Here is a 57,219-nt window from a genome sequence, read left to right on the forward strand (position 1 = left end):
CGCCGCGGTGAATACGCTGGTGACCGTACTCCTGTCCCGACGTCGGGAGCTTGCGGTGACCCGGCTGGTCGGCGCGAGCAGGATGCGCGCGCTGGCCGTGGTCGTCTGCGAAGCCCTGCTGGTGACGGTGACCGCCCTGGTGGTCGGTACCGTGGTCGCGATGGTCACCATGGTGCCGATGCTGCACGGCATGCTGGGCACGTGGATGCCCTACCTGCCACCCGGGCAACTGGCCGGCGGCCTGGCTGTGGTGCTCGGCCTGGTGCTGCTGGGCACCGTCGTGCCGGCGCTGGTCGCGATGCGCCGCCCGGCGGTGGAGTCGCTGGCGGTGGACCCGTGAGGTCCGTCGTCGGCGTGGTCCTGCGTGCTCCGACGACCGCCCGTACCTGGCGTGAGGTCGGATACACGGTCACCGGCACCGTGCTGGCCGTGCCGACGTTCGCGATAGCGCTGCTGGGGCTGGTGTTCTCCGCGCTGTCGCTGCTGACGATCGGGCTACCACTGCTGACCGGTGTGCTGCTGCTCGCGCGGCTGACCGTTCGGTACTTCCGGGGGCCGGCCCGGCTGTTCCTCGGCTGGAGCTGGCCGAACCCGCCGCCCGTGAGCCGCCGGGGGACGGGCCCGGTGCGCTGGGCTCGCGCGGTGTTGACGGACGCCAGCGGCTGGAAGGCCCTCGCGTACTGCTTCGCCCGGCTGCCGCTGATGGCCGCGGGGGCGTACCTCGGCGGGGCCCTCGTCGTCGGAGGTCTGGTGGGCGTCACCTACCCCGTGTGGGTGCACCGCTTTCCGCAAGACCCGCCGTGGGGCGGCTCCTGGGCACTGGCCGCGCAGGGGTTGACCGCGCTGCTGGTGTTCCCGTGGTACTTCCGACTCATCGTGTCGCTGGACCGGTGGCTGGTGCGGGCACTGCTGGAGCCGGGACCCGAGCGGGTCCGGATAGCGGCTCTGGAGGCCAGCCGGGCCGCGCTGCGGGCCGACGCGGCCGCGCTGCTGCGGCGGGTGGAACGGGATCTGCACGACGGTACGCAGGCCCGGCTGGTCGCGCTCGGCGTGGGTCTGTCGCGTATCGAGGGGCGAGCCGGTGAGCCGGAGCTCAAGGCGATGGTGGCCCAGGCCCGGGGCGCGGTGGTGGAGACGCTGACCGAGCTGCGGGACATCGTGCGGGGCATCCACCCGCCCGCGCTCGACACCGGCCTGAGCACCGCGATCGAGACCCTGGCCGCGCGCAGCGCGGTGCCCGTCGAGGTACACGTGGACCTGCCTGAGCGCCCGACACCCGACCTGGAATCGGCGCTGTACTTCAGCGCCGCCGAACTCCTCACCAACGTGGCGAAGCACGCCGGGGCCAGCCGGATCCGGCTGGACCTTCGCGCGCAGCATGGCGTCCTGCGCCTGACCGTCAGCGACGATGGGCGCGGTGGGGCGCGATCCGGGGGCAGGGGTACGGGTCTGGCGGGGCTGATCCGACGAGCTGAATCGCTGGACGGCGCGCTCTGGCTGGACAGTCCGCCCGGGGGACCGACGACCATCACCGTGGAGCTGCCGTGCGCGTAGTGATCGCCGAGGACAACCCGTTGCTGCGCGACGGGATCACGTTGCTGCTGACCGATCACGGGATCACCGTCGTGTCGGCGGTGGACAACGGTGACGACCTGCGCGCGGCGGTCGACGAACACCGACCGGACGCGGCGGTGGTCGACGTACGGATGCCACCGACCTTCACCGACGAAGGCCTGCGGGTGGCGTTGGCCATCCGGGCGGGCCATCCGGACACCGGCGTGCTGGTCTTCTCGCAGTGGGTGGAGACCCGGTACGCGCGGCAACTGATCGCCGAGCACCCGGGTCGGGTCGGTTACCTGCTGAAGGACCGGATCGTCAGCACCGAGGACTTCGTCGACGCGCTGCGCCGGGTGGCCGCCGGCGGGACGGCGCTGGATCCGGAGGTGGTGCGCCAGTTGTTGGCGGCGCCGTCGGTGGACGCGGGCGTCGCCCGGCTCAGCGAGCGGGAGCGCGAGGTCCTGGGGATGCTGGCCGAGGGCCGGTCCAACCTCGCCATCTGCGAGTCGCTCCACCTCGCCCCGCGCAGCGTGGAGAAGCACGTGACGGCCATCTTCACCAAACTCGACCTACCCCAGGCGCGAACCGACCACCGGCGAGTTCTCGCCGTACTGCGCTATCTGAACGCGGCACGCTGATCTCTCGTGGCAAGGAGCGGCCCATGCACGTCAGTCTCGCGACGAGCGCCGGTAGGGCCGGCCGGCCGAACGAGGACTTCGTGGGGGCGGTGCCCGGCGCCCTCGTACTGCTGGACGGCGCCGGCATTCCAGGGGCCGAGGCGTTCTGCGCGCACGGGGTCGCCTGGTACACCCATCGTCTCGGCGGCACGCTGCTCGGCGGTCTGTCGCGGGCCGACGGGCGGGGCCTCGCGGCCATCCTCGCCGACGCCATCGCTGAGACGGCCGCCGCCCATCGCGCCACCTGCGACATCACCGATCCCAGCAGCCCGCAGGCGACCGTTCTGATGGCCCGCGTCCACCGGGGACGGCTGGAGCACCTTCTGCTCGCTGACTCGTACCTCATGCTCGATGAGGTCGGCGGCGGCGTGCGGGTGGTCACCGACGAGCGCGAGGTGGCCGCCCGGCGGGAATGCTCGGTGCCCCTGGCCGGTGTCACACCCGGAACCCCGGAGTACGACCACATCCGCGCCTCCTGCGCCCTGGCACTGCGCGCTCGTCGGAACCGGCCGGGCGGTTACTGGATCGCCAAGGACGATCCGCGGGCGGCGTGGGAGGCGGTGACCGGGAGCGTCGCCCTCGACGAGTTGCACGGCATCGCGGTGCTCAGCAACGGTGCCAGCCGGATCGTCACCCCGTACGGTCTGACCGACTGGCCGGGGGTGCGGGAACTACTTGCCGCCGACGGGCCGTCCGGCGTCATCCGGCGTATCCGTGCGTTCGAGGCGCGGATGAGCGGCGACCCCGACGCCCTGGTTCCGGACGATGCCACTGTGGCCTCCTGCGGATTGCGATGAGAGCGCGTAAGGCCTTCTCCTGAGCGTGATCTGTCCAATTCTTCGGAACTGTTGTCAGCCCATCTTGTTGCGTACCGAAACTGTTGTCGGATCCCTGACTTCGCCCGTTCGTTTGGGGCATTTCGGTGCTGTGGCCCTGGCGGGTGGCACTTCGTTTGTGCTTTATTTTGACCCCTGCCGGGCCTTGCTCGATCTTGTCTGGTGTCTCCACTTGATGGTCGGACGGTTTCTACCATTTCTCGGCGAAGGAGTCTTCCGTGGCGCAGACGGTTCCTGTGCGGGTGGGTGCGGTCGAGGTGCTGGTCGAGGTCGTGCCTGCGGCTGGTTCTCAGCAGACGTCGACACCGGGACGCGTCGATCGGGCGGTGGACTACGCGGCAGGCGCGTTCGAGCGGGCGCAGTCGGCGGTGGAGGAGATCGCCGTGTCGACGGCGCGCACGGTCGGCCGGGTTACGCGCCGGGTCGGTAGCCCGGAGTCGGTCGAGGTCGAGTTCGGTCTGAAGGTGTCGGCCAAGGGTGACGTGATCGTTGCGGGCGCCGCGGGTGAGGCATCGCTGAAGGTGAAGATCACCTATGGCGCGAGTGCCGACCCTGTGCATCGCGGGCCAGGCGAAGCGGCCCCGGACGACGCGGACACCGAAACTGAGGCGCCGCAGGACGGCGCGTAATGACGACGCGGGTGGCCGGCTACGACTTTCTCGGCTGGGTTGCTGCTGATGGCGCGTCGCCTGCCGGCACCTGTTTCCAGGTCGAGGGGGGTGTGCTGGTCACAGCCCACCACGTTCTCGTGGATATCGGCGCGGCGGCGGTGGGATCCATGGTGCGGGTCGGGCCCGTCGGCGTCGGTGCGGGATGGGACGCGACGGTCGAACGCTTCGACGAGGTGCACGACCTGGCGGTCCTGCGCGCCGAGCGGCCGCTTCCGGGGTCGGCGTCGCACCTCGTTGTCTCGGACGGGGTGCGGGACAACGAGGCGGTGACGACGGCCGGCTACCCGACGGTCGAGGACGACGGGCACGAGTACGAGCTGCTGACCGCTGGAGGCCACTGGCGCGGGCCGGCGCTGCGGGACGGCGTGTTGTGGTCACGTCTACAGGCGGACGCGGTGATGCCCGGCATGAGTGGTGCGCCGGTGCTGCGGGCGTCCGACCGGGCGGTGGTCGGCGTGGTTTCCGGCCGCTACAACTCGCAGGACGGCTGGCTGGCCGGTGCCGTGTGGGTGTCGCGGGTGGAAGACCTGTCCGCGCTGCTGGAAGGGGTGGCGTCGGTCGTCGTCGAGGAGACGACGCCGGCCAATGGTCTGCTGGACCTGGTGCTGACGGTGTCGCAGTCAGAGGTGCGCCTGTCGGGGTGTGGCCAGGACGTGACCGCGGAGCATCGTGGTGTCTCAGCTGGCCTGGCCAACGCGTTGCACGACGTACGCCGGGAACGCGCTCGGCTACGTGCGGTGGTACGTGACCTTGCGACCGGTGGCCAGGCCGCCGGCGTGGTGTCGTTGCGGCGCGCCGGCGAGCTGATGGCGGAATCATTTCTGCCGGTCGCGGTGGCGCAGGCGCTTGCCCGGGTGATCCGCCGTGCCCAGCGGGAGCACGTGCCGGTGCGGGTGGGGGTGCAGGCGCCGGACTGGTGGTGGCTGCCGTGGGAGGCATTGCCGGAGCCGGTGACCGGCCGTCCGGTGGTGCTGCACGAGCTGGTGTCGGTGTATCGGAGGGTGGATGCGGCCGGCTCCCGATCGGCTGCGGCGCCGGGGCCGTTGCGGATCGTGGTGGCGATCGCCTCGCCGGAGGCCGGCAGCGGTCCGCTGCTGGATTACGAGCGGGAGTTGAGCAGTGTCCTGGACGCGGTGCACGGTGCGCACCGCAGCCGGGCGGTGGTGCGGATCGTGCCGTTCGCCACGACGGCGGCCATCCGTGCGGTCCTCGCCGAGGACACCACGCATGTGCTGCACCTGTCCGCACACGGTGCGCCGGGCGTCCTGCACCTGGAGGACGAGCAGGGGCGTCCGCGGTCGGTGGACCCGGAAACCCTGATAGCGGAGGCGATCCCGGAGGGCCGGATGCCGCGGGTGATCTCACTGGCGGCCTGCTACACCGATGTCGACGGCGAGGACGGCGCGGGGTCGTTCGCCGCCAGGCTGGCCCGGCGGGGCGTGGGCGCGGTGATCGCGACGCAGACCTCGGTCACCGACGTGTACGCCACGAGGCTGTTCGCCGCCGTGTACGCCGAGCTGGCGGCATCGGCGCGGCCGGATGTGGTCGCGGCGGTGGCGCAGGCCCGTCGGCGCGTGCAACGAGACCTGGCCACCGGTCCGGACCCGTTGACCCAGGCGGTCGGGGGCATGGACGAGTGGAGCGTGGTCAGCGTGCTGGCCGCCACACCCTCGGTGGCCGTCGCGGACGGCACCGCACCAGCCGAATCTCGCGCGGAGATCGTGCCGGACCTGGGCGGCCTCCTCGCCCGGCCCGTCGGGCAGTTCGTCGGTCGCCGACCCGCCCAGCGCGTTCTGCCCGGCCTCCTCAGTGACGGCACCGGTACGGCGGTGCTGCTGCACGGCATCGGTGGGGTCGGGAAGACCACCCTGGCCGCCGAGGTGGTGCGCCGCCTGCTGGACACCTCGCCGGACTGGCGTCTGGTCACCGTGACCGGGCCGGTCACCGTCGACGGGCTGTTGACCGCGCTCGCCGACGCGGCTCGCCGGGAACTGGTGCTGCGGACACAGTTCAGCGGCCCGCCGATGGTCGCGGTGCAGACGGCCGGTCGGGTCGACCTGCCCTGGTCGGACCGGTTCGCGCTGCTGCGCGACCAGGTTCTGGCCGGGGTCAGGATCCTGGTGGTGTTGGACAACTTCGAGGACAACCTGATCCGTGACGGCGGCATCGACGGCGGCTGGTCAGTCGGGGATTCCGGGCTGGCGGGACTGCTGGCCGCATGGCTGACCAGCCCCGGCCGGAGCCGGCTGCTGATCACCAGCCGTTACCGGTTCGGGCTACCCGTTCCGGCCGCCGAACGGCTGCATCCCTACCAGGTGCCGCCGTTGAGCCTGGCCGAGACCCGAAAGCTGCTGTGGTCGCTTCCCCGACTGGACCGGCACGCCGCCGATATCGACGCGGTGCAGCGCATCTGGCAGACCGTCGGTGGGCATCCTCGGGCCTTGGAGTACCTCGACGCGCTGCTGCCCGGCAACGGCGGCGACCCGGCCGGACGGGGCCGCTTCGCCGACATCACCCGACGCCTCCACCACGCCGTCGAAACACGGCTCGGTACTGCCGGCACGGCCGCCTGGCTGGCCCAACAGCGCACTTTGGACGCAGCGCTGGCTGACACGGTCACGCTGGCCGCCGACGATGTCCTGCTGACCGAGCACCTGACCCGCCTCGGCGCCATCGAGGGCGCGGTCCGGCTGCTGGCCGGGATCAGCGTCTACCGCGAACCCGTCGACGTCAACGGGCTGCTCTTCCAGGTCGGTGTCGCGAAGCCGGATGCCGAACAGCAGCCCGGCGACATGGCGGAGGCGGCCGCGGAGATCACGGACCTGCTGTCGCGTTATGCACTCGATCTCAACGGGCTGGCGGAGGCAATCGGGCAGGACAGCCCGCTGACCCCGGTAGACACCGAACGTCTCGTCCGGCTTCTTGAGCAGGCACGCCGACCGCCTCAGCCCCCGTTCACCGCACCACCGGGGATGGCCGGGCTGGCCCAGAAACTCGCCACTACCAGTCTGATAGCGATCGTCGATGACGGCCGGATCGTGATGCACCGCTGGACCGCCGCCGAGCTGCATCGCCACTGGAACAGCGACCAAGGTCCGCACCACCGCCCCGGGCTGGTCACCGCCGCCCACCGGGCCGCCGCGACATACTGGCAGTGGCGCGTGGGGAGATGGCCGCAAGATCGGCTCGACGACCTCCACGATCTCGGCGAGAGCCGGCACCACCTGCTGGCCGCCGGCGATCTGGAAACCGCCGGCACCGTCACCGAGCACATCTGCAGCCAACTCGACGAGTGGGGGGCCTGGGACCGAGAGGCCAGCCTCATCCACGACACCCTGCGCTGGCTTCCTGAAAATTCACCCCGTCGGCCGGCCTGGTACCAGCAGCTCGGCATCCTCGCCCAGCTTCGCGGCGACTACGCCGAGGCGGAGCGTCGTTACCAGCAGTCCCTGGCCATTGAGGAGGCGCTGGGGAATCAGGCCGGCATGGCCAGCAGCTATCACCAGATGGGCATCCTCGCTCAGTATCGGGGTGACTATGCCGAGGCGGAGCGTCGTTACCAGCAGTCCCTGGCCATCGAGGAGGAGCTGGGAAACCAGGCCGGCGTGGCCGCCAGCTACGGTCAGCTCGGAACCCTCGCCCAGCTTCGGGGTGACTACGGTGAGGCCGAACGCCGTTACCAGCAGTCTCTGGCGATCAGCGAGGGGCTGGGCAACCGGTCCGGCATGGCTGCCAATTACCACCAGCTGGGTATCCTCGCGCAGGGGCGGGGTGACTACGGCGAGGCGGAGCGTCGTTACCAGCAGTCCCTGGCGATCAAAGAGGAGCTGGGGAATCGGTCTGGCATGGCTACCGGTTACCACCAGCTCGGCATCCTCGCTCAGTATCGGGGTGACTATGCCGAGGCGGAGCGTCGTTACCAGCAGTCCCTGACCATCGAGGAGGAGCTGGGAAACCAGGCCGGCATGGCGGCCAGCTACGGTCAGCTCGGAACCCTCGCCCAGCTTCGGGGTGACTACGAGGAGGCCGAACGCCGTCACCAGCAGTCTCTGGCGATCAACGAAGGGCTGGGCAACCAGTCCGGCATGGCTATCAACTACCACCATCTGGGCATCCTCGCGCAGGAGCGGGGTGACTACGGCGAGGCTGAACACCGTTACCAGCAGTCCCTGGCGATCAAAGAGGAGCTGGGGAATCAGTCTGGTATGGCTGCCAGTTACCACCAGATGGGCGTGCTCGCTCAGCTTCGGGGTGACTACCGTGAGGCCGAACGCCGTTACCAGCAGTCTCGGGCGATCAACGAAGGGCTGAGCAACCAGGCCGATATGGCCACCTCAATCAGCCAGCTCGGGACTCTGCGTACCGAAATGGGGGAATTTGGCGAGGCGGTGACCTTCCACTGCCAGGCCCTCGCGATACGGCTCGGGATCGGCGTTCCCCAAGCCGGCTTCAATTTCGCCCGGCTCCGTGAGCTCCGCAGGATGCTCGGCGAGCACGATTTTCGCGGCGCCGTCATCGCTGCCCTCGACGAACAATCGGTGCGGACGCTGATCGCACTACTGGACCAGGCGGAAGGTCCAGAGCAGGAAGACGGCACAGGGCGGTCCGTCGTTGGCGAGGAGTAAAGGCACGCCGTCTTGCCGTGCCCCTACGGCAACGGGTTCGGCGTGATCTGATGCCGTGGTGGAGTACGAGTTCGAGGATGCCGTGTGGGAGTGGCGCGGGCCATCGCCGTACCACTTCGTAACGATTCCACCCGAGTGCGTCGACATGGTGCGTCAGGTGGCATCCGCCGTCACCTACGGCTGGGGCATGATCCCGGTCGAGGTCCGGCTTGGGCGAAGCCGGTGGCGCACCTCGCTGTTCCCGAGGGACGGGGGCTACGTCCTTCCGCTGCGGGACTCGGTGCGCAACAAGGAGGGCATTGCCCTCGACGACGTCGTGCACATCCACCTCGCTGTCCGGCCGCGGTAGGGCGGCTCGCCCACCCGCCCTGGTCGGACGCTGAGCCACAGCGTCCGACCAGGGGGGCTGCTAGAGGTACGGGCGCGTGATGAGTTCGATCGCGTGTCCTGCCGGGTCCTTGAAGTAGACCCCTCGGCCGCCGTGCTCGGTGTTCGTTTCACCTGGCCGCTTCATCTGCGGGTCGGCCCAGTACGTGACGCCTCGTTCCTGGATGTACGCCAGGCCACGCGCGAAGAGCTCGTCGTCGACGAGGAACGCGTAGTGCTGCATCTGGATGTCCACCGGCGGCTCGGCGAACTGGAGCAGCACCCCCTCGTCCAGCAGTACATTGACGAACGGCCCCCACGGGGGCGCCTCCGGGAGTCCGAACAGTTCCCGGTAGAAGGCCGCCGACGCGTGCTTGTCCGTCGAGGCGATGATGGTGTGGTTGAACGTGACCGTCACGAGTACCCGTCTTTCGGTCGATCCGAAGACCCGACCGGAAGCACACGGCGTCCAGCAGCCGTACTGAATTGACAGACCCCGGAGGCGAGAACGCTCCGGACCCATGCGGGAGACGCGTACGCGTCGATCTCGGCATGGCGGCTGAAGTAGCCAGAACCTCCGGGGGTAGGCCCATCTGGGGCGCATCAAGAGGCTAACACGATGCCTTCTCACGTGCGTGACCACCACCTACCGCCAAGCGAACGCGAAGCTCGGACGTTTGGCTATCGTCTCCGGCATGGCGATCGATCTCTCCGGCGTCGTCGGCGCGGCCTTCCTCGCGGACGGCCCGGCCGATGGTGTCGACCTCAGCCTGTTCGGGCAGTTCGCGGGCTCCTGGACGCTGGACTGCACCGAGTACGAACCCGACGGGTCGTCGACCGTCCGTCGTGGCGAGTGGCACTTCGGGTACGCGCTCGGCGGGCGGGCGACCACCGACGTCTGGATCCTGCCGGGCGTCGAACACGGCGTCAGCGTGCGGTTCCCCGACCCGTCGGCGGGTGCGGGGGTGTGGCGTTCGACGTGGGTGGGCCCGGCCCGCCGGCGGACACACACCTTCCTGGCGTCCCGGGTCGGCGACGAGATCGTGCTCGACGGCGGTGACCTGCGGTGGACCTTCTCCGACATCGGTGCCGACGAGTTCCGCTGGCGCAACGAGGCGCGACAGCCCGACGGGGAGTGGCGACTCCAGCAGACGTTTCAGGTGTGGAGGTCGTCCTGAACTCGCCAGCACATTCTGGGCCTGAGCTACGCCCCAGCCGTCGCCAACAGCAGCGCCTCCGCGCCGACCGGGCGGAACCCGGCCGCCTGGAAGGCGCGCACGCTGCGGGCGTTGCCGGCCGCCTGCTGTGCCCAGAGCGGTTGCCCATCGGGTACGAGATGTCGGGCGGCCGTGGCCAGCGCCCGCCCCAGGCCCCGGTGGCGGCAGTCCTCGTCGACCTCGATCGCCGTCTCCCAGCGGCCCGCCACGCCTCGGCCCAGCACGACCACCCCGCCGTCGGCGGCCCAGACCCGGACGTCGTCACGACGGCGACGAGCCCGGCCCGCGCGGGCGTGACCGGCGTCCGGGACTTCGGTCAGCCGCAGCGGGGGCGGGCCGGTTAGCGGACTCGCGACGGTCAGCAGGTCGATGGTGTCGGTGCGGCGCCCGGTGCGGTCGAGCAGCGCGACGAGGAAACGCGGATTCATCGTGGCCGCCAGGCCGTCGCAGTCGATGGCCGCCAGCGTGTGGCGTACCCATTCGGGGTCTTCGTTGGTGAACACCACGGAGTGCGCGGTGAACGCGATGACGCCGGCGTCGCGGTGGCACGGCTGCGGTACGACGGTGGTCCCGCCGTCGGCCGGCGGGAAGTGCCCGTTCGCTGCCGCTCGCAGGATGTCGGCCAGGGTGCTGCCGGCGATCGTGGTCTCCTCGGTTCGGTGGGAAGCGCCGACGGCCGGCGCGTGACGCGCCGGCCGCCGGGTTGCGCCGATCTCAGCTGCCGGTGCAGGTGGCGGTGGTGCCGCTGCCGTTTCCGGTGCCCTGGAATCCGAAGCTGGTGCTCTGGCCTGCGGCGAGTCGTCCATTGTAGCTCTGGTTCGCGACGGTGACGGTCCCGCTGCTACCGGTCGCGACACCGTTCCACAGCGAGGTGATTGAGGCGCCACTGGGCAGGTTGAGGGTGACCCGCCAGCCGCTGAGGGCGGTGCTTCCGGCGGTGACGGTGACGTTGGCGACGAAGCCGCCGTTCCACTGGTCCTGCACGGCGTAGGTCGCGGTGCAGGCGGCGCCCGTCGGCGGCGGCGTGGTCGGCGGCGGCGTGGTCGGCGGGGGAGTCGTGGGCGGCGGCGTGGTCGGCGGCGGAGTCGTGGGCGGGGGAGTTGTGGGCGGCGGCGTGGTCGGCGGCGTGTCGCCGTCCAGCGTCAGGTTCTTCTGCTGGACCGTCCACTGGGTACGGCACAGGCCGCAGTTGGGCCCGACGAAGTTCGCGCCGGCGGTGGTGTCGCCCTTGAGCCGCCACTTGAGGTAGAGCACCGCGACGCGGCCGAACTCGCCGCCGTTGGTCTGGTCGTACGTGCCGCCGTGCCCGACGTTGAGGTTGCCCATGAAGGCGGGCAGCGTGGACGGCAGCTTGCCCCAGTCGTCGATGGCGTTCGGGTAGGCGATGTCGCTGGGCCCGCCGATGATGTAGGCGATCGGCTTGGTCAGTCTCCTGAGCTGGTAGTCGTCGGCGTCGTTGAGCAGGCCGCTGCTGAAGATCCCGGTGGTGGTGACGCGCGGGTCGTTGGAGACGGCGTACGCCTCCAGCCCGCCGCAGGAGAAGCCCGCGACCGCGACCTTCGTCGTGTCGATCTTGTTGAAGTATTTGCTGCCCTGCCGGGAGTTCTCCGCGATGGCCCAGTCGATGGACTGGGTGAGCATCTGGGAGTTGGTGGAGCCGGAGCCGTTCGGGGCCCCGTTGGCGATGGCGAGGAAGCCGTGCGAGGCGATCTCGCGCAGGAAGTTACCCTGCGAGAGGCCGTTGGCCGAGCAGCCGCCGTTGCCCCAGACGAAGATGGGCAGGCGCTCGGACGGAAGCGTCTGCGGCCGGAAGATGGTGTGGTTGGTCAGGCTGGCCGAGGTCTCGTAGTCGGCGGGGTAGGGGCCGGAACCGCCCACGGCGGCATCGGCCGGCGTCGCGCCGAGCGTAATGATCATCGAGGCGATCGGCACCACGGCGGCCGCCAACCCCGCGTAGATCTTCGATCTTCTTCTCATGCGCGCCTCCAACGGATGTCACGGTGGGGCTCCCCGCGGCGGCGGTGGCGGCGGTACGTTCGCGCGGCGAGCGCAGGCCACGGGCCAGGTCGATAGGTACGTGTCGACCACCCGGCGGGGTCCCCACAGGCGATCCGATGGGAGCGGTGTGCAGTTACTATCACTGCCGCAACGAAAAGTGTCAATGTCTGGAGAGGTCTCAACGCCGGCTTCGGCGTGCCGGCCCGATGCCACCCGACCCGGCCGTCGGGAGGTCCTCCGAGGCCTCGAAGTGGGTGATCCACGCGGCGGCGTCCGGCCAGTGCGGTGTCGCCACCTCGACCAGCCGCGCCTGCGCGAGCGCGCCGAGCGCGGAGTGGATCTCCAGGAAGGTGTCCCTGGCCTCCTGGCGGGGCCACGGCTTCGGCAGCAGGTGGTCGGGCAGGTCCGGGTCGATGTCGGCGAACCGCCGCCAGGAGTCCATGGCCGAGGTCCGGGCCACCAGCGCCCGCGCCGCGTCCACCTCGTTGTCACGTACGGCCGCCCGCAGCGGCGCGTACCGCCGGATGAAGCGCGAGTACTCCGACGCGAGAGCGGCCAGGTCGTACGCGCCGGCCGGACCGTGTGGTCCGGACTCCTCGTCGAACCGGACGTGCATCACCGACCACCGGGCGCCCTCGACCTGGTCCAGCAGCTCGCTCAGCGCCCCCTGCGCCGGCGCGGCGTCCGATCCCGGCCGGATCCACACGCTGTCGTACAGGCCCGCGAAACGTAGCGCGCCCAGTGTTTTGCGTACGGCGTGCCGCGACGCCTGCCCGGAAGTCGGGATCGAGAAGGAGGCCAGCACCCAGTCGCCCGTCCAGTGTGGTGGCCGAGCGCCGAACGTCAGGAAGTGCCGCATCCGCACGCGATGCCGGGCGATCGCCTCGGGCGTCAGGTGGTAGACCGGGGGCCGTCGGCTCGCCCTCATCGCGATCAGGCCCCGCTTGACCAGTCGGGACAGGGCGGCACGGGCACTGGACTGGCTGACCCCGAACTCCGCGAGGATCGCGATGACCGCCGCCGACGGCAGGTCGGCGTCCGCCGAGTCGAGATACTCGCCGAGTACCGTCGCCAGCAGGTGCTGCGGGCTGGACCCGGTCTGCGCTCGGGGAGCTCGCACGTCATCACCGTTCACCTCACCAGATTGCCGCACCGGGCGGTGTGCAGCCCGTCAGGTCAGCGCGGCCGCCCTGCGCAGGAGCACCGATCGTTCGCGCTGGTTGGCGCAGAGCCCGGCCGCCGCCTCCAGCTCGGCGCGGGCCTCCGCCCGCCGACCGAGCCGGGCCAGCAACTCGCCGCGTACGGTCGGGACCAGATGTGATCCGGGGAGTCGGCCGGCGGTGACCAGCTCGTCCACGATGGCCAGCGCCCGCGCCGGACCGGAGGCCATGGCCACGGCGACGGCCCGGTTGAGCTCGACGACCGGTGACGGCGCGACCCGGCTGAGCGCGTCGTAGAGCCGCACGATCCGGGTCCAGTCGGTCGCCTCCACCGACGGCGCCGACGCGTGGGTGGCGGCGATAGCGGCCTGTAGACCGTAGGGGCCGAGGCGACCGGTCGATGCCCTGGCCAGCGCGGCCAGCCCCCGGCCGATCGCGGCGGCGTCCCACCGCCGTCGGTCCTGATCCTCGAGCAGGACCGGCGTGCCGTCCGGGCCGACCCGGGCCGGGAAACGCGCGGCCGTCAGCTCGCACAGCGCGAGCAGGCCGTGCACCTCCGCCTCGTCGGGCTGGAGCGCCGCCAGCGCACGGGCCAGTCGGATCGCCTCGTACGCGACGTCCGGGCGCAGCAGGTGGTCGCCCGACGTGGCCGTCGACCCCTCGGTGAAGATCGCGTACAGGACGTGCAGCACGCCGCCCAGCCGTGCCCGGCGCTCGCCGGACGGCGGCAGCTCGAAGGGCACCCCGGCCGCCGCGATGGTCTTCTTGGCGCGCGTGATGCGGGCCTGCACGGTCGGCACGGGCACGAGGAACGCGCGGGCGATCTCCTCGCTGGACAGCCCACCGACCACGCGCAGGGTCAGCGCCACCCGGGCCTCGGGGGAGAGCACCGGGTGGCAGCTGACGAACATCAGGGCGAGGATGTCGTCGTCGATCCGGTCGGGGTCCACCTCCTCGTCCAGCGCCGAGCCGACCGCCGTGTCGGTCGCCAGGAGGGCGTACCGCTCGCGCAGCGCGCTCCGGCGGCGGATCGTGTCGATGGCCCGTCGACGGGCCGTGGCCATCAGCCAGCCGGCCGGATTGGCCGGGGACGCGCGCGGCCACGACACCAGCGCCTCGGCCACCGCCTCCTGGGCGGCGTCCTCGGCCAGCCCGAGATCGCCGGTGAACCGGGTCAGCGCGGCGACGATCCGCGCCGACTCGACCCGCCAGACGGCCTCGACGTCGGCCGTACCCATCAAATCTCGCCGTCGTTCCCGCTGCCCGGCGGGACCTCGTCGGCCTCCGCCACCCGCCGGACCTCGATCTTGGACCCGCGGACCGCCGGGACGCGCGTGGCCCACTCGACGGCCTCCCGCTTCGAGTCGACGTCGAGCAGGAAGTAGCCCCCGAACAGTTCCCTGGTCTCGCCGTACGGGCCGTCCGTGACCATCGGGGCGTCGCCGCCGAAGTCGACCACGACGCCCTGGCCCGGATCGTCCAGTCCTTCGGCCGCGAGGAGGACGCCGGCCTTCAGCATCTCCTCGATGAACTGGCCGGTCGCGGCCATCGCCTCGTCGATCGACGCCATCATGGCCGCGTTCGACTCGTCGGTGCCCCGCATGATCAGCATGTACTTCGCCATTGCCTTCTCCTCCTTCGGCGGGGTCGCCGCTCGCCCCTCGCGCCTCTTCGTCGAACGAGCTGACCGCGCATCGACACCGTCGCAGAGAATTCTCCGACGGTGCGGCGCGGACTCGCGCCGATGCCGCGAAGCGGGCCGTCACAGGTCGACGCGGACGGCGACCCTGCTCGACCTCGTCGGCGGCGTCCCCGGACGCCACCGCAATGCCGCCGGATGGACGCTCGGACTCCGCTCGGCTCGACCGCCCTTATGAAACAGGACCCCACGCCCAGGAGGGACGCCAGGTCGGCGCGGGCAGCGGCGTCAGCCCTGCGCAGTGGTCGAGCACCGCGCGTAGCCCCGGGTGCGGGTTCGCGCGGCGCAGGAGGAGCGAGAGTGGGTACGCGAGCGTCGGGCGCGCGATCGGGATGCGGCGCAGGTCGTGCGTCGCCGGCCAGAGGTACCTGTCGCGCGCGCCGACCAGGGTCGCCACGTCGGGGGATTCGGCGAGGACGTCGAGGAGCACCTCGTTGCCGAAGTTCGGCCCGGCGGCGTCGATCCGTAGGTCGAAGGCCTCGGTGAGCTGGTCGTAGAAGTCCGCCCACTCGCTGCGTGGCGCGATGCCCGGCACCCAGATCCGGTGCCCCCGAAGCTGGGCCGGCGTCAGCGTGCGCGCGGCGGCGAGCGGGTGCCGTGGGCCGACGAGCAGTTCCAGCGCCGAGTCGAAGGCGTGGACCATCCGCACGTCGCGCGGCAGCGTCGTCGGATCGGTGACGGACCGGAACGAGGCGTCGACGTCGCCCGCCTGGATGGCGGCGACCGCCTCGCGCGGGTCGTTGACCCGCAGTGTCACGACGTCGAGGTCGGTCTGCGGATGGGAGCGCCAGTAGTCGTGCAGGACCACGGCCTGCGCGGAGCGCAGGCCGAGCACGTCGATCCGCAGGGCCCGCGAGCCGGGCCTGATCGCGGCGACCGCGCGGTCCACCCCGGCGACGATGCCCCGGGCGTGCGGGAGGAACGCCTGGCCGTCGAGTGTCAGCTCGACCCCTCGGGGGGTACGCGTGAACAACCGGACCGCGAGGGCGCGTTCGAGCGCCGCGATCCGCTTGGAGATCGCCTGCTGCGTCACCCCCAGCTCGTCGGCCGCGTGCTGCAACTGCCCGAACTCGGCCGCCCGCACGAACGACCGCACCGCCTCGGTATCCACCGGCTTATTATGCCCATCCACAACTGCTGGTTGTGGCTCGCGGGATCCCAGTTGTTTGCTTCCGCGCGGGCGCGAGAGTTGTGCTGCCCCCGGATGTCGGTGGATTCGGGAGGGTCGCATGCGGGGGCGGTTGGGGCGCGATTTCGGTTGGCTGTGGTCGGCGTACGCCGCCAGCACGTATGGCACCTGGCTCGCCTTCGGTGCGTTTCCGCTGATCGCGGTCCGTGTTCTGGACTCTTCGGCGGTCGCCGTGGCGGTGCTGGAGGCGGCCGGTCTCGCGGTCGCGGCGGTGGTGGCCTTTGCCCTCGGGCCATGGGTCGAGCACCGCGCGAAGCGACCGGTGATGATCACGATGGACCTCGTCCGCTTCGTCGCGATGGTCAGCGTCCCGGCCGCGTACGGCCTCGGGCTTCTGTCGTACGGTCAACTGCTGGTTGTGTCGATCATCTCGGGGACTGCGGGCATCGCCTTCTCCGCCGCGTCCGGGGCGTACCTGAAACATCTGGTGCGTGGCGCGGACCTGCTGGCGGCCAACGGGCGGTTCGAGGGCACGGCCTGGGTGGCGACCGCGGCCGGGCCGCCCCTGGGTGGCGCGCTCGCCGGGCTGCTCGGTCCGGTCGTGACCGTCCTGGCCGACGCCGTCAGCTACCTGCTGTCCGCGTTCGCGATCCTGCGTGTGCGGGGCGGCGACGTCGCCACACCTCGTGGCCGCGCTGCGGGGCTGCGGCCCGCGGACCTGCTGCACGGGGGCAGGCTCATCCTCGGCGACGGCGTCCTGCGCGGGCTGTTCCTCAACTCGATTCTGGTCGGTGGCCTCATCATGGCCACCGCGCCGCTGCTGGCCGTGCTCCTGCTGGGCCAGTACCACCTGCCGGCGTGGCAGTACGGCCTCGCCTTCGGCATCCCGGCGCTCGGTGGGCTGCTGGGCGCCCGCCTCTCCGCGCGCCTGGTGAGCCGCCACGGCCGACACCGAGTCATGATCGTCTTTGGCTGGCTGCGTTCGGTCTTCCCACTCGGTCTCGCCCTCGTCCAGCCGGGTGTGCCCGGACTCGTCACCGTGATCGTCGTCGAGGGACTGCTGATCACGTGCATGGGAGTCTTCAATCCGATCTACGCGACCGAACGCCTGCGCCGGGTCCCCGCGGGTCACGCCGCGCGGGTGCTCAGCACGTGGAGTGCCGTCGGCAAGCTCCTGCAGGCTGCCCTGATGGTGGGCTGGGGTCTTCTCGCCACGCTCACCAGCCCGCTCGCCGCGATCACGCTCTCCGGAGTCCTGCTGCTTGCCACCCCGCTGTTGCTGCCCAGCCGGACACCGTCGGTGGCCCCCGAGGCCAGTACGTCCGGGCGCGACGTCCGGGTCGGGTGACCTTCCGCGGACATCCGCTTTATATTCCCGAACGTCGATGTTAACGTTCACTTAACGTCGTCGTCTGCCAGTCGACATGGTCGTCGGCAGTGACCCGGGGATCGGAGAACGCTTATGACCACGTCCGGCAGGGTGCTTGGGCTGCGCACGGTGGCGGTGCTGACGGGGTGCGCCCTCGCCACCGCGGTCCCGGTGGCCGCGTCCGCGTCCGCGTCCGCGACGACCATCACCGTGGCCGCCGACGGCAGCGGCACCTACACGACCGTGCAGGCGGCGATCGACAGTGTCGCGGCGAACAACGGCGTGCCGGTCACCATCACCATCAAACCCGGCACCTACCGGGGCGTGGTCACCATTCCCGCCAACAAGCCCTACCTCACCCTGGTCGGCGCCGGCAGTTCCGCCGCCCAGGTGGTGATCGTCGACGGGCATGCCTCCGGCCAGACCAAGCCCGGTGGCGGTACGTACGGCACGTCCGGCAGCGCCTCGGTCTTCGTCAACGCCAACGACACCACGATCAGGAACCTGACCATGTCGAACGACTTCGACGAGGCCGCCAACACTCTCGACGCCGAGCAGGCCGTCGCTGTCAACACCTCGGGCGACCGGGTGCAGTTCGACAACGTCCGCGTTCTCGGCAACCAGGACACCCTGCTGGTCAACGCGCCCAGTGTCAGCTCGGTCCGGCGTCTCTACGTCCGAAACTCCTACGTGGAGGGTGACGTCGACTTCATCTTCGGGCGGGGCACCATGGTCTTCCAGAACGGCACCGTGCACTCGCTGACGCGGGGCTCGTCGTCGAACAACGGCTACCTCACCGCCGCGGCCACCGACATCAACAACAAGTTCGGCTTCCTGTTCTGGGGAACCACCCTGACCAGCAACGCTCCCGCCAGGACCGTCTACCTGGGCCGGCCCTGGCACCCCAGCGGCGACGTGAACGCCCGCGGTCAGGTCCTCTACCGGGGCGTCACGATGGGCGCGCACATCCGCACCGACCCGTGGACCGACATGTCCGGCTTCTCGTGGCGGAACGCCCGGTTCGCCGAGTACGGCAGCACCGGGCCCGGGGCCGTCATCAACGCCAACCGGCCGCAGATGAGCGCCTCCACCGCCACCCAGTACACACCCACCGCCTACCTGGCGGGTACCGACGGCTGGAACCCGATCCGATGACGACGATCCGTTCCCTGCGTAGCGCGGCCCTCATCGCGGTCGCCGCCGGGGTGCTCGCCGCCGGCCTGCCGGTGCTCAGCGCCCAGGCCGCGGCCGGCGACGGCACGCCGGCCGACTCGAACATCAGCTTCGTCGGCCGGTGGAACAGGACGAACGCCTCGGCCTACGTGCCCTACTGGGCCGGCGCGTACCTGCGCGTCGGGTTCACCGGCAGAACGGTGAAGCTCCGGCAGCGCAACACCATCCAACTCTGGGCGAGCATCGACGGTGGGGCGTTCACCTCCTTCACCGGCTCCGGCACGATCAACCTGACGCCGACCGCGCTGGCGGCCGGCAGTCACACGCTGATCGTCAGCTACCGGCAGGTGGCCGGCTCCTACACCGGTGACGCGGTCTTCCAGGGGTTGATCCTCGACTCCGGCGCGCGCACCTTCGCGCCACCGACCCGCCCCAAGCTGGTCGAGTTCGTCGGCGACTCGATCACCGCCGGGGCCACGAGCAGTCAACTCGCCGTGACGGACTACGGCTTCAAGGTCGGTGAGCGGCTCGGCTACGACCACACGCAGATCGCGATCGGTGGCATGTGTCTGGCCGAGACTACCGATGGGTGCTGGGCGCAGGAGACGCGCTACTGGATGTCCTCCGGTGGCCAGGTCGGCACCGACCCGTGGGACTTCTCCCGCTACACCGCCGACGGCGTGGTGATCAACCTGGGGACCAACGACAAGAGCCACGGCGTGAGCGCGGCCGCCTTCCAGACGGCGTACACCACCTTCCTGACAAGGATCCGGGCCAGGTTCCCGAACGCCAAGCTCTTCGCCATGCGGACGTTCATCGGTCGGTACGCGACGGAGACGGAGGCGGCGGTGCGGGCGCGCAACGCCGCGGGCGACGCCAACGTGTTCTACCTGGACACCACCGGCTGGCTGCCGTCGGGGGGCCTGAGCGACTCGGTGCACCCGAACGACGCCGGCCACCAGGCCATCACCGACCGGCTGGCCCCGATCCTCAGCGCACGACTGAACACGACCCCGGCCCCGACGACGCCGCCCCCCACGACGCCCGCGCCGACCACGCCGCCCCCCACGACGCCCGCGCCGACCACGCCGCCGCCGACGACGCCCGCGCCGACGCCTTCCGCGGGCGCGGCCTGCGCGGTCACCTACCGCAAGACCGGTGACTGGGGTACGGGCGCCCAGTTCGACGTGACGCTCAACAACACCTCCACCGTCGGAATCAACGGGTGGACACTGACCTGGTCGCTGCCGGGCAGTCAGCGGATCACGCAGTCCTGGAATGCCACGGTCACCCAGTCCGGCGCCGCGGCCACGGCGGTGAACGTCGCCTGGAACACGGTGATCCCGGCCGCCGGTTCGACCAGCTTCGGATTCATCACCGACAGCCCGCTCGGCGGAGCGACCGGCTTCGCCCTCAACGGCTCCCCGTGCGCCGCCGTCACGTGATGGCGAGCGCCTCCGATCGAGGCAGGAGTAAACCGATGACGGTTCGCCGATCGCGTCTCGTGGTTCTGGCGGCAACGGTCCTGACCGTCGTGGCCGGTGGGCTCGGCATCGCCACCGCCCAGGCCGCCACCCCGGCGTGCGCTGTCGACTACCGGGTCACCAGCCAGTGGACCGGCGGGTTCGGCGCGGATGTCGTCGTCACCAACCTCGGTGACGCGGTGACCAGTTGGAGCCTGGCGTGGAGCTTCGCTCCCGGGCAGGGCGTGACGCAGGCGTGGAACGCCACCCTCACGGTCACCGGCTCGGCGGCCACCGCCACCAACGTGAGCTACAACGGTGCCGTCGGCACCGGCGCGTCGGTCAACTTCGGCTTCACCGGCTCGTGGAGCGGCAGCAACCCGGTGCCGTCGTCGTTCTCGTTCAACGGCACCACCTGTGCCGGTCCACCGGCAGTGACGCCCACCGCGCCGACGCCGTCGCCCACCGCGCCGTCGCCGACATCGACGCCATCCCCGGCGCCGACACCCTGCACCGGCCCGAGCACGCCGCCGGCCAGCCCCTCCACGTCACCGACGCCCGCGCCGACCAAGGTGTGGATGGCGGGCGACTCCACGATGATGAACGCCAGTTCCTGTCCGATCGGCTGGGGCAGCCAGTTCGCGTCCTACCTCACGTCCAACGTCACCGTGCAGAACAGCGCCGTCGGCGGTCGCAGCATCCAGACCTGGCTGTACGAGGGCAATGTGACCTCCACCAAGAACTCGGCCGGCGAGTGCGCGCTCAGCTCGACCGCCTACAGCGCGCGATGGTCGGCGATGCTGGACAGCGGCAGTGGCTTCAAGGCCGGGGACTACCTGATCATCCAGTTCGGCATCAACGACGGTGACTCGGCCTGCCCGCGACACGTCGGCGCCAACCGCTTCAAGGAACTGCTCGGCGTGATGGCGACGGCCGCCAAGGCCAGAGGGGTGAAGCCGATCTTCGTCACCCCGGTCGCGGCGATCACCTGCAGCGGCAACACCGCCGTCGGCAATCGCGGTTTCGTCACCGAGACGACGGCCGCGGCCGCCGCCAACGGTGTACCGGTCATCGACCTGCACGCCAGGAGCGTGGCGCTCTACAACTCGCTCCGGTTGTGCCCGAACAACGGTGACTACTCGACGGGCGCGGTGGGCGCGTTCTTCTGCAACGACCACACCCACTTCGAGACCGCCGGGGCCAGACAGATCGCCGGCCTGGTCGCCACCGCCCTGCGGGCGCAGAACATCCCACTCGCTGCCTACCTGAGATGACAGCCACCGCTTTGCTGATCGGGCCGGCGCGGTGGCCGGATCACGCCTAGGGCCTGTTTCATAAGAACTGGTCGGCCTGCGGCGGGCCCGGACGACGCCCGGCGGCGTCGAGGTGTTCCTCACGATGGGCAGGATGCCCGAGCAGCAGGTCGACACCGCGGTCGACCCGAGCATGATCACCTCGATCATCAGGTCGTCACCGCTGGCGTAACGCCGGGGCGTGACCATTGCGCGGTGGGGCGGCCGTTGAGACGCCACGGGTGCCCGGTGACCCGCGGCCAGCCTTCCGGCGAGTTCTCCCAGTTCTCCTGCCGGCCGTACACGGTGAGGTCCAGCGCGTGGTAGGTGGTCATCAACGCCTCCACGCCCCGCCCGGTGGTCCAGTAGGTCTCGTAGACGTTGTCGCCGTCGCGCAGGTAGCAGGCGATGAACCCGAAGTCACGACCGTCGGCCAGAGCCGGGTCGGAGTCTCTCGCCGAATACCAGGGGAACGGGTAGCCCATGAACTCCGCGAACGGGGCACTTTCGTCGTAGGGGCCCTGGCAGAACACGGCGTAGGTGACGTCCCGAGCGTGCAGGTAGTCCAGCGTCTGCATGTGACAGGTCGAGAAGGTGCACCCCTCACACTGGTGCTCGTACGGCTTGTCGTCGTGCCACATGTGGAAGTAGGCGATGAGCATCCGGCGGCCCTCGAAGACCTCCACCAGCGGGGTGTCCCCGCCGGGACCCTGGACCGTCACCGTCGGCATCAAGGTCATCGGCAGCTGACGGCGAGCGGCTGCGATCGCGTCCCCTTCGCGGGTATGGGCCTTCTCCCGGACCAGCAGTTCGTCGCGCTCGCGCAGCCAGGTCTCCCGGTCGACGACCGGGGGCGCGGCGGCGCTGAAGGCGGGGGTTGCCGTCATGGCGTTCTCCTTAGTAGGTGAGGATCGGTTACAGGTACAGACGACCGAGTCGGCGATCGTCATCGGCGACCGATGACGGATGGGGTCTGCGGTCGTCAGTACAGTGGTGAGGATCATTCAGCCCCGGGGAAATCAGATGTCCGACTCGACCGACGAGCAGGCGGTCTGGCTGCAGCGCGCCTTCGACGAGCACCGGCGCGAGCTACACGTGCACTGCTACCGCCTCGCCGGGAACGTCACCGACGCGGACGACCTGGTGCAGGAGACATTCCTGCGTGCCTGGCGGGCTCGCGACCGCTTCGAGGGTCGGGCGTCGGCGCGCACCTGGTTCTACCGGATCGCCACGAACGTCTTCCTCGACAGCCGCAAGGCGGCCGGTCACCGGACGGTACCGTCCGGGGATCCGCTGGAGTGGTCCACCGAGCTCGGTCCCTATCCGGACGCCCTGCTGGCCGACGATCCGCAGACCGGTCTCGCCGCCCGGGAGACCGTCGAGCTGGCCCTGATAGCCGCGCTCATGTACCTGCCGCCACGGCAGCGGGCGGCCTTCGTACTGCGCGACGTCCACGGCTGGACGCCGCCGGAGATCGCCGCCGCGCTCGACACCGCCGTGGCGGCCGTCAACAGCCTCCTCCAGCGGGCCCGCCACACCCTCCGCGGGCGCGCTCCGTCGGACCCACAGGACTGGCGCCGCCCGCAGCTCACCAGCGAGGACGAAGAGATCCTGCGCCGCTACGCCAACGCGAAGGACCCGGAGACGATCCGGTCACTGCTCGCCGAGGACGTACGGATTACGATGCCGCCCGAGCCGCCGGTCGTCGGGATCGACGCGGCCGCCGAGTTCCTCGGCCGACCGCTCGACTGGCGTACGTTCCCCACCTCGGCCAACGGGCGCCCGGCGCTGATCAACTATCTCCGCCGGCCCGGCAGCCCGCACTACGAGGCGTTGGTCGTCGACGTACTCCGGATCGAGAACGGGAAGATCGTAGAGAGCAACGCCTTCATCGGTGCCCGTCACGTCGCCGCCTTCAGCATGCCCGCCACACTCGAGCCCTAGGTGTTCTGTCCAGAGAGGTTGGGGACGCGGCTGGCGGGTGGGCCGCCCTCATGATGTGCCACCGTCCACATCGGCTTCAACGACGGCCCGACTGCTATCGTCCAGCACCGGAATGACGATCATGGTGGATGTGGGGAGTTGACGGGGATGCGTGGGAAGCCGAGCACGCGGTTGGCGGGTGCCCTGGTCATGGTGCCGACGACAGTGGCCCTCGTTCTGGTCGGCACCGCCTCGGCGGCGTCGGCGGCCACGGGCACGCCGAGCGGTGCGCCGCCGGCGGCCAACGATGTCGACGTGTGGTGCGTGTCGACGACCGGCGCCAAGGCGTGCTTCGCCGCGTACGGGGACCGGGTCTGGGTGAAGGACACCAAGGCGAATGGCGCGCCCGCCGCCGGCACGATCCAGGGACCGGACTGGAGCCGGCAGTGCATCAACAGCAGCGGCGCGGACGCCGGCTGGGTCATGTGCAACTTCGACGTGCCGGAGTACGACGAGGGCCTGCTGTGGGCGGTCAACAACCCGTTCATCGGCAACGAGAGCAGCACGGAGATCTACACCAGCGGCCCGATCTGACGCCGGCGTTCGCGTAACGAGCCCCGGTCCGTCAGACCAGCGGCGCCTGCGCGGATCGGCCGCCGTCGCCGGCCGCGCGGACGCCCTCGGGAGCGGTGATCGGGGCGGTGATGATCCGGCTCGGCAGCACCGGCGCGTCCCGACCCGTGCCCCGGAGCGCGCCGCCGGTGGTCGACTGTTCGTGGTAGTCCTGCTCCACGTTGACCGACCAGATGTCGTGGGCGCTGCCGGTGACGATGTTCTCCACGGTCAACATCGCGGTGAGCATCGAGTGGTCCTGGTTGTTGTAGCGGTGCATGCCGTTGCGTCCCACCGGGTGCACGTTCGGCACGGCCTCGGCCAGCCACGCCCGGATCACGTCCACGTTGTGCTGGTAGCGCTCGTCGTACACCGGATAGGCCTTCGGCATGCGCACGACGTAGCCGGCCTCGACCACCCCCGGGCGGACCAGGCCCAACCGCTGCAGCTCCGCGGTCGCGAGGGCCACCAGGTCGGCATCGGCGGTACGCCACATCTCGTCGTCCTCGAAGACGAAGTACTCCAGGCCCAGGCAGGTGCGCCCGTCCTTGACGAGGTACGGCGACCAGGAGCCGAAGTTCTGGATCCGGCCCACCCGCACCGCGGGATCGTGCACGTAGATCCAGTTGTCGGGGAACGAGAACTCGGCCGGCACCACCAGGGCGACGGTCAGGAAGTCGCGGTAGCGCAGGTCGGCGGCGCAGGCCAGCACGTGCGGGGGCGCCGGCGGGCGCAGCGCGGCGACCAACTCCGAGATCGGCATCGACGAGATCACGTCGTCGGCCGGCTCGGTACGCTGCCCGCCCGCGCCGTTGACCGTCACGCTGATCGCCCGGCGTCGCTTCGGGTCGCGGTGCACGGCGGTCACCCAGGTACCGGTCGACACCTCCCCGCCGCGCTGGCGTACCTGGTCGGCGCAGCGTTCCCACATCATCCCCGGCCCGTACTTCGGGTACTGGAACTCCTCGATCAGGCTGGTCACGTCGGTGCGGCGGCGTCCGGGCAGCACCGCGTTGCGGATCGCCGTGGCCAGCGACAGGTTCTTGATCCGCTGCGCGGCCCAGTCGGCCCGCAGCCGGTCCGCGGGCATCCCCCAGACCTTCTCGGTGTACGTCTTGAAGAAGATCGAGTACAGCCGCCAGCCGAACCGGGCCGACACCCAGCCCTCGAAGTGCGACTGGTCGCGAGGTGGGCGAACCCGCGCCCGGGCGTACGAGGCGAGGCACCGCACCGCCTCCGGCAGACCCAGGTTGCGCAGCGCGTTCGACGCGCTCAGCGGGTAGTTGAACAGGGCGCCCCGGTAGAAGATCCGACTCATCCGGGGCCGGGTCAGGAAGTCCTCGTCGGGCAGGATCTCGTGCCAGAACGCCTCCACCCGGGGGACCTTGGTGAAGAACCGGTGTCCGCCGATGTCGAAGCGCCACCCGTCGCGTTCCACGGTCCGGCTGATCCCGCCGACCACCTCATCGGCCTCGAAGACCTGGACCGGCCGCCCGTGCCGGAGCAACTCGTACGCCGCCGTGAGCCCCGCCGGCCCCGCGCCGATGACCACCGTGCCGTGTTGCTCGCTCATGCCGCCGTACTCCCTGTTGCTGGTCGAGGCGGCCCGCGTACCCGTTATGACCGGGATGTCACCTCTGGTCCTGGTGGGTTTCTCCTCCGGCGAGGTCTGCCGGGGCGTACAACGGGGAGGGCGGCGGGCGGTTCGGCGGACCGGGGGAGCGGGGCGGATGCACCGGTGGCGGGGCGGCCGGCGGCGCGCGACGGCGCTGGTCCAGGCGGGCGCGCGACTGGTCCGCCGGGTGCCGCCTCCCTGGCCGTACCTGATCGGGCTCTTTCTCGGCGCGAAGCTGCTGCTGACCCTGCTCGGCCTCCTGGTCCTGCACGCCTGGGACGGCATCCCCGGGGCGCCACCGCCGGACGATGCGCTGATGTGGGCGCAGCAGCGGGAGATCTCCGGGCACCGGTGGATCTCCTTCTGGTTCGCCTGGGACGCGCTGCTCTACCTGCGGCTGAGCGAGCTGCCGCTGACCGGGCGACCGTGGGGGGACTTCGGCTTTCCACTGCTCTACCCCTTCCTCGCCCGGCCGGTCGGCGCGCTGCTGGGCGGCGACAACGCGCTGGCCCTGCTGTTGATCAGCAATGTCGCGTTCCTGGGCGTCCTCGGGTACGGCTACCGGCTGGCCGAGCTGCTGTTCGCCGACGCCGACGCGGCTCGTCGATTCACCCGCTACCTGGTGCTCCTGCCGACGGCGTTCCTGTTCCAGGCCGCGCTGACCGAGTCGCTGTTCGTCTGCCTCGCGCTGGCCGCCTTCTACTACGCCGAGCGTCGCCGGTGGCTGGTGGTCGGCGTGGTCGGCTACTTCCTGGCGATGAGCCGGTCTCTCGGACTGCTCGTCGTCCTGCCGTTGGCGCTCGTGCTGCTGCGCCAGCACGACTGGCGGCTCGGTCCGCGTGCCCTGCTCGGATACCTGCGGACCGGCTGGCCGTTACTGCTGCTGCCCGCCGGATGGTTCACCTTCATGGCGTTCTGCAAATGGCGGGGCGGGGACTGGTTCGCCTACCAGCACGCCCAGAAGGCCGGCTGGGGGATCGAGACGCAGAACCCGCTTCCGGTGGTCCTGGGCGGGCTCACCGGCGAGCCGCGCGACGCCGCCCGGGTCCTGTTCGCCCTGGTCGTGTTGGCCGTCCTGGCCGCCGGGTTCCGCCGTCGGGAGCTGCCCTACCTGGTCTACGGCGTGCTGATGGTGGTGGTGCCGCTGTCGCTGGGCCCCGCCGTCTACAAGAGCCTGCTGCGCTACCTGCTCGCCGCGTTCCCGGTGGCCCTCGTGCTGGCCAGCTGGGCCCGCCGGGCGAGCGTCGACGGGTGGCTGACGGCGGCGCTCGCCCTCGTGCAGGGCGCGCTGTTCGTGCTCTGGCTCACCTACTGGACCCACATGATCATCTGATTGGACGGACGTCGGTCGGGGCAGGATGAGGCGATGACCGAGCCACGGGTACGCCTCGACGACCTGGGCGCCTGGCTGATCAAGGGCAACGCGGACACCGTCGACCTCGCCGCCCGCTTCGCCCGCGAACCCCTGGTGACGAGCTGGTGCGTACGCCCCGGCTACCGCGCCCGGCTGATGCGGACCGGGCAGCCCGTGGTGTTCTGGGCCAGTGGCAGCCGCGCCCGCCTGCCGTACGGGGTGTGGGGCGTCGGCCGGGTCACCGGGCCGGCCGAGCCGGGGCCACCGGGGCGACCCTGGTCGGTGCCCGTGGAGCTGCCCATCCTCGCCGAGCCGGACCGGGTGCCCCGAGGCGTGTTGCGCGCCGACGACCGGCTCGCCGCTCTGGAGGTGCTCCGACAGCCGCAGGCGGCCAACCCCTCGTACCTGACGGTGGCCCAGTTCGCCGCCCTGCGGACGCACCTGCCGGTCTAGCACCGGCGACCCTGTGCGAGCCTGGTACCCGTCGTCGCCAACTTCGGGGGAGGCCCGGTGTTCGCCCTGGCGCTGAACGAGGATGTCGAGCTGCGCGCGTTGGACCCCTGGCGGGCCGAGGAGTTCCTCGCCCATCTCGACCGGGCGCGGGATCACATAAGTCCCTGGGTGGCGCCGTCCTTCGTCGCCACCGACCTGCCGTCGGCCCGGGCCGTGTTGCAGCGCTACGCCGACCGCTGGGCGGCCGACGCCGGCGGCATCTGGGGCCTGTGGTGGCGCGGCACGCTGGTCGGCGGGGTGATGTTCGTGTCGTTCGACGTCACGGTGGGCCTGTGCGAGGTCGGCTGCTGGGTGGAGCCGGCGGCGCAGGGCCAGGGCTTCGTCGCCCCCGCGATTCGGCGGGTCGTCGACTGGGCGGTGCGGGAGCGCGGCATCCACCGCGTCGAGTGGCGGACGAACGCCGCAAACGTCCGCAGCATCGCCCTGGCCCGCCGGCTGGGCCTGCGCCACGACGGCACCCTGCGTCAGGTCTACCCGGGCCTGGACGGTCGCATCGACCTGGAGATCTGGTCGGTGCTGGCCGACGAGTGGCGGGCCGCGTCCGTGCCACCACCCACCGTCCACTGACGACGACGGATTTCTGTCGTACCCGGGCGGCAGCATGCATTCATGGCCATCCCCGCGCTCACCCCGCATCCCGACCCGCCGCGCTCCGTGCCGCTGCGCGAGGCGCGCACCCGGTTCAGCCAGCTCGTCGCGTTGGCCGAGCTGACCGACGCGGTCACCGTCGTCACCCGCGACGGCGATCCCCGCCCGGTCGCCGCGATCGTTCCCGCCGCCGCGGCCCGCAGCGCCGCCCAGGCCCGCGCCGACGCCGACCGGCTCGCCGCGGTCACCGCCGGGTGGGCCCGCCGCCTCGACGAGCAGCACCGTCGCAGCAGCCAACGGCACGCCGCCGAGCTGGGCGCGGTCCGCGCGGTGCTGGCGGAGGTGTGGGCCGAGCTGGACCGCCGGGTCGTCCCGGGCAGCGACCCGACGCTGGCCCGGCTGCGCGCCGCGCACGCCGACCTGCTGGCCGACTGACCTCCGCTTACCGGGGCCGGTGGCGACTCGCGCCCGGTCCGGCCTGGCCCTGCGCACCGTGCGGCGGCGGCTCGCGCCCGGTCCGGCGGCGGCTCACGCCCGGTCCGGCGTCGGCCTGGGCGCCGTGCGGCGGTGGCCGCACACGGTCCGGCCTCGCCCTGTACACCCCGAGGCCGGCAGAGCGGGCACGGTCCGTTCGTCGTGCGGCGGGGTCAGCTCGTCGCCGGGTAGGCGTGGGTCTCGGTCGCCTTGACCGCCACCCAGATCCGTTGGCCCGGGATCAGCCGGAGCTGGGCCGCCGCGGCCGGCGTGACGTCGGCGGCCACGCCGACCGGTCCGTCCACCTGCACCCGCACGTTGTCGCCGTGGCGCTGGACGCCGCTCACCGTGCCCGCCCACGTGTTGCGGGGGCTGCCGTCAGGTCGCGACGGGTGCAGGGCCACCGCCGCCGGGCGGAACGCCACGAACGCGTCGCCGTCGAGCCGGTCGGCCACGCTCAGGGTCAACTCCGGCGCGACACGTACGCCGTGGCCCTCGGCCCGACCCCGGTAGAGATTCAGCCCGACCAGCCGTGCCACGTAGTCGGTGCGCGGGCGGGCCGTGACGCTCGGGCCGTCGCCCTCCTGGACGACGCGCCCGCCCTCGACGATGACCAGGCGGTCGGCCAGCGCCAACGCGTCCAGCGGATCGTGGGTGACCAGCACCGTCGCACCCGGGTGCGCGGCCAGGTGGCGGTGCAGTTGCGCGCGGGTCTCCAGGCGGGTACGGGCATCCAGGGCGGCCAGCGGCTCGTCGAGCAGCAGCAGCGACGGTCCGACGGCCAGCGCGCGGGCCAGCGCCACCCGCTGCGCCTGCCCGCCGGAGAGCTGGCGGGGCTTCCGGTGCGCCTGGTCGGCGAGGCCCACCCGGTCGAGCCAGCTCCGCGCGGTGGCCCGTGCCGCCCGCCGGTCAATGCCGTGCCGGCGCGGCCCGAACGCCACGTTGTCCAACGCGTCGAGGTGCGGAAACAGCAGGTAGTCCTGGAAGACCACGCCGATCGGCCGGCGCTCGGTGGGCACCCAGCCCCGGCTCGCCGGCCGGTCCAGGTCGACACCGTCGAGGGTGACGTGCCCGGCGGTGAGCGGGTGCAGCCCGGCCAGGGCGCGCAGCGCGGTGGTCTTGCCGGCCCCGTTGGGCCCGAGCAGCGCGACGACCTCACCCGGTGCGACCCGCAGCGGTACGTCCAACCGGAAGGCGCCCCGGTCGACGACCAGCCGGGCATCCAACAGCGGCGTGGTCACGGGCTGGTCGTTGGGCGGCGGCGCGGTCACGGGCCTCTGGTTGGGTGGCGGCGTGGTCACGGGGCCGCCATCCAGCGGTCGCGCAGCGCGGCCAGGATGCCCACCGAGACGATCAGCAGCACCAGGCTGAGCACGATGGCCGACTCCAGGTCGGTCTCCAGCGCCAGGTAGACGGCCAACGGCATGGTCTGCGTACGCCCGGGATAGTTGCCGGCGAAGGTGATGGTGGCGCCGAACTCGCCGAGTGCCCGCGCCCAGCACAGCACCGCGCCGGCGGCGATCCCGGGTGCTACCAGCGGCAACGTGACGTGCGTGAAGGTCGTCCACCGGCTGGCCCCCAGCGTCGCGGCGGCCTCCTCGTAGCGGTGGTCGGCCGCGCGGAGCGCGCCCTCGACGGCGATGACGAGGAACGGCATGGCGACGAACGCCTCGGCCAGCACCACGCCGGCGGTCGTGAACGGCAGGGTGACGCCGAACGTGGCGTCGAGCCAGCCGCCGAGCAGCCCGCGTCGGCCGAAGACCAGCAGCAGCGCCACGCCGCCGACCACCGGCGGCAGCACCAGCGGCACGGTGACCAGGGCGCGGGCCAGCCGGCGGCCGGGGAAGTCGACCCGGGCCAGCAACCACGCCAGGGGCACCCCGAGCAGCAGGCAGAGCAACGTGGCCAGGGTCGCGGTCTGCACCGACAGGCGCAGCGCCGTCAGCGCCCCCGGCGCGGTGAGCCGCTGCGGCAGCGTCGCCCATGGCGCCCGGACCACCAGCCCGGCCAGCGGCAGGACCAGGAAGAGCAGGCCCAGCCCGGCCGGGATCAGCAACGCCGCCGGCACCCTCGAACGACGTCGCGAGGTGGTGGGCTCGCGGACCAGGCTCACGACGCCGCCTGGAACCCCGCCTCGGCGAGGACCGCCTGTGCCGGCGTCGAGCGGACGTACGCGACGAAGGCGCGCGCGCCCGCCCGATTGGGCGCGTTCTTCAGCGCGACGATCGGATAGTCGTTGATCGCCCGAGCGGACTCGGGGAACTCGACACCCGTCACGTCGGCGCTCGCGGCACGGGCGTCCGTGCGGTAGACGAGGGCCGCGTCGACCTCGCCGAGCTTGACCTTGGCCAGCGCACCCTTGACGTCCTGTTCGAGGGTGACCGGCGTCAGCGCGACGCCGGCCGCGGTCAGGGCGGTACGCGCCGCCGCGCCGCAGGGCACCTGCTCGGCGCAGAGCGCGACCTTCACGCCCGGACGGGCCAGGTCGGCGAGACCGGTCACGCCCTTCGGGTTGCCGCTGGGCACCGCGACCACCAGTTGGTTGCGGGCGAAGACGAACGGCGTGCCGTCGGCGTCACCGGCCTGCGTCACGGTCGCCATGTTCTTCGGCGCGGCCGAGGCGAAGACGTCCGCCGGAGCGCCCTGGGTGATCTGGTTGGCCAGGGCCGAGCTGCCGGCGAGGTTGAGGGTGACGGTGACGCCCGGGTTGGCGGCCTCGAAGTCCTTCGCGATGCGGGTGAACGACTCGGTCAGCGAGGCGGCGGCGAACACGGTCACCGTGCCGCTGACCCGACCGTCCCGGGTGTCACCCCCGGTCGCCGGGTCGCCGGCGCGGTCGCAGCCGGCCGTCGCCAGCACGGCCACCGCCAGCGCCAGCGCCAGCGCCACGAATCTGGCCCGAGGCCTCATCCGTTCCCCCTCGCTCCGGCCGGGGCGGTGGGCGCGGCCCGCTCCACCACCACGGTGGTCGACTTGATCACGGCGACGGCGACCGAGCCGACCCGCAGGTCGAGCTCGTCGACCGCCTCCCGGCTCATCAGCGACACCACCCGGAACGGGCCGGCCTGGATGTCGACCTGGGCCATCACGGTGTCCTTGCGGACGTCGACGACGATGCCGCGCAGCCGGTTGCGCGCCGAGGAGAACTCGGCGCCCGCGTCCGGGTCGGCGGCCTGCGCCCGGGCGAACGCCGCGAGGTCGACGCCGTCGATGATCCGGTGGCCGTGCTCGTCACGCCCGGCGGGCAGCCGCCCGGCGTCCACCCAGCGGCGGATCGTGTCGGCGCTGACGCCGAGAAGGTCGGCCGCCGCGCCGATCCGGAAGGTCGTCACCGGAAAACCATAGCCGCCGCATCTGCGAGGAAGAAGAGCCAAACAGGGCCGATTCTGCGTACGCGTGCGCGGTTCTCGGTCGCAGTTGCGATAGGGCTCAGCTGGCCCGGGTGTCGTACGTCGCGCGGTTGGCGAACACGTCGTCCATGTGGGTCTCGGCCCAGGCCTTCAGGCCCCGCACCACCTCGTGCAGGGAGAGGCCCAGGTCGGTGAGCTCGTAGGTGACCGTGACGGGCACGGTCGGCTCCACGGTGCGCGTGATCAGACCGTCCCGCTCCAGCGAGCGCAGTGTCTGCGTGAGCATCTTCTGGCTGACACCGGCGAGCTGGCGCGACAGTTCCGAGTAGCGCATCGGCCGGGGTTCGCCGGCACAGTCGGCACCGGACTGCGGCGAGCCTGCGCCGCGGAGCGCGGCCAGCACCAACGTGACCCACTTGTCCGCGATCCGGTCGAGCAGCTTGCGGCTCGGGCACTGCGCCAGGAACGCGTCGTACTCCGACTTGGCCTGCGCCCTCTTCTGGGCCGCCGTCGCCGTCGCCATCGCCCTGCTCCTTCCTGGGGGTGAGTTACGCACTTCGAGGTGCCTACTTTCCATCAGGAAGTTACCCCCTGATAGTTGGTTCCGGTAACAGTGCGGCACCGGCGCCCCGCGCGGTGCGATGCGAAAGTCAGAGGTAGCGAAGATGGCTTCCCACTCTCTCCCCGGCGGCACCTTCCGGCTGGGCGACCTGGACGTCACCCGGTTCGGCTACGGCGCGATGCAGCTCGCCGGCCCCTGGGTCATGGGACCGCCGGCCGACCGGGACGGCGCGCTCGCCGTGCTTCGCGAGGCCGTCGAACTGGGCGTCACCCACATCGACACCGCCGAGGCGTACGGGCCGCACGTCACCAACGAGCTGATCCGGGAGGCGCTGCACCCGTACCCCGAGTCGCTGCACATCGTGACCAAGGTCGGCGCGATCCGCGACGAACAGGGCGGTTGGCCCACTGCCCGCGACCCGCAGAGCCTGCGCCGGGCTGTCCACGAGAACCTCCAGACGCTCGGCCTCGAACTGCTCGACCTGGTGAACCTGCGGCTCGGCAATGCCGAGGGCCCCGAACCCGGGCCGGTGGCGGAGGCGCTCGACGCGCTCGTGGACCTTCAGCGGCAGGGCCTGATCCGGCACCTCGGGGTGAGCAACGCGACGCCGGAGCAGGTCGCCGAGGCGCAGTCGATCGCGCCGATCGTGTGCGTGCAGAACATGTACAACCTCGCGCACCGCCAGGACGACAAGATGATCGACGCGCTCGCCGACCAGGGCGTCGCCTACGTGCCGTTCTTTCCGTTGGGCGGCTTCAGCCCGTTGCAGTCCGCCGTCCTCTCGGCCGTCGCCACGCGGCTGAAGGCGACACCGATGTCCGTCGCCCTCGCCTGGCTGCTGCGGCGGTCGCCGAACATCCTGCTGATCCCCGGCACGTCGTCCGTGGCACACCTGCGCGAGAACATCACGGGCGCGGCCCTCGTCCTGTCCGACGACGACCTCGTCGAGCTGGACACGATCGGACGCTGACTCAGGAGTTGGGGCGGGGATGGCCCTTGAGGTGTCTGCCCAGCTCCCGGGCGATCTCGCGGTTGGCGTCGCGCTCGGCGAGGGACTGCCGCTTGTCGTACGTGCGCTTGCCCTTGGCCAGGGCCAGTTCGACCTTGGCCCACCCGTTGTCGAAGTACATCGACAGCGGCACCAGCGTCACCCCGCCCTCGCGGACCTTTTCCAGGATCTTGCCGATCTCGGAGCGGTGCAGCAGCAGCTTGCGGTTACGGCGGGGCGCGTGGTTGGTCCAGGTGCCGTAGCGGTACTCGGCGATGTGCAGCCCGTACAGCATGATCTCGCCGTCGCGCTCGTGCGCGAACGCGTCCACGAGCGATGCCCGCCCCTCGCGCAGCGACTTCACCTCGGTGCCGACCAGCACGATGCCCGCCTCGTACGTGCGCAGCACGGTGTACTCGTGTCGCGCCTTCTTGTTCGAGGCGATGAGTCGGCGTTCGGGCTTGCGGGACGGGCTCACCCGGCGACGATATCCGGCCGCCGCCTCAGTCTCCCGTCCGGCGCTCGGCACGCAGCCGCGCGGTCAGGTCCCGTACCGCCTGCCCGAACTCCTCCTGCGACTCGCACGGCAGGTGAGCGAGGATGGGTGGCGGCACGCTGTCGCTGGGCGGGGGCACGAGCCCCTGCGGGTCGGTCAACCGGCGGTCCACCGCCGCCTCCGGCCCGGTCGACGGCCCGGTGTCCCCGCACCGGTGCGGGGCGAAGATCCACCCACCGATCGGGTCGGTGTCGCGCCACAGGTTGACCCAGCGCCAGCCGATGCGCTCGCCGATGTCCCGGAGCGACCCCGGGTTGACGTAGGCGGGGAACAGCCGCGAGTACAGCCGACTCAGCGGTGACCCGTAGGTCAGCAGGGCGACCCGGTCGGTGACCCGCCGTGGCAGTTGCAGCAGCGTGGCCGTGAGCAGCACCGATCCGTGACTGTGCCCCGCCAGCAGGACGCCCTCGCCCTGGTCCACGAGGTAGGTGATCCGCTTGGCCAACTCGGGCACCGCCCGCTCCGCGTAACAGGGTGGCGCGAAGGGATGCGCTCCCCGGGGCCAGAAGGTGCCCAGGTCCCACAGGACGCCCACGTACCGGCGGAACCCGGCCGTCCGGTAGGCGAAGAACCCACCGATCACGAGCCCGATCAGGATCGCGGCGATCGCGTAGTTGCCCGCCCCGATGAAAAAGTTGACGAAGCTGTCGGGCACACCGAGGTACGCCTGGAACAGGTCGCCGGGATAGAGCTGCAACAGGCCGAGCAGGCTGGTGGCCAGCCCAATCGCGGCGAATGCGGCGTAGACCACGGCGAGGGGTTCCACGCGTTCGGTGAACCGGGCCCGGGCGACCGCCTGCTCGACCCGTCGCAGCCGCGTCGCCGCCTCCGGCGGCGCGTCCGGGTAGTCGGCGGCCACGATCGCCCGCGCGGCCCGCCACCGGCTGGCGCGGGTCGCGACCGTGACCAGCACGCCCACCAGCACCGCCGCGGCCACCGCCAGGAAAAACCCGAAGATCGCCCATTTGTACGCCAGCGGCGGGCCGAACGCGAACCGGCTGACGTGCCGCCCGTCGCGGTCCAACACGTCCGCCACGCGGTAGACCAACTCGGCGGAGAACGCGACCGCGAGTCCGGCGGCGACCGTGACGAAGACCGGCGCGCCCAGCGCGCGCAGCCGCGGGAGCCGTTGTCCGTCGGCACGCCGTCCGCCGCCGCGCGCCCAGAGCGCCGTCGCCGCGAGGATGACCAGCAGGAAGGTCTGGCTGACGAACAACCAGGCCACGGTGGCGCTGTACCCGGGCAGCATCTCGCTGTGCGGCCAGGGCTCGCCACTGGCCAGGGTGTACGCGATCACCAGGATCGTCAGGCCGCAGGCGATCGTACGGAGCCCGCGCGTGACGCTCTCCAGCCCGGGCACGAAGCTGGTTCGGTCCATGCCACTCACCTGGGTCAGCAGGACCAGGCAGGCGAGCAGCATGACGCCCGTAGCCACCGCCAGCGCCACCCGCACCCACGAGGAGTTCTCGCTGTCCCAGGCGGCCAGCAGGCTGCCGTCCAGCGTGGCGAACGCGGCCGCGACGTGCACGGAGCGCAGCCGTCCCACCACCGGCGTCCCGTCCCACTGGCCGACCGCGCTCAACTGCGACACGGACGTCTCCTGGACCGCCCTGGTGCGGAAGGCGTCGAACGAGTGGCTCGGCCGAGCGGACAGCCGCCACACGATCCCGATGGCGGCGACCGGCACCAGGGCCAGCACGCCCAGGCGTACGCCGGGCGAACGCCCGCCGAGCCAGGACAGCCAGTTGCGTCCGTCCAGGCAGCTCGGCGTGCCCATGCACCGCCAGGCGACGAGGTCCACCGCCACCCCGACGATGGTGAGCACGTAGAGCATCGTGAGGGTGAGTGCGAGCACCCGACCCAACGCGACGAGGGCGTGCTTCGCCGAATCGTTGGCGGGGCGCATCCAGAGCGCCACGTTGCAGAGCATGAACGGCAACAGGAACACCAGCGACAGCGTCCGTACGGCCGTGCCGGAGGGCAGGTCGTTCCAGCGGTACGCCTCCAGCGTCACCCCGTCCGTGCCGGTCGAGTCCGGGTAGCCCGGACGGGGGCGGTAGAACCCGCCGCTGCGGTCGCCGGCCACCTGGTGCACGAACGGCCGGTTGAGCACCCGGTCAGCGCCCGCCCCCGAGACGCCGTGCACCCGCAGCTCCACGATCCGACCCGTCTCCGGTCCGGTCGGCGACGCATCCGCCATGGGCCCCCCGAGGTGTGTGACAGCCGGCGGGACGCGGCGCCGGCCGCCCGCGGCGGTGCCGCTTACCCGCCCCGCGCCGGATCACGCCTCGCGGCGCTGCCCACCGGTGGTGCGGAGCGGCCCGGCGAGGTGGTTCTATTGGCGCCATGGCAAACCCGGTGATCCTGACCGTCGACGACGATCCCGCGGTGTCCCGGGCGGTGGCCCGGGACATCCGGCGCCGCTACGGCGACCGCTACCGGGTGCTGCGCGCCGCCTCCGGACCGGAGGCGTTGGACGCGCTGCGGGAGGTCAAGTTACGCGGCGAGCAGGTGGCGCTGCTGCTGGCCGACCACCGGATGCCGGAGATGACCGGCGTCGAGTTCCTCGAGGCCGCCATGGACATCTTCCCGGCGGCCCGCCGGGTGCTGCTCACCGCGTACGCGGACACCGACGCCGCGATCGAGGCGATCAACGTGGTGGACCTGGATCACTACCTGCTCAAGCCGTGGCACCCGCCGGAGGAGAAGCTGTACCCGGTCGTCGACGGGCTCCTGGAGGCCTGGTCGGTGACCCCGGACGCCACGAGCGCCGAGATCCGCGTGGTCGGGCACCGCTGGTCGGCGCCGTCGTTCAAGATCCGTGACTTCCTGGCCCGCAACCTCGTGCCGTACCGCTGGTTGCTCTCGGACGACCCGGAGGGCGCCCGGCTGCTCGACGCGGCCGGGGCCACCGAGGCGGACGTACCCCTGGTGGTGACCGCCGAGGGCAAGGCGCTGGTGGCCCCCAGCGAGGCCGAGCTGGCCGCGTTGGCCGGGCTGACCGTGGTGCCCGCGTCCGACTTCTACGACCTCGTGGTGATCGGCGGCGGCCCGGCGGGCCTGGGCTCGGCCGTGTACGGCGCGTCCGAGGGGCTGCGGACCGTGCTCGTCGAGCGGCGGGCGACCGGCGGGCAGGCCGGGCAGAGCAGCCGGATCGAGAACTACCTGGGCTTCCCGGACGGCGTCTCCGGCGCGCAGTTGACCGACCGGGCCCGCCGGCAGGCGGTGAAGTTCGGCGCGGAGCTGCTCAGCGCCCGCGAGGTGGTCGGCCTGAGCGAGGCCGGCGGCGCGCGGCTGCTGCGCTTCGGCGACGGCAGCGAGATCGCCGCGCACACGGTGGTGTTGGCGACCGGCGTGTCGTACCGGGTGCTCGACGCTCCCGGGCTGGCCGACTTCACCGGTCGGGGGGTGTTCTACGGCGCGGCCGCCACCGAGGCGCCGAGCTGCGTCGACCAGGACGTCTACATCGTGGGCGGGGCCAACTCGGCCGGCCAGGCGGCGGTGCACTTCTCCCGGTACGCCGCGCGCGTCCACCTGCTGATCCGCGGCGCGGACCTGACGGCCTCGATGTCGAGCTACCTCATCGACCAGTTGGCGCGCATCGACCGGATCACCGTGCACCCGCACACCGCCGTGGTCGGCGCGGCCGGCGACGACCACCTGGAACGGCTCACCCTCTGCGACACCCGCACCGGGGAGAGTCGCACGGTCGACACCTCCTGGTTGTTCATCTTCATCGGCGCCGAACCCCGCACCGACTGGCTGGACGGCGTGCTCGTGCGGGACGGTCGGGGCTTCATCGTCACCGGCCCGGATCTGCTGGCCGGTGGGCGACGCCCGGCCGGCTGGTCGTTGTCCCGCGACCCGTACCACCTGGAGACCAGCCTGCCGGGGGTCTTCGCCGCCGGTGACGTCCGCGCCGAGTCGGTCAAGCGGGTCGCCTCGGCAGTCGGCGAGGGCGCGATGGCCGTGTCGCTCGTGCACCGCTACCTGGAGGCCCAATGACCAGCCAGTCCGATCGGCTGACCCCGGCACAGCTACGTGAGCTGTTCCTGTTCGAGGCCCTCGACGACGCGCAGCTCGACTGGCTGAGCGAGCACGGCCGCGTGGAGCAGCGCGCCGGCGGCACCCTCGTGTACGGCGAGGGCGAGGCCGCCACCTGCTTCTTCGTGCTGCTGCGCGGTGCGGTGGCGCTGAGCCGGCAGGTCCGTGGCGACGACGTCGAGGTCAGCCGCACCGACCAGCGCGGCGTGTACGGCGGGGCCACCCAGGCGTACCTGGGCGACCAGGTCGAGCAGACGTACCGCAACAGCCTGCGCGCGCTCGTCGACGCCGACTTCTTCGTGCTGCCGGCGGAGGACTTCGCGCACGCCCTGCGGTCCTGGTTCCCGATGCCGATGCACCTGTTGGAGGGGCTGTTCTTCGGCATGCGGGACAGCCAGACCATCGTGGGCGAGCGGGAGCGGCTGCTGGCGCTCGGCTCGCTCTCGGCGGGGCTGACCCACGAGCTGAACAATCCGGCCGCCGCGGCGGTGCGGGCCACGTCGGTGTTGCGGGACCGGGTCGCGGGGATGCGGCACAAGCTCGCGATGATCGCCGACGGGCGGCTCGACGGGCGGGCGCTGCACGGGCTGGTCGCGTTGCAGGAGGAGGCGGTGGCCCGGGTGGCGACCGCGCCGAAGCTGACCCCGGTCGCCACCGCCGACGCCGAGGACATCCTCACCGACTGGCTGGAGGACCACGGTGTGGGTGGCGCGTGGGACCTGGCGCCGATCCTGGTCGCCGGGGGCCTGGACGCGGCGTGGCTCGCCCAGGTGAAGGCGGCCGTCGGGCCGGCGGACCTGGAGGCCGCGGTGCGGTGGCTGTCGTACACGGTCGACACCGAACTGTTGATGCGCGAGATCGGCGACGCGGTGACCCGGATCTCGGGTCTGGTGGGCGCGGCCAAGCAGTACTCCCAGCTCGATCGCGCGCCGCACCGGGTCGTGGACGTGCACGATCTGCTGGACGCGACGCTCGTCATGTTCAAGGGCAAGATCCCGGCGGAGGTCAAACTCGTCCGCGAGTACGACCGGAGCCTGCCGCCGATCCCGGCGTACGCGGCGGAGCTGAACCAGGTGTGGACCAACCTCGTCGACAACGCGCTGGGCGCGATGGGGGAGAAGGGCGTGCTGACCGTCCGCACCGGACGGGTCGGCGACCTGTTGGCGGTGGAGATCACCGACACCGGTCCCGGTATCCCGCCGGAGGTGCGCCCGCGCATCTTCGAGCCGTTCTTCACCACGAAGCCGGTCGGGGCGGGCACCGGACTGGGACTGGACATCTCGTACCGGATCGTGGTCAACAAGCACCACGGCGACATCCGGGTGGAGACCGAGCCGGGGCACACCACCTTCCGGGTCCTGCTGCCGATCACCGAGGACGTGGCCGCGTTGCCCTGACACGCCGACTACCTAGAGACATCGAGCGGTTGCGGGCAGTAGTCTCGGGCGGCGTCCGTGCTTCCCGCCCCCCGAGGAGCTTCCGTGGACTCGATGGCCCGCCCGCGTACCGCGACCCACGATGACCAGCCGATCGATCCCCCCGACGACAGCTCCGTGCTGCCGGAGCTGGAGGACGCCGTCTGGATGCACCACGCGCACACCTTCGCGCACACCAGCTTCTGGGCGGTGGCCCGCCGGCTGCCGAGGCTGGTCCGTGAGGCGGTAGCCCTGGCCTGGGCCACCAACCGCACGGACACGGTCGCCTCCATCGGCCTGAACGTCGCCGCCGGGGTGATGACCACCTTCGGCCTGCTCGCCACGACCGGCGTACTGCGGGAACTCTTCGCCGCCGGGCCCACCCCGGACCGGGTGCGCGCCGCCCTGCCGGCGCTGATCGTGGCCGCGACGGCGATCTCGGCGCGCGGCGGCCTGACGATCGCCGCCGGTTGGGCCCAGGCCCGGCTCACCCCACAGATCAACTACCAGGTGGAGCTGCGGCTGTTCGAGGCCACCACGGCGGTGGACCTGGCCGCGTTCGACGACGCCGGGTTCGCCGAGGAGATGGACCGCGTCCGCGACCGGGGAATGGGCGAGGCGGCGTGGATCGTCGACCACACCGTCAACCTGGTCACCGGCGTCGTCGGGATGCTCGCCACCGCCGTCGCGGTGACCGTCATCCAGCCGCTGCTGCTGCCGTGCCTGCTGCTCGCTGCGGTGCCCCAGGCGATCACGGCCGTGCGGATGGCCCGCCGGGAGTACCTGGCGATGCTCGCCCGGATCACCCGACGGCGGCGGATGTGGATGCTCGCCCACCTGATGGCCAACCGGCACACCGCCGCCGAGGTGCGCGCCTATCAGATGCGCGAGTTCCTGCTCGCCGAGTACCGGGGTGTGATGGCCGTCGAGACCCGCGCCCAACTGCGGCTGGTCCGCTCGCAGACCGGCACCCGTGTCGCCGGCGCCACCGTGGCGGGCCTGGCCACCTTCGGCGTGTACGCGGTGCTCGGTGGCCTGCTGCTCGCCGGCATGGTCGCCCTCGCCGCCGCGGCCACCGCCCTGCTCGCCCTCCAGTCCGCCCGGACCAGCCTGGGCGTCGCGGTCGTCGCCACCAACTCGCTGTACGAGGACGCCCTCTACTACCAGGACTACCGGGACTTCCTCACCCGGGCGCAGGGCCGGGTGCCCGTCGGCGGCAGCCGGACGGCCGACGGCGTCGAGGCGATCGACCTGCACGAGGTGAGCCTGCGTTACCCCGACACCGACGCCCCTGCGGTCGACCGGGTCAGTCTGACGATCCGGCGCGGCGAGGTGATCGCGCTGGTCGGTGAGAACGGCTCCGGCAAGACCACCCTCGCCAAGCTGATCGCCGGTCTCTACCAGCCGACCGGCGGGACGATCCGCTGGGACGGCGTCGACGCCGCCGAGCTGGATCCGCGCGCGCTCGGCGCACAGGTCGCGGTGATGACGCAGGAGTACTGGAAGTTCCCGTTCACGGCCGGTCAGAACATCAGGGTGGGCCGGCACGACCGTACGCCCGAGCGGCCCGGCCCCACCGTGCGGGAGGCGGCCGACGCGGCCGCCGCCCACGACATGATCGAGGGCCTGCCGCACGGCTACGACACCCTGCTCGACCGGGAGTTCAAGAACGGCCACGAGCTGTCCGGCGGACAGTGGCAGCGGCTGGTCGCCGCGCGTGGCCTCTACCGGGACGCCGCCCTGCTGATCTGCGACGAGCCGTCGGCGGCTCTGGACGCCCGCGCCGAACACGCCCTGTTCCAGCACCTGCGTCGCCGGCCCGACCGGGCGGTCGTCCTGATCACCCACCGGCTGGCCAACGTCCGGCACGCCGACCGGATCTTCGTCATGGATCAGGGCCGTCTCGTACAGCAGGGCAACCACGACGAGCTGATGGCGGCCGGGGGCCTCTACCGCGAGCTGTTCGAGCTACAGGCCAGCGGCTACCGCGCCCACACCGGCGAAGCCCACCGCCCCTGATCCCCGCCCGCCGCCCGCCGCCCGCCGCCCCCGCCCCGCCCGTCGCCCCTGCCCCGCCCGTCGCCCCCGCGATCTTGCACTTTCGGTTGTCGAATTCGGTGGGGATGCGCCCGATGTCGCCGCATAAAGTGCAAGATCGCCGGCCGGCCGGCCGGCGGGGTGGGTGGGCTGGGCTGGCGGTTCTGTGGGAGCCGCGGCGCGGCGGGGGTCGGGGTGAGCCTCGGCTCGGGCTTGATCCACTCGGGTTCAAGGAACCCGGGGCGTCTCGCCGCGGAGGACGGCCCCACATCACCGAACCCGAGTGGATCATCGCGGCGGGGGCCGGGCCCGGGGGTCGTGGTCAGGCCTGGTTGGTGAGGACGTCGGCCAGGACGCGGGTGTGGGTGGAGAACGCCAACTGGACCGGGTCGGTGAGGACCAACCACTCGGTCGCCTCCTCGGTGGGCCGCGACGGCGGCAGATCCTCGGCGTCCCGCTCCGGCAGCATCCCGAAGATCATCATGGTGCCGCCCTGTGGTGCGCCCCGTACGGCGAGGAGCCGGGCGTCGGCGGCGTCCGCGACCAGCCCGGTCTCCTCCCACAGCTCACGCACCAGCGCGTCGGACCACTCCTCGCCGTACTCGATGAAACCGCCGGGCAGCGCGAGCAGCCCGCGGGCCGGCTCGATGGCCCGGCGGACGACCACCACGCCGAGGCCCTCGGCCGTGCGGACCGGGAGCACCGCCACCGCGACGGGCAAAGGGTTGCGCCAGACGGTCTCGCCGCAGGCCGCGCAGACCCGCGGCCAGCCGGCCGCCGCGGGGTAGGCGGCGCCGCAGTAGGAGCAGTGCGAGTACGGCGTACCGGTCATGCCGCAGCACGTTACCCGCCGGCCGCGCTCATTCGATTGGCGTGCCGGTGTAGAAGGCGGTGGTGCGTTCGGCGGCGGCCTTGGCCTCGTCGGGGTCGGTGCCGGCGGCGATGCTTGCCTCGCCCCACAGGTGGCTGCTCAGCTCCATGGCCCGTCGACCCTGGGCGGAGGCGACCCACTCGGCGCTGTCCTCGGGTCGCACGCCGACGCCGCCGGAGAGGTACGTGGCGAGGCCGAGCAGGCCCAGGTCCCAGCCGACGCCGACGGCCCCCGGTCCGAACTGGGCCCACCGGTCCTGGTCGACGTGCGCGATGTGGTCCAGGTCCAGGCGGGCCTGATCGTCGCCCACCGGCGTGACCCGCACCTCGATCCAGCTCACCTCGCCGCCCATCTCCCAGGTGGCGGTGAAGCGGTGCGGGGGCTCGCAGGTCTCGACGGTGCCGTGCGCGTTGCCCTCGAGCTGGTACGTGCCGTGCAGCCGCAGGTCGCCGCTGATCGGCAGGAACCAGCGGGGGATGCGCTCGGCGTTGGTGCAGGCGTCCCACAGGTCCTCGGCCGTCGCCTGGTAGGTCTGGCTGATCGTGGTCACCCGGGCCTCGCCGGCGGCCAGCGTGCGGCTGCCGACCTGTCGCTGGACGGCGTTGATCTGCTCGGTGGCGTCGAACATCAGGTGTTCCTCTCGTCGGGTGGGTCGGCGGGCCCGCGTAGGCGCCGCTCGCGTCGGCCCCGGGCCAGCTCGGTGGCGAGCGCCGCCAGGGGTGGCGCCCAGAAGCGGCGGAAGTGCTCCAGCCAGCCGTCCACCTCGCGCAACGGGCGCGGGTCGACCGCGTAGAGCCGCCGGGCGCCGTCCGGACGCACGGTGGCGAAGCCGTTGTCCCGCAACACCTTGAGGTGCTGGGACACGGCGGGCTGGGAGATGCCGAACTCGTCGCGGATGACCGCGTTCACCGCGCCGGCGCTCTGCTCGCCGTCGGCGAGCAGTTCCAGGATGCGGCGCCGGACCGGATCGCCCAGCACGTCGAAGGCGTGCACGGCGACAGTTGTATCACTCCTGACTTATTTAAGCCAGCTCTGATACTCCGACGAGTTTGTCGAGTTGGATCGGCAGGTCACGAATGCGCACCCCGGTGGCGTGGTACACCGCGTTGGCGACCGCCGCCGCCGCGCCCACGATGCCGATCTCCCCGATGCCCTTCACCCCGGCGAGGTTCAGCTCGTCGTCGTGCTCGTCCACCCAGTACGCCTCGATGGACTCCACGTCCGGGCAGGCCGTGATGTGGTAGGTGGCCAGGTCGTGGTTGACCCAGTCGCCGTACCGCTCGTCGAGCAGGCCCCCCTCGTGCAGCGCCATCGACAGGCCCATCGTCATGCCCCCGATGAGTTGGCTGCGGGCCGTCGTCGGGTTGACGATCCGGCCGGCCGCGAACACGCCGAGCATCCGGTTGAGCCGGATCTCGCCGGTGGTGGTGTCCACCCGGACCTCGACGAACTGCGCCCCGTAGGCGTACCGGGGGAGTGCGGCCTGTTCGCCGATCTCGTCGGTGGTGTCCGCCTCGGCGCTCACCTCGGCGTCCGGCGGTGTGCCGTCGGGCAGCTTGGCCCGCAGCGCCGCGCAGGCCCGGATCACCGCCCAGCTCCAACTGGAGGTGCCCATCGAGCCACCGGCCAGCGGGGCCGTGGGCAGGTCGCTGTCACCGATCCTGATCTCGATCCGTTCGGGTGGCACCCCCAGGGCGTCGGCGGCGACCAGCCAGAGCGCCGTACGCGCCCCGGTGCCGATGTCGGTGGCGTTGATCTGGACCAGGAAACCGCCGTCCGGACGGGCGGTGACCCGCGCCGAGGAAGGGCGGGACCGGGTCGGGTAGGCCGAGCCGGCCATGCCGGAGCCGACCAGGAAGCGTCCCTCGCGCCGGGACCGGGGCGTCGGATTCCGGTCGGCCCAGCCGAACCGCCGCGCGCCCTCGCGCAGGCAGGCCACCAGATTCCGACTGGTGAACGGTTTCCCCTGGTCGGGGTCGACCTCGGGGTCGTTGCGGACGCGCAGCTCCACCGGGTCGATGCCGACGGCCACGGCCAGCTCGTCCATCGCCGACTCCAGGGCGTACGCGCCGGGGCACTCGCCCGGCGCCCGCATCCAGAACGGGGTGGGCACGTCGAGGCGGGTCAGTCGATGTGTCGTACGGCGGTGCGGCGCGGCGTACATGCTGCGCGTGTAGACGGCGGTCTGCTCGGCGAACTCGCGGATCATCGAGGTCTGGCTGATCGCGTCGTGGCTGATCGCGGTCAGTCGCCCATCCGTGTCGGCGGCGAGGCGGACCCGCTGGATGGTGGGCGTGCGGTAGCCGATCGGCCCGAAGATCTGCTGGCGGGTCAGCGCCAGTTTCACCGGCCGGTCCACGTGGCGGGCGGCCAGGGCGGTCAACACCACGGCGGCCTTGGCGTACCCCTTGCTGCCGAAGCCTCCGCCGACGTGCTCGGCGATCACCCGGACCGACTCGCGGGGCAGGTCGAACAGCTCGCTGAGGGTGGCCCGCACCGATGACGCGCCCTGGTTGGAGTCGTGCACGAGCAGCCGCCCGCCGGTCCACTGCGCCGTGGTGGCGTGCGGCTCCATCGGGTTGTTGTGGTAGGCCGGGGTCCGGTAGGTGGCGTCCACCCGGACCGGCGCGGCCGCGTACCCCGCGTCGAAGTCCCCCTCGGCCGTGTCGGTCGGGTAGTGGGGATTGACCTCATCCGGCTTGTACAGACCGGGGTGGTCGTCGGTGAGCACCGTGCTGTGCGGGCCCGTGTCGTACTCGACGCGCACCAGCCGGGCGCCCTCGCGGGCCGCCTCCAGGCTCAAGGCCACCACCACCGCGACGTACTGCCCCCGGTAGTGCACGGCCGGGTCCTGAAGCAGCCACAGGTCCGGCTCCACCATGGTCGCCAGCCGCGGCGCGTTGCCGTGATGCACGACGGCCAGCACGCCGGGCGAGGCCAGCGCCTCGGTGGTGTCGATCCGGGTGATCCGACCGCGCACCACCGTCGCGGGCACCACCCAGCCGTAGGCTACGCCGTCGACCGGGTACTCCACCGCGTACCGCGCCGCGCCGGTGACCTTCTCCCGGCCCTCCAGCCGGGGGTGCGCCTGACCGATCGCCCCGGTGCTCACGACGCCGCCAGTTCGCTGAGCACCCGTACGGTGATGGACCGGGTCAGCGGCAGCTTGAAGCCGTTGTCGCTCAGCGGGCGGGCCTCGGCCAGCTCCGCGTCGGCGGCCCGCGCCGCCAGTTCCGGGCTGAACGGCTGGCCGCGCAGCTCCTGCTCGGCCCGGTACGCGCGCCACGGCCGGTGGGCCAACGCCCCGTAGGCCAGCCGCACGTCGCGGACGACGCCGCCGTCGAGGTCCAGCACCGCGGCCACCGAGCCGGCCGCGAAGGCGAACGACGCCCGGTCTCGTGCCTTGAGGTACGTCGAGTGGCGCGCGGCCGGCAGCGCCGGCAGCCGTACGGCCGTGATCAGCGCGCCCCGGGCCAGGGTGGTCTCCCGTTCCGGATGGGCGCCGGGCGAGCGGTGCAGGTCGACCATGGGGACGTCCCGGACACCGTCGGTGTCGTGCACCTCCACCACGGCGTCCAGCGCGGCGAGGGCGACGGCCAGGTCCGACGGGTGGGTGGCCACGCACTGCTCGGACCAGTCCAGCACCGCGAGGTCGCGGTTCTCGCCGTGCAGGGCGGCGCATCCGCTGCCCGGCTCGCGCTTGTTGCACGCCTTGCCGGTGTCCTGGAAGTACGGGCAACGGGTGCGCTGCAACAGGTTGCCGCCCGTGGTGGCCATGTTGCGCAGTTGCCCGGAGGCGGCGGCGAGCAGGGCGCGGGTCAGCACCGGGTAGTCGCGGCGGACCGCCGGGTGCGCGGCCAGGTCGCTGTTGCGCACCGTCGCGCCGATCCGCAGTCCGCCGTCGGGCAGTTCCTCGACGGTGTCCAGGGGCAGCCGGTTCACGTCCACCAGCACGTCGGGGCGCTGTACCCCGAGTTTCATGAGGTCCACCAGGTTGGTGCCGCCGGCGAGGTACGCCGCCTGCGGCTCGGCGGCCAGCACGGCGACGGCGTCGGCCACGTCGGTGGGCCGGTGGTAGCGGAACGGCCTCATCGCGCCGCCGCCGTCTCGCGGACGGCCGTCACGATGTGCGGGTACGCGGCGCAGCGGCACAGGTTGCCGGCCATCCGCTCGCGGATCTCGGCGTCGGTGAGGTCGGGCGCGGCGGCGAGGTCCTCGGTGACCGCGCTGGGCCAGCCCCGTTCGACCTCGTCGAGCATCCCGCGCGCCGAGCAGAGCTGCCCGGGGGTGCAGTAGCCGCACTGGAAGGCGTCGTGCGCGATGAAGGCCGCCTGCAACGGCGACAGTTCCTCCCCGTCGGCCAACCCCTCCACGGTGACCACCGAGCGGCCGTCCAGGGTGACCGCGAGCAGCAGGCAACTCTTCACCCGGCGACCGTCGAGCAGCACCGTGCAGGAGCCGCACTGGCCGTGGTCGCAGCCCTTCTTGGCCCCGGTGAGGCCGAGATGCTCGCGCAGCGTGTCGAGCAGGGTGGTGCGATTGTCCAGCGTCACCTCGCGTGGGGCGCCGTTGACGTCGAACCCCACCCGGGACGCGTGCTGCGCGTCGACGACCGTCTGTCTCTCTGCTGCTGCGGACACCGCCCCAGATTAGCCATCCCGGGTACAAATGCGGGCGAATAACGCGAAGAGCGCTTCGCCGTGGGGCGTCCGCCCCGCGAACGGCGACGGCCGCCCGGGTACGCGCCGCAGCGCCACCCGGGCGGCCGTCCGCCCGCCCCCGTCTCAGGCCACCGGAGTGGCCCGGGCAAGATTCCGATGCGCGCGGATCAACTCCGCGTAGCGCAGACCGCTCGCCTTCACCGTCCGCCGCTGGGTGGCGTAGTCGACGTGCACCAGCCCGAAGCGCTTGTCGTAGCCGTACGCCCACTCGAAGTTGTCCAGCAGCGACCACACGAAGTAGCCGTCCAGCGGCACGCCCCGGGCCACCGCCGACGCGCACGCCGCCAGGTGCTGCTCCAGGTGGTCGGTGCGCTCCTTGTCCTCGACCGTGCCGTCGGGGGTGATCTCGTCGTGCCACGCCGAGCCGCTCTCGGTGACGATGATCCGGGCCGGTCCGTACTGCTCGTGCACGTCGACGAGCAGCCGCTCCAGCCCTGCCGGGTACATCTCCCAGCCCATCGCGGTCTCCACCGAGCCGGGGACGGGCACCTGCTTCGCGTACGGCGCCGGGCCGGTCGGGTCGTCGACCACCAACTGCCGGAAGTAGTAGTTCACCCCGAGGAAGTCGGTGGGCGTCGCGATCACCGCGAGGTCGTCACCGCGTACCGGCGGCTCGACCCCGTACGTCTCGACCATGTCGGCGGGGTAGCCCCGCCCGTGGATCGGGTCCAGCCACCAGCGGTTGACGTGCCCGTCCGCCCGCCGCGCCGCCGCGACGTCCTCGGGCCGGTCGGTCGCCGGCTCGATCGGGCTGAGGTTGACGACCAGGCCCACCGAGGCGGGCCGGGCGGCGTTCGCCCGGATCGCCTGGGTGGCGAGGCCGTGCCCGAGCAGCACGTGGTGCGAGGCGCGCACCGCGCGGGTCAGGTCCCGCTCGCCGGGGGCCATGTTCCCGTCCAGATGCCCGATCCAGCACACGCAGAGCGGCTCGTTGACCGTGCACCAGTCGGCCACCCGGTCGCCCAGGCGAGAGGCCACAACCGCCGCGTAGTCGGCGAACGCCTCGGCCGTGGCGCGCTCCGGCCAACCGCCGGCGTCCTGCAGGGCCTGCGGCAGATCCCAGTGGTAGAGCGTGACGAACGGCCGGATCCCGTCGGCGAGCAGCGTGTCGACGAGCCGGTCGTAGAAGTCCAGCCCGGCGGGGTTGACCCGGCCCACACCCGCGGGCATCACCCGGGGCCAGGCCACCGAGAACCGGTACGCGTCCACGCCGAGCTGCCGCAGCAGCCCGACGTCCTCCGGCCACCGGTGGTAGTGGTCGCAGGCCACCGCCCCGGTGTCGCCGTTGTCGACGTTGCCCGGGGTCGCCGAGAAGGTGTCCCAGATGGACGGCTCCCGGCCGTCGACATCGACGGCCCCCTCGATCTGGTACGCCGCCGTGGCGACGCCCCAGAGAAAGTCGGGTGGCAGCTTGGACAGGTCCGGCACGGGAAGGCTCTCCTCTGGGTTCGGGTGGATCACTTGACGGCGCCGGCGGTGAGGCCGGCGACGAAGTACCGCTGCAGGGCCAGGAACCCGGCGACGACCGGGATGCTGACCACCAGCGACGCGGCCATGATCTGGTTCCAGTAGACGTTGAACTGGGTCGAGTAGCCCTGCAGGCCGACGGCCAGGGTGCGGCTGCCCTCGTCGGTCATCACCGAGGCGAACAGCACCTCACCCCAGGCGGTCATGAACGCGTACACGGTCACCGCGACCACGCCGGGCACGGCGGCCGGCAGGATGACCTGGAACAGCGTGCGCAACGGCCCGGCCCCGTCGACCTGCGCCGCCTCGTCCAGCCCGCGCGGGATCGAGTCGAAGTAGCCGACCAGCATCCAGATCGAGAACGGCAGCGAGAAGGTCAGGTACGTGATGACCAGGCCGGTCCGGCTGGCGTACAGCTCGATACCGGTGGCGTTGCCCAGGTTGACGTAGATGAGGAACAGCGGCAGCAGGAACAGGATGCCGGGGAACATCTGCGTGGACAGCACCGTCACGGTGAAGACGCCCCGGCCCCGGAACCGGTACCGGCTGACCGCGAACGCGGCGAAGATGGCGATCGCGACCGAGCAGACCGCCGCGAGACTCGACACCACGAGGCTGTTCACCAGGTAGCGCGCCAGCGGCACGGTGCTCCACATGTCGACGAACGGTTGCAGGGTGGGCCGGCTGGGCCACCAGGTGAACCCGTTCTGCACGTCCCGCAGCGGCTTCGCCGCGGAGGTCACCATCACGTAGAGCGGGATGACGACGAAGAGGGTGAGCAGGGTCAGCACGATGCGCCGGCCCCAGCGCTCACCGGCGGTCTCACGCATGATCGTCCCTCCGGCGGTTGGTGATCAGCAGGTACGCGGCCGAGACGACCAGCAGGAACAGCAGCAGCGCGACCGACATCGCCGAGCCCGACCCGAAGTCCCAGGTCTTGAAGGAGCTGCGGTAGATGTGGATGGAGATCAGGTCGGCCTGCGCGGGCGCGGAGCCGCCGAAGAGCACGAACGGCGTGTTGAAGTCGTTGAACGTCCACAGGAACAGCACCAGCAGCAGCACCAGGTTCACCGGCCGCAGCATGGGCAGGGTGACCGAGCGCAGCCGACGCCAGAACCCCGCGCCGTCGATCGCGGCGGCCTCGTACAGCTCGCCAGGCACGTTCTGCAGACCGGCCATCAGGCAGAGGAAGGCGAACGGCCAGTTGCGCCAGACCGACACCACCAGCAGCGACCAGAAGCTGTTGTCGCCGATCAGCCAGAACGGCCGTTCGTTCAGCAGCCCGAGTTGGTCGACGAGCACGTGGTTGACCAGGCCGGTGTCGCGCTGCAGCAGGAAGCTCCAGGTGATCACGGCGGCGTAGACCGGCAGCGCGTACGGGGTGAGGAACAGCGCCCGCAGGATGGCCCGCCCACGGAACGGCTTCTGCAGCACGACGGCCGCCGCGATGCCGAGCAGCCAGGCGAAGCCGACCGAGAGCACGCTGTAGGCCAGCGTCACCCAGAACGAGTGCAGCAGTTCCTTGCCGGCGGCGCTGTTGAAATCGAGGGTGGCCCGGTAGTTCTCCAGGCCGACGAAGGGTGCGGTGGACCAGTCGCGGATGTGGAACTGGGTCAGCTCCAGCATGCTCATCCAGACCCCGACCACCATGGGGATCACGTGGATGGCGAGTTCCAGCACGATGGCCGGCGCGAGCAGCAGGTACGGCAGGGGGGAACGGCGGGGGCCGCGCGGCCGGCGGGCGGCCCCCCGGGCGGGTGACCCGGCCCGGGGTGCGCGCCGGTCGGCGTCCGGCGCGGTGGTGCTGGTTGCCATCGGGGTCCTCTCGGAGGCGGTGGCCGTGGTCAGGCGACGAGCCCGACCACGGCCACCGGCGCTGCGTGGGTCAGCGCATCTTCTGCTGCGCGTCGGTCAGCTTCGCCTTCACCGATGCCTCGGTGACCGGCTTGCCGCTCGCCGCGTCGGCGAACAACTCCTTCATCGCGGTGCCGACCAGGGTCTCGAAGGTGCTCTCCTCGGGCACCTGCGGCAGCGGGGCCGCGGTGGTGACCAGGGTCTCCTGGATGCTCTTCTGCTCCGGAGCGCTGAACGCCGGGTCGGCGCCGGCGGTCTTCACGGCCGGCAGCGAGCCGTACGTCTTGTTGAGGATCGTCTGCTCCTCGTCGCTGGTCATGAACTTGACGAAGCTCAGCGCGCCGTCCTTGTTCTTGGTGTGCTTGAAGACGGCCATGTTGATGCCGGCCACCATGCTGTTGACCTTCTTGCCGCCGGCCGGCGGGTTGGCCAGGAACGGCACCGGGGCCACGCCGTACGCGTCGGCGGCCATGTTCTGCGTCTTGAGGTTCGAACCGGCGGACTGCCACAGCAGCATGGCGGCCTTGCCGTTGGCGAAGTCCGAGACCGACTGGTTCTGCGCGTACTCGGCGTTGCTCGGGTTGGTGATCTTGTCAGCGGCCATGAAGTCGATGTAGCGCTTGATGGCCGAGACGTTCTGCGGGGTGTCGAAGGTCGGCTTGCCGGCCGAGTCGAACCACTCGCCGCCGTACTGCTGGCTGAAGGTGAACGCGTGGTGGGCGTTCTCCGACGGGTTGGCGCCCTCGATCGCGAGGCCCCACTTGCCACCGGTGCTGAGCTTCTTGCCGTACTCGACGACCTGCTCCCAGGTAGTCGGCGGGGCGGTGATGCCCGCGTCGGCGAACATCTTCTTGTTGTAGTACAGGCTGTACGCCATGGAGTAGAGCGGGACGGCGGCCGGCGGCTTGCCGGGCGCGCCGGCGGCGGCGAGCGCGGCGGGCACGATCCGGTCCTTGCCGCCGACGGCCTGCAGCGCGGCGTCGTCGAACTCGACGAGCGCGCCGGTGGCCTGCAGCGACGCCGACCAGGTGTTGCCGATGTTCACCACGTCCGGGCCCTTGCCCGAGGTGGCGGCGGCGAGCAGCCGGTTGAGCAGGTCCGACCAGGGGACCACCTCGACGTTGACCTTGATGCCGGTCTGCTTCTCGAACTTGTCCAGCTCGGGCTGGAGGGTGGTCTTGTCGGCCTCCAGGCTGGCGCCCTGGTTGCTGGCCCAATAGGTGAGGGTCTTGGGCGAGGAGGCGGAGTCGTCGCCGGAGCCGCCGCAGGCGGTCAGCGATGCGGCGGCCAGTACGGCGGCAGCGAATATCCCGAGGTGTCGTCTCGACACGGTCAGCCCTTCCGGTGCGTGGTGGGGGTCCGCCGACCGTCGTCGTCGATAGGGGTGAGGCGACGGCGGTCGGCTGCGGACGGGGTTTCTCCGGACGCGCCGTCGGAGGTCCTTCGGCGTTTCCCGGGAGTTACATCACGGCTTAATGAATGTCGTCATTAAAGTGGTTGGCCGGTGGGTCGTCAAGCACGGTGCGGTTACAGTCGCCACCTACGGCCGACGGGAACGAGGTGACGAGTGGAGCTGGCGCGTGCCACCAACCGGAGCGTCCGGCTGCGCAACCGGTCCGCTCTGCTGACGAAGCTCTTCCTCGATGCCCCGCTCACCCGGCAGGACCTGGTGCGCAGCACCGGGCTGAGCCAGCCGGCGGTGAGCAACGTGGTGGCCGACCTGATCGACGAGGGCATCGTCGTCGAGGCCGGGGCCGCCGAGTCCGACGGCGGCCGACCCAGCATGCTGCTGCGGGTCGCCGCCCGGTACGCCTTCGTGATCGGCGTGGACGTCGGCGAGACCCGGGTCCGGGTCGAGCTGTTCGACTTCGCGATGACGCTGCTCGCCAGCGTCGAGTATCCGCTCGACCCGGCGCGTACCGAGCCGGACCTGGTGGCCGGGCACGTGCTGGCCGGCATCGAGGTGGTGACCGGCCGGGCCGGCGTGGCCACCGCCGACGTGCTCGGCGTCGGCATCGGCGTCTCCGGCGTGGTCGAGCAGGGCGACGAGGCCGTCGTGCACGCCCAGGCCCTCGGCTGGGACCGGGTGCCGCTGGAACGCCTCATCGGCGCCGGCACCGACCTGCCGCTGCACATCGACAACGGCGCGAAGACCCTCGGGCAGGCCGAAATGTGGTTCGGCGCCGGGCGTGGGGCCCGGCACGCCGTCTTCGCGCTGGTCGGGTCGGGCGTGGGCGCCGCCGTGGTGACCAACGGCGCTACCTATCGGGGCGCGTCCAGCAGCGCGGGGGAGTGGGGGCACACCACCCTGGTGTACGGCGGCCGGACCTGCCGGTGCGGCGCACGCGGCTGCCTCGAGGCGTACGTGGGCGCGGAGGCGATCATCGACCGTTACCGGGAGGCCCGTCGGGGACGCGCCGTTCCCGGCGAGGACGAGGAGTCCCAGCTCGCCGCGCTGGTCGCCGCCGCCGACAGCTCGGCCACCGCCCGCCGGGTGCTGGACGACACCGCCGGCTACCTGGGCGCGGGGGTGGCCAACCTGATCAACCTGTTCAACCCGGAGCGGGTGGTCCTCGGCGGGTGGGCGGCGATGGCGCTGGGCGACCTGCTGCCGGCCGTGCGCGAGGCCGCCGGCCGGCAGGCGCTGCGCCAGCCGTACGAGCAGGCGTCCATCGAACTGTGCCGCCTCGGCGTCGACGCGGTGGCCCTCGGCGCGGCCACCCTCCCGATAGCCCGCTTCCTCACCGCCGGCGGCGTCCCTCCCACCTGACCCCCTTCGCCCGTTGATCAAGAGGTTCGCGTCATCCCGGGCGCGGTTTCTGACGCCAACCTCTTGATCAACGGGAGTCAGCTCGGGCCGGCGGGACGGGGGTGGACGGGTGGGGGCGGGGTGGAATTACACAAAATCTGATTCTCGGGATAAATAACGAAGTTATAGATCGATGTCTTGACGCCGCCGCAATCTCGCCGCAACACTCCTACGAGAGCGCTCTCCTCTCCCCGCGGCGTCGCATCGGCGGCACCACCCACGGCACCACGGGCGAAGACCGACCCCACCCGCACGGCGTCCGTAACGCCCTATCGACAGGCGATGTCATGACATCTCGTGCTACATCCGTACGCCCGCGTCCCCGGCGGCGGACCGTTCGGCACCTCCTCACCGGAGTCGCGGTGGCCCTGGTGGCAGCCCTGACCCCGGCGGTGGCCACGGCGCCCGCGCAGGCCGCCCCCACCCTGCTCTCGCAGGGCCGCCCGGTGACCGCCTCGTCCACCGAGAACGCCGGCACCCCCGCCTCGGCCGCGGTCGACGGCAACACCGGCACCCGCTGGGCCAGCGCCTTCAGCGACCCGCAGTGGCTCCAGGTCGACCTCGGCGCGCGGGCCACCATCAGCCAGGTCAACCTGCTCTGGGAGGGCGCCTACGGCCGCGCCTTCCAGATCCAGACCTCCGACGATGCCGCCACCTGGACGACGATCTACTCGACCACCACCGGCGCGGGCGGCACGCAGAACCTCACCGTGACCGGCGCCGGCCGGTACGTGCGGATGTACGGCACCGCCCGGGGCACCGCCTACGGCTACTCGCTGTGGGAGTTCCAGGTCTACGGCGAGACCGGCGGCGACACGTCCACCTGCGGCAGCGCCAACGTGGCGCAGGGCAGCCCGGTGACCGCCTCGTCCACCGAGAACGCCGGCACCCCCGCCTCGGCCGCCGTCGACGGCAACACCGGCACCCGCTGGGCCAGCGCCGCCAGCGACCCGCAGTGGCTGCGCGTCGACCTGGGCAGCACCCGCACCATCTGCCGGGTCACGTTGACCTGGGAGGCCGCGTACGCCCGGGCCTTCCAGCTCCAGACCTCCGCGGACGGGTCCACCTGGACCACGATCTACTCCACCACCACGGCAACCGGTGGCACGCAGAGCCTCACCGTCACCGGCACCGGACGCTACCTGCGCGTGTACGGCACCGCCCGGGGCACCGCCTACGGCTACTCGCTGTGGGAGGTGGCGGTCAACACGACCGGCGGCGGCACCACCGAACCCCCGGTCGGCACGACCGACCCGTACAACCCCAACCTCGGCGCGAACACGTACGTCTTCGACCCGAGCACCCCGACGTCGACGATCCAGAGTCGACTGAACACCATCTTCACCCAGCAGGAGACCAACCAGTTCGGCGCGCAGCGCTACGCCGTGCTGTTCAAGCCGGGCACCTACACCGCCGACGTTAACCTCGGCTTCTTCACCCAGGTCGCCGGCCTCGGCATGAGCCCCGACGACGTCAACCTCAACGGTCACGTCCGGGCCGAGGCGACCTGGTTCGGCGGCAACGCCACCCAGAACTTCTGGCGGTCCGCGGAGAACCTCTCGGTGACCCTGCCGTCCGGAGTCAGCGTGGAGCGGTGGGCGGTGTCGCAGGCCGCGCCGTACCGGCGGATGCACCTGCGCGGCGCGCAGAACCAGATCCAGCTCTGGAACGGCGGCGACGGCTGGTCCAGCGGCGGCCTGCTGGCCGACACCCGCATCGACGGCCTGGTCGTCTCCGGATCGCAGCAGCAGTGGTACTCGCGTAACAGCGAGTTCGGCAACGGCTGGACCGGCTCGGTGTGGAACATGGTCTTCCAGGGCGTCAACGGCGCTCCGCCGCCGAGCTTCCCCAACCCGTCGCACACCGTCATCGCGCAGACCCCGCAGGTCCGCGAGAAGCCGTTCCTCTACGTGACGGGCAGCGGCGAGTACCGGGTCTTCGTGCCCGCGGTGCGCACCAACTCCACCGGTACGAGCTGGTACAACAAGACCCCGGCCGGCTCGTCGATCTCGCTGTCGCAGTTCTTCGTCGTCCAGCCCGGCACCAGCGCGGCTACCATCAACGCCGCCCTCGCCCAGGGCAAGCACCTGCTCTTCACCCCGGGCGTGCACCACGTCACCGAGCCGATCCAGGTCAACCGGGCCGACACGGTCATCCTCGGCCTCGGCCTGGCCACCATCCAGGCCGACAACGGCAGCGTCGGAATGCGCGTCGCCGACGTGGACGGCGTGAAGGTCGCCGGCATCATGTTCGAGGCCGGCACCACCAACTCGCCGGTGCTGATGGAGGTCGGCCCGTCGGGCTCGTCGGCGAGCCACGCCGGCAACCCGACCTCGCTGCACGACGTGTTCTTCCGCATCGGCGGTCCGCTCGTCGGCAAGGCCACCAACACGCTGACCGTCAACAGCGACAATGTGATCGGTGACCACATGTGGCTGTGGCGGGCCGACCACGCCGCCCAGGGCGTGCCCACCGGGTGGACGCTGAACACCGCCGACACCGGGCTCACCGTCAACGGCGACGACGTCACCATGTACGGCCTCTTCGTCGAGCACTACCAGAAGTACCAGACCATCTGGAACGGCAACGGTGGGCGGACGTACTTCTACCAGAACGAACTGCCGTACGACGTGCCGAACCAGGCGGCCTGGATGAACGGGTCCACCCGGGGCTACGCCGCGTACAAGGTGGCCGACTCGGTGACCAGCCACCAGGCGTTCGGGCTGGGCAGCTACAGCTACTTCAACGTCAACCCCGCCGTGGTCGAGGAGCACTCCTTCGAGGTGCCGGTCAACTCGAACGTGCGCTTCACCAACATGGTCACCGTCTCGCTCGGTGGCGTCGGCACCATCAACCGGGTGATCAACAACGCCGGTGGCACCGCGAACGCCGCCAACCAGACGGTGTACCTGACGAACTACCCCTGACCGGGACGCCCGCGCCGGCCCGGTCGACTCATCTGACCGGGCCGGCGCGGGTCGTACCCAGGGCCGAGGCCGGCCCGGTCCCGCCGAAGACCGGGCCGGCCACGGTCGTCTCCGCGTACGCCACTTCGTCGGCCACCCGAAAGCGTCGGGCATACGACTCTCCGCGCGCCCGCGCTGATGATCGCGGCTCGGGTGGGCTGGCATCGACGGTCTTATACTGTGCCTACCGGTCGTGGAACCCGTAAGCGGAGGCGGGCGTGCCACTTTTCTTCCTGAGCTACGCCCAAGAGGACAACCGCAACGGTCAGATCCAGAAGTTCTTCGGCGATCTCAGTGACGCGGTGGCCGGGCTGGCCGCCGTCCGCTGGGACGAGGCGGGCTTCATCGACGGGCAGATCCTGCTCGGCAGCACGTGGACGGACACGCTGTCCGATGCGTTGTCCACCAGCGCCTGTCTGATCGCGCTCACCTCGCCCCGGTACGTCGTCAGCGACTACTGCGGTCGGGAGTTCCGGGTCTTCGCCGACCGGATCGACGAGCACGAGCGGCTGTTCAAGGTCCGTCCACCCGCGATCGTGCCGGTCCAGTGGATCCCGTGCGACAAGCTGCCCGCGGCGGTCGCCGGCTACCAGTACCGCAACTTCCCGACCGGCACCGCGTACGCGCAGGACGGCCTGCTCACCCTCAAGCAGCGCAAACGGCACGAGGACGACTACGAGGACTTCGTCGACGCGCTCGCCAAGCACATCGTGCAGACCGCCCGGGACCACCAGCTCCAGCGGCCCGCGCAGCGCCCGGTGCTGTCCAAGGTGACGAGCGCCTTCGACCTGCTGCCACGGCCGCAGGCGCACCACGGCGCCGCCGTGACGACGGCGGTGCAGCGGGCCACCAGCGCACGGCACGTGCACATCGTCCTGGTCGCCGGCAGCTCCGCCGAGGTCGCCGGCAGTCGCCCCGGAGCCGAGGACCGGTACGGCGCGATCTCCCGGGACTGGCGTCCGTACCAGCCCGAGTTGGAGGTGCCCATCGGCAGCTGGGCCGGGGCCATCGCCACCACCAAGAGTTACGGCTGGACGGTGGAGGACGCCGAGGAGTTGGCGGCGGTGCGGGAGTGGGCGCTGGCGCACAACCAGATCGTCGTGCTGGTGGTCGACGTCTGGTCCGCCGACCTGCCGCGCTACCGGCAGAGCCTGATGCGTCACGACCGCGAGGTGACCGGGCCGCGTGCGCCGGTGCTGGTGCCGTGGACGGCGGCCGACGACGCCGCCGCCGGTGGCAACCGCAAGATGTGGGACACCCTGGCCCGG

The 57,219-nt window shown here is 71.5% G+C and carries 51 protein-coding genes (2 of these 51 cut by a window edge); 25 read left to right on the forward strand and 26 right to left on the reverse strand.

Going from position 1 to position 57,219, the window contains the following annotated elements:
* From AB0I89_RS00785 to AB0I89_RS00815, 7 genes are all read left to right on the forward strand, one after another.
* On the forward strand, window positions 1-340 hold the end of the coding sequence (locus AB0I89_RS00785) for an FtsX-like permease family protein (protein WP_357117959.1). It extends 1,001 nt beyond the left edge of the window; 340 of the gene's 1,341 nt are visible here — the last part of the coding sequence; the start codon falls outside the window, past its left edge; it ends in the stop codon at window positions 338-340.
* Window positions 337-1,554, forward strand: a complete 1,218-nt coding sequence (locus AB0I89_RS00790) for a sensor domain-containing protein (protein WP_357117962.1) — start codon at window positions 337-339, stop codon at window positions 1,552-1,554. The genes AB0I89_RS00785 and AB0I89_RS00790 overlap by 4 nt, the downstream gene beginning before the upstream one ends.
* Window positions 1,545-2,195 (forward strand): response regulator transcription factor, encoded by a 651-nt coding sequence (locus AB0I89_RS00795; protein ID WP_357117965.1) that lies wholly within the window; start codon window positions 1,545-1,547, stop codon window positions 2,193-2,195. The genes AB0I89_RS00790 and AB0I89_RS00795 overlap by 10 nt, the downstream gene beginning before the upstream one ends.
* A 23-nt stretch (window positions 2,196-2,218) precedes the next feature.
* Complete coding sequence (locus AB0I89_RS00800) at window positions 2,219-3,031, forward strand: hypothetical protein (RefSeq protein WP_357117968.1); 813 nt, start codon at window positions 2,219-2,221, stop codon at window positions 3,029-3,031.
* A gap of 257 nt (window positions 3,032-3,288) precedes the next feature.
* The gene (locus AB0I89_RS00805; RefSeq protein ID WP_357117971.1) at window positions 3,289-3,699 is read left to right on the forward strand and encodes a CU044_2847 family protein; all 411 of its coding nucleotides are present in this window, start codon (window positions 3,289-3,291) and stop codon (window positions 3,697-3,699) included.
* Window positions 3,699-8,366 carry a tetratricopeptide repeat protein gene (locus tag AB0I89_RS00810; RefSeq protein WP_357117974.1) on the forward strand — a complete coding sequence of 1,556 codons (4,668 nt, stop codon included), beginning with the start codon at window positions 3,699-3,701 and terminating at the stop codon, window positions 8,364-8,366. Before AB0I89_RS00805 ends, AB0I89_RS00810 begins: the two co-directional genes overlap by 1 nt.
* A 58-nt stretch (window positions 8,367-8,424) precedes the next feature.
* Window positions 8,425-8,715, forward strand: a complete 291-nt coding sequence (locus AB0I89_RS00815) for a DUF1905 domain-containing protein (protein ID WP_357117977.1) — start codon at window positions 8,425-8,427, stop codon at window positions 8,713-8,715.
* 60 nt (window positions 8,716-8,775) lie between these two features.
* On the opposite strand, the gene AB0I89_RS00820 is transcribed toward AB0I89_RS00815, so the two are convergent.
* Window positions 8,776-9,150: a VOC family protein gene (locus AB0I89_RS00820; protein ID WP_357117980.1), complete on the reverse strand. Its 375-nt coding sequence runs from the start codon at window positions 9,148-9,150 to the stop codon at window positions 8,776-8,778.
* A gap of 277 nt (window positions 9,151-9,427) precedes the next feature.
* Between AB0I89_RS00820 and AB0I89_RS00825 the strand changes: the two genes are divergently transcribed.
* Complete coding sequence (locus AB0I89_RS00825; protein WP_357117983.1) at window positions 9,428-9,910, forward strand: hypothetical protein; 483 nt, start codon at window positions 9,428-9,430, stop codon at window positions 9,908-9,910.
* Window positions 9,911-9,936: 26 nt separating this feature from the next.
* Here the strand turns inward: AB0I89_RS00825 and AB0I89_RS00830 are convergent, their stop codons facing one another.
* The 6 genes from AB0I89_RS00830 to AB0I89_RS00855 all read right to left on the reverse strand — a co-directional run bounded on the left by AB0I89_RS00830 (window position 9,937) and on the right by AB0I89_RS00855 (window position 15,917).
* Window positions 9,937-10,590, reverse strand: coding sequence for a GNAT family N-acetyltransferase (locus tag AB0I89_RS00830; RefSeq protein ID WP_357119399.1), 654 nt, complete (start codon window positions 10,588-10,590; stop codon window positions 9,937-9,939).
* 73 nt (window positions 10,591-10,663) lie between these two features.
* Window positions 10,664-11,926, reverse strand: coding sequence for a cellulose binding domain-containing protein (locus AB0I89_RS00835; RefSeq protein WP_357117986.1), 1,263 nt, complete (start codon window positions 11,924-11,926; stop codon window positions 10,664-10,666).
* A 199-nt stretch (window positions 11,927-12,125) separates the two neighbouring features.
* Window positions 12,126-13,067 carry a PaaX family transcriptional regulator C-terminal domain-containing protein gene (locus tag AB0I89_RS00840; protein WP_357117991.1) on the reverse strand — a complete coding sequence of 314 codons (942 nt, stop codon included), beginning with the start codon at window positions 13,065-13,067 and terminating at the stop codon, window positions 12,126-12,128.
* A 51-nt stretch (window positions 13,068-13,118) separates the two neighbouring features.
* Window positions 13,119-14,345, reverse strand: coding sequence for a sigma-70 family RNA polymerase sigma factor (locus AB0I89_RS00845; protein ID WP_357117994.1), 1,227 nt, complete (start codon window positions 14,343-14,345; stop codon window positions 13,119-13,121).
* Entirely contained in the window at window positions 14,345-14,731 is a 387-nt protein-coding gene (locus AB0I89_RS00850; RefSeq protein ID WP_357117997.1) for a YciI family protein, read from the reverse strand. Before AB0I89_RS00850 ends, AB0I89_RS00845 begins: the two co-directional genes overlap by 1 nt.
* 247 nt (window positions 14,732-14,978) lie before the next feature.
* A complete protein-coding gene (locus AB0I89_RS00855; protein WP_357118000.1) occupies window positions 14,979-15,917 on the reverse strand; it encodes a LysR family transcriptional regulator in 939 nt (312 codons plus the stop codon).
* Window positions 15,918-16,035: 118 nt separating this feature from the next.
* On the opposite strand from AB0I89_RS00855, the gene AB0I89_RS00860 reads away from it, so the two are divergent.
* The 4 genes from AB0I89_RS00860 to AB0I89_RS00875 all read left to right on the forward strand — a co-directional run bounded on the left by AB0I89_RS00860 (window position 16,036) and on the right by AB0I89_RS00875 (window position 21,214).
* Window positions 16,036-17,283, forward strand: coding sequence for an MFS transporter (locus AB0I89_RS00860; RefSeq protein WP_357118003.1), 1,248 nt, complete (start codon window positions 16,036-16,038; stop codon window positions 17,281-17,283).
* Between the two features lie 114 nt (window positions 17,284-17,397).
* Complete coding sequence (locus AB0I89_RS00865; protein WP_357118007.1) at window positions 17,398-18,459, forward strand: pectinesterase family protein; 1,062 nt, start codon at window positions 17,398-17,400, stop codon at window positions 18,457-18,459.
* On the forward strand, window positions 18,456-19,922 hold the full coding sequence (locus AB0I89_RS00870; protein WP_357118010.1) for a cellulose binding domain-containing protein: 1,467 nt from the start codon (window positions 18,456-18,458) through the stop codon (window positions 19,920-19,922). The genes AB0I89_RS00865 and AB0I89_RS00870 overlap by 4 nt, the downstream gene beginning before the upstream one ends.
* 35 nt (window positions 19,923-19,957) lie before the next feature.
* The gene (locus tag AB0I89_RS00875; protein ID WP_357118013.1) at window positions 19,958-21,214 is read left to right on the forward strand and encodes a cellulose binding domain-containing protein; all 1,257 of its coding nucleotides are present in this window, start codon (window positions 19,958-19,960) and stop codon (window positions 21,212-21,214) included.
* Between the two features lie 188 nt (window positions 21,215-21,402).
* On the opposite strand, the gene AB0I89_RS00880 is transcribed toward AB0I89_RS00875, so the two are convergent.
* Window positions 21,403-22,119, reverse strand: coding sequence for a DUF899 family protein (locus AB0I89_RS00880; RefSeq protein ID WP_357118016.1), 717 nt, complete (start codon window positions 22,117-22,119; stop codon window positions 21,403-21,405).
* Between the two features lie 136 nt (window positions 22,120-22,255).
* Between AB0I89_RS00880 and AB0I89_RS00885 the strand changes: the two genes are divergently transcribed.
* Together AB0I89_RS00885 and AB0I89_RS00890 are read left to right on the forward strand one after the other, a co-directional pair.
* Window positions 22,256-23,176, forward strand: a complete 921-nt coding sequence (locus AB0I89_RS00885) for an RNA polymerase subunit sigma-70 (protein ID WP_357118019.1) — start codon at window positions 22,256-22,258, stop codon at window positions 23,174-23,176.
* Window positions 23,177-23,323: 147 nt separating this feature from the next.
* Complete coding sequence (locus tag AB0I89_RS00890) at window positions 23,324-23,749, forward strand: hypothetical protein (protein ID WP_357118022.1); 426 nt, start codon at window positions 23,324-23,326, stop codon at window positions 23,747-23,749.
* A gap of 31 nt (window positions 23,750-23,780) precedes the next feature.
* Here AB0I89_RS00890 and AB0I89_RS00895 read toward each other — a convergent pair whose 3' ends face one another.
* Window positions 23,781-25,340: an NAD(P)/FAD-dependent oxidoreductase gene (locus AB0I89_RS00895; protein ID WP_357118025.1), complete on the reverse strand. Its 1,560-nt coding sequence runs from the start codon at window positions 25,338-25,340 to the stop codon at window positions 23,781-23,783.
* Window positions 25,341-25,497: 157 nt separating this feature from the next.
* On the opposite strand from AB0I89_RS00895, the gene AB0I89_RS00900 reads away from it, so the two are divergent.
* Genes AB0I89_RS00900 through AB0I89_RS00915 form a run of 4 tightly spaced genes read left to right on the forward strand, consistent with a single transcriptional unit; the run spans window position 25,498 to window position 28,272 of the window.
* On the forward strand, window positions 25,498-26,715 hold the full coding sequence (locus tag AB0I89_RS00900; protein ID WP_357118027.1) for a hypothetical protein: 1,218 nt from the start codon (window positions 25,498-25,500) through the stop codon (window positions 26,713-26,715).
* 33 nt (window positions 26,716-26,748) lie between these two features.
* Entirely contained in the window at window positions 26,749-27,189 is a 441-nt protein-coding gene (locus tag AB0I89_RS00905; protein ID WP_357118030.1) for a hypothetical protein, read from the forward strand.
* A gap of 57 nt (window positions 27,190-27,246) precedes the next feature.
* Window positions 27,247-27,816 (forward strand): GNAT family protein, encoded by a 570-nt coding sequence (locus AB0I89_RS00910; RefSeq protein WP_357118033.1) that lies wholly within the window; start codon window positions 27,247-27,249, stop codon window positions 27,814-27,816.
* Window positions 27,817-27,858: 42 nt separating this feature from the next.
* The gene (locus AB0I89_RS00915) at window positions 27,859-28,272 is read left to right on the forward strand and encodes a type II toxin-antitoxin system prevent-host-death family antitoxin (RefSeq protein WP_357118037.1); all 414 of its coding nucleotides are present in this window, start codon (window positions 27,859-27,861) and stop codon (window positions 28,270-28,272) included.
* Between the two features lie 212 nt (window positions 28,273-28,484).
* Here the strand turns inward: AB0I89_RS00915 and AB0I89_RS00920 are convergent, their stop codons facing one another.
* From AB0I89_RS00920 to AB0I89_RS00940, 5 genes are all read right to left on the reverse strand, one after another.
* Window positions 28,485-29,552 (reverse strand): ABC transporter ATP-binding protein, encoded by a 1,068-nt coding sequence (locus tag AB0I89_RS00920; protein ID WP_357119402.1) that lies wholly within the window; start codon window positions 29,550-29,552, stop codon window positions 28,485-28,487.
* A gap of 56 nt (window positions 29,553-29,608) precedes the next feature.
* On the reverse strand, window positions 29,609-30,424 hold the full coding sequence (gene modB / locus AB0I89_RS00925; protein ID WP_357118041.1) for a molybdate ABC transporter permease subunit: 816 nt from the start codon (window positions 30,422-30,424) through the stop codon (window positions 29,609-29,611).
* The gene (gene modA, locus AB0I89_RS00930; protein ID WP_357118044.1) at window positions 30,421-31,221 is read right to left on the reverse strand and encodes a molybdate ABC transporter substrate-binding protein; all 801 of its coding nucleotides are present in this window, start codon (window positions 31,219-31,221) and stop codon (window positions 30,421-30,423) included. The genes modB and modA overlap by 4 nt, the downstream gene beginning before the upstream one ends.
* Window positions 31,218-31,643 (reverse strand): TOBE domain-containing protein, encoded by a 426-nt coding sequence (locus tag AB0I89_RS00935; RefSeq protein WP_357118047.1) that lies wholly within the window; start codon window positions 31,641-31,643, stop codon window positions 31,218-31,220. Before AB0I89_RS00935 ends, modA begins: the two co-directional genes overlap by 4 nt.
* A 97-nt stretch (window positions 31,644-31,740) precedes the next feature.
* Window positions 31,741-32,184, reverse strand: a complete 444-nt coding sequence (locus AB0I89_RS00940; protein ID WP_357118050.1) for a helix-turn-helix domain-containing protein — start codon at window positions 32,182-32,184, stop codon at window positions 31,741-31,743.
* A 142-nt stretch (window positions 32,185-32,326) separates the two neighbouring features.
* Here AB0I89_RS00940 and AB0I89_RS00945 point away from each other — a divergent pair, with 142 nt between their 5' ends.
* Complete coding sequence (locus AB0I89_RS00945) at window positions 32,327-33,193, forward strand: aldo/keto reductase family oxidoreductase (RefSeq protein ID WP_357118053.1); 867 nt, start codon at window positions 32,327-32,329, stop codon at window positions 33,191-33,193.
* Between the two features lies 1 nt (window position 33,194).
* On the opposite strand, the gene smpB is transcribed toward AB0I89_RS00945, so the two are convergent.
* Window positions 33,195-33,689 carry an SsrA-binding protein SmpB gene (gene smpB, locus AB0I89_RS00950; protein WP_357118056.1) on the reverse strand — a complete coding sequence of 165 codons (495 nt, stop codon included), beginning with the start codon at window positions 33,687-33,689 and terminating at the stop codon, window positions 33,195-33,197.
* A 25-nt stretch (window positions 33,690-33,714) separates the two neighbouring features.
* The gene (locus AB0I89_RS00955; RefSeq protein ID WP_357118059.1) at window positions 33,715-35,967 is read right to left on the reverse strand and encodes a hypothetical protein; all 2,253 of its coding nucleotides are present in this window, start codon (window positions 35,965-35,967) and stop codon (window positions 33,715-33,717) included.
* 146 nt (window positions 35,968-36,113) lie between these two features.
* On the opposite strand from AB0I89_RS00955, the gene AB0I89_RS00960 reads away from it, so the two are divergent.
* From AB0I89_RS00960 to AB0I89_RS00970, 3 genes are all read left to right on the forward strand, one after another.
* Window positions 36,114-37,772: an FAD-dependent oxidoreductase gene (locus AB0I89_RS00960; RefSeq protein WP_357118062.1), complete on the forward strand. Its 1,659-nt coding sequence runs from the start codon at window positions 36,114-36,116 to the stop codon at window positions 37,770-37,772.
* On the forward strand, window positions 37,769-39,208 hold the full coding sequence (locus tag AB0I89_RS00965; RefSeq protein WP_357118065.1) for an ATP-binding protein: 1,440 nt from the start codon (window positions 37,769-37,771) through the stop codon (window positions 39,206-39,208). The genes AB0I89_RS00960 and AB0I89_RS00965 overlap by 4 nt, the downstream gene beginning before the upstream one ends.
* Window positions 39,209-39,301: 93 nt before the next feature.
* Entirely contained in the window at window positions 39,302-41,245 is a 1,944-nt protein-coding gene (locus AB0I89_RS00970) for an ABC transporter ATP-binding protein (protein ID WP_357119405.1), read from the forward strand.
* A 340-nt stretch (window positions 41,246-41,585) separates the two neighbouring features.
* Here the strand turns inward: AB0I89_RS00970 and AB0I89_RS00975 are convergent, their stop codons facing one another.
* From AB0I89_RS00975 to AB0I89_RS01020, 10 genes are all read right to left on the reverse strand, one after another.
* On the reverse strand, window positions 41,586-42,095 hold the full coding sequence (locus AB0I89_RS00975; RefSeq protein WP_357118068.1) for an NUDIX domain-containing protein: 510 nt from the start codon (window positions 42,093-42,095) through the stop codon (window positions 41,586-41,588).
* A gap of 28 nt (window positions 42,096-42,123) precedes the next feature.
* Window positions 42,124-42,762 (reverse strand): SRPBCC family protein, encoded by a 639-nt coding sequence (locus AB0I89_RS00980; RefSeq protein ID WP_357118071.1) that lies wholly within the window; start codon window positions 42,760-42,762, stop codon window positions 42,124-42,126.
* Window positions 42,762-43,127 carry a metalloregulator ArsR/SmtB family transcription factor gene (locus tag AB0I89_RS00985; protein WP_357118074.1) on the reverse strand — a complete coding sequence of 122 codons (366 nt, stop codon included), beginning with the start codon at window positions 43,125-43,127 and terminating at the stop codon, window positions 42,762-42,764. The genes AB0I89_RS00980 and AB0I89_RS00985 overlap by 1 nt, the downstream gene beginning before the upstream one ends.
* Window positions 43,128-43,155: 28 nt before the next feature.
* The gene (locus AB0I89_RS00990; RefSeq protein WP_357118077.1) at window positions 43,156-45,246 is read right to left on the reverse strand and encodes a xanthine dehydrogenase family protein molybdopterin-binding subunit; all 2,091 of its coding nucleotides are present in this window, start codon (window positions 45,244-45,246) and stop codon (window positions 43,156-43,158) included.
* Complete coding sequence (locus tag AB0I89_RS00995; RefSeq protein ID WP_357118080.1) at window positions 45,243-46,226, reverse strand: xanthine dehydrogenase family protein subunit M; 984 nt, start codon at window positions 46,224-46,226, stop codon at window positions 45,243-45,245. The genes AB0I89_RS00990 and AB0I89_RS00995 overlap by 4 nt, the downstream gene beginning before the upstream one ends.
* On the reverse strand, window positions 46,223-46,720 hold the full coding sequence (locus AB0I89_RS01000) for a 2Fe-2S iron-sulfur cluster-binding protein (protein WP_357119408.1): 498 nt from the start codon (window positions 46,718-46,720) through the stop codon (window positions 46,223-46,225). The genes AB0I89_RS00995 and AB0I89_RS01000 overlap by 4 nt, the downstream gene beginning before the upstream one ends.
* Before the next feature lie 198 nt (window positions 46,721-46,918).
* On the reverse strand, window positions 46,919-48,283 hold the full coding sequence (locus AB0I89_RS01005) for a GH1 family beta-glucosidase (protein WP_357118084.1): 1,365 nt from the start codon (window positions 48,281-48,283) through the stop codon (window positions 46,919-46,921).
* A 29-nt stretch (window positions 48,284-48,312) separates the two neighbouring features.
* Window positions 48,313-49,152 (reverse strand): carbohydrate ABC transporter permease, encoded by an 840-nt coding sequence (locus AB0I89_RS01010; RefSeq protein ID WP_357118087.1) that lies wholly within the window; start codon window positions 49,150-49,152, stop codon window positions 48,313-48,315.
* Complete coding sequence (locus tag AB0I89_RS01015) at window positions 49,145-50,137, reverse strand: sugar ABC transporter permease (RefSeq protein WP_357118090.1); 993 nt, start codon at window positions 50,135-50,137, stop codon at window positions 49,145-49,147. Before AB0I89_RS01015 ends, AB0I89_RS01010 begins: the two co-directional genes overlap by 8 nt.
* A 70-nt stretch (window positions 50,138-50,207) precedes the next feature.
* Window positions 50,208-51,506, reverse strand: coding sequence for a sugar ABC transporter substrate-binding protein (locus tag AB0I89_RS01020; RefSeq protein ID WP_357118093.1), 1,299 nt, complete (start codon window positions 51,504-51,506; stop codon window positions 50,208-50,210).
* A 237-nt stretch (window positions 51,507-51,743) separates the two neighbouring features.
* Here AB0I89_RS01020 and AB0I89_RS01025 point away from each other — a divergent pair, with 237 nt between their 5' ends.
* The 3 genes from AB0I89_RS01025 to AB0I89_RS01035 form a co-directional block, all read left to right on the forward strand.
* Entirely contained in the window at window positions 51,744-52,946 is a 1,203-nt protein-coding gene (locus AB0I89_RS01025; protein ID WP_357118096.1) for an ROK family transcriptional regulator, read from the forward strand.
* 326 nt (window positions 52,947-53,272) lie between these two features.
* Window positions 53,273-55,912 (forward strand): discoidin domain-containing protein, encoded by a 2,640-nt coding sequence (locus AB0I89_RS01030; RefSeq protein ID WP_357118099.1) that lies wholly within the window; start codon window positions 53,273-53,275, stop codon window positions 55,910-55,912.
* A gap of 257 nt (window positions 55,913-56,169) precedes the next feature.
* Window positions 56,170-57,219: the 5' portion of a TIR-like protein FxsC gene (locus AB0I89_RS01035; protein WP_357118102.1), read on the forward strand. The gene runs 192 nt beyond the window's last position; the window shows 1,050 of its 1,242 coding nt (coding positions 1-1,050); it begins with the start codon at window positions 56,170-56,172; its stop codon lies beyond the right edge, outside the window.

It is taken from the genome of Micromonospora sp. NPDC049801 (genome assembly GCF_040656575.1).
In the GTDB taxonomy this organism is placed as follows: Bacteria; Actinomycetota; Actinomycetes; order Mycobacteriales; family Micromonosporaceae; genus Micromonospora.

Excerpts from the sequence above, each read along its gene's own strand:
- AB0I89_RS00800 (WP_357117968.1), top strand. The coding sequence starts at position 2,219 with ATGCACGTCAGTCTCGCGACGAGCGCCGGTAGGGCCGGCCGGCCGAAC.
- AB0I89_RS00810 (WP_357117974.1), top strand. The coding sequence starts at position 3,699 with ATGACGACGCGGGTGGCCGGCTACGACTTTCTCGGCTGGGTTGCTGCT.
- AB0I89_RS00825 (WP_357117983.1), top strand. The coding sequence starts at position 9,428 with ATGGCGATCGATCTCTCCGGCGTCGTCGGCGCGGCCTTCCTCGCGGAC.
- AB0I89_RS00835 (WP_357117986.1), bottom strand. The coding sequence starts at position 11,926 with ATGAGAAGAAGATCGAAGATCTACGCGGGGTTGGCGGCCGCCGTGGTG.
- AB0I89_RS00845 (WP_357117994.1), bottom strand. The coding sequence starts at position 14,345 with ATGGGTACGGCCGACGTCGAGGCCGTCTGGCGGGTCGAGTCGGCGCGG.
- AB0I89_RS00850 (WP_357117997.1), bottom strand. The coding sequence starts at position 14,731 with ATGGCGAAGTACATGCTGATCATGCGGGGCACCGACGAGTCGAACGCG.
- AB0I89_RS00860 (WP_357118003.1), top strand. The coding sequence starts at position 16,036 with ATGCGGGGGCGGTTGGGGCGCGATTTCGGTTGGCTGTGGTCGGCGTAC.
- AB0I89_RS00865 (WP_357118007.1), top strand. The coding sequence starts at position 17,398 with ATGACCACGTCCGGCAGGGTGCTTGGGCTGCGCACGGTGGCGGTGCTG.
- AB0I89_RS00870 (WP_357118010.1), top strand. The coding sequence starts at position 18,456 with ATGACGACGATCCGTTCCCTGCGTAGCGCGGCCCTCATCGCGGTCGCC.
- AB0I89_RS00875 (WP_357118013.1), top strand. The coding sequence starts at position 19,958 with ATGACGGTTCGCCGATCGCGTCTCGTGGTTCTGGCGGCAACGGTCCTG.
- AB0I89_RS00880 (WP_357118016.1), bottom strand. The coding sequence starts at position 22,119 with ATGACGGCAACCCCCGCCTTCAGCGCCGCCGCGCCCCCGGTCGTCGAC.
- AB0I89_RS00885 (WP_357118019.1), top strand. The coding sequence starts at position 22,256 with ATGTCCGACTCGACCGACGAGCAGGCGGTCTGGCTGCAGCGCGCCTTC.
- AB0I89_RS00890 (WP_357118022.1), top strand. The coding sequence starts at position 23,324 with ATGCGTGGGAAGCCGAGCACGCGGTTGGCGGGTGCCCTGGTCATGGTG.
- AB0I89_RS00895 (WP_357118025.1), bottom strand. The coding sequence starts at position 25,340 with ATGAGCGAGCAACACGGCACGGTGGTCATCGGCGCGGGGCCGGCGGGG.
- AB0I89_RS00900 (WP_357118027.1), top strand. The coding sequence starts at position 25,498 with ATGCACCGGTGGCGGGGCGGCCGGCGGCGCGCGACGGCGCTGGTCCAG.
- AB0I89_RS00905 (WP_357118030.1), top strand. The coding sequence starts at position 26,749 with ATGACCGAGCCACGGGTACGCCTCGACGACCTGGGCGCCTGGCTGATC.
- AB0I89_RS00915 (WP_357118037.1), top strand. The coding sequence starts at position 27,859 with ATGGCCATCCCCGCGCTCACCCCGCATCCCGACCCGCCGCGCTCCGTG.
- modA (WP_357118044.1), bottom strand. The coding sequence starts at position 31,221 with ATGAGGCCTCGGGCCAGATTCGTGGCGCTGGCGCTGGCGCTGGCGGTG.
- AB0I89_RS00940 (WP_357118050.1), bottom strand. The coding sequence starts at position 32,184 with ATGGCGACGGCGACGGCGGCCCAGAAGAGGGCGCAGGCCAAGTCGGAG.
- AB0I89_RS00945 (WP_357118053.1), top strand. The coding sequence starts at position 32,327 with ATGGCTTCCCACTCTCTCCCCGGCGGCACCTTCCGGCTGGGCGACCTG.
- AB0I89_RS00955 (WP_357118059.1), bottom strand. The coding sequence starts at position 35,967 with ATGGCGGATGCGTCGCCGACCGGACCGGAGACGGGTCGGATCGTGGAG.
- AB0I89_RS00960 (WP_357118062.1), top strand. The coding sequence starts at position 36,114 with ATGGCAAACCCGGTGATCCTGACCGTCGACGACGATCCCGCGGTGTCC.
- AB0I89_RS00965 (WP_357118065.1), top strand. The coding sequence starts at position 37,769 with ATGACCAGCCAGTCCGATCGGCTGACCCCGGCACAGCTACGTGAGCTG.
- AB0I89_RS00970 (WP_357119405.1), top strand. The coding sequence starts at position 39,302 with ATGGCCCGCCCGCGTACCGCGACCCACGATGACCAGCCGATCGATCCC.
- AB0I89_RS00975 (WP_357118068.1), bottom strand. The coding sequence starts at position 42,095 with ATGACCGGTACGCCGTACTCGCACTGCTCCTACTGCGGCGCCGCCTAC.
- AB0I89_RS00980 (WP_357118071.1), bottom strand. The coding sequence starts at position 42,762 with ATGTTCGACGCCACCGAGCAGATCAACGCCGTCCAGCGACAGGTCGGC.
- AB0I89_RS00995 (WP_357118080.1), bottom strand. The coding sequence starts at position 46,226 with ATGAGGCCGTTCCGCTACCACCGGCCCACCGACGTGGCCGACGCCGTC.
- AB0I89_RS01010 (WP_357118087.1), bottom strand. The coding sequence starts at position 49,152 with ATGCGTGAGACCGCCGGTGAGCGCTGGGGCCGGCGCATCGTGCTGACC.
- AB0I89_RS01015 (WP_357118090.1), bottom strand. The coding sequence starts at position 50,137 with ATGGCAACCAGCACCACCGCGCCGGACGCCGACCGGCGCGCACCCCGG.
- AB0I89_RS01030 (WP_357118099.1), top strand. The coding sequence starts at position 53,273 with ATGACATCTCGTGCTACATCCGTACGCCCGCGTCCCCGGCGGCGGACC.